The sequence below is a fragment of the Ruegeria sp. F5 genome, from assembly GCF_056533845.1.
This window is the reverse complement of the sequence record NZ_JBQFOU010000021.1, coordinates 1-56,770: the sequence shown is the minus strand read 5'-3', so window position 1 is coordinate 56,770 and position 56,770 is coordinate 1. Positions and strand designations below refer to the sequence as shown.

General features: G+C 53.8%; 53 protein-coding genes and 1 pseudogene (1 of these 54 cut by a window edge). 16 read left to right on the top strand and 38 right to left on the bottom strand.

Features of this window, described 5'->3' with window-relative positions:
• The 3 genes from gcvA to ACR0K1_RS22035 form a co-directional block, all read right to left on the bottom strand.
• On the bottom strand, positions 1-186 hold the beginning of the coding sequence (gcvA, locus tag ACR0K1_RS22045) for a transcriptional regulator GcvA (protein ID WP_353011617.1). It extends 741 nt beyond the left edge of the window; the window shows 186 of its 927 coding nt (coding positions 1-186); the start codon lies at positions 184-186; the stop codon falls past the left edge of the window.
• Between the two features lie 203 nt (positions 187-389).
• Positions 390-794, bottom strand: coding sequence for a DUF4345 domain-containing protein (locus tag ACR0K1_RS22040; RefSeq protein ID WP_480851901.1), 405 nt, complete (start codon positions 792-794; stop codon positions 390-392).
• Between the two features lie 28 nt (positions 795-822).
• Complete coding sequence (locus ACR0K1_RS22035; protein WP_480851900.1) at positions 823-1,650, bottom strand: NmrA family NAD(P)-binding protein; 828 nt, start codon at positions 1,648-1,650, stop codon at positions 823-825.
• Positions 1,651-1,787: 137 nt separating this feature from the next.
• On the opposite strand from ACR0K1_RS22035, the gene ACR0K1_RS22030 reads away from it, so the two are divergent.
• Positions 1,788-2,795 (top strand): AraC family transcriptional regulator, encoded by a 1,008-nt coding sequence (locus ACR0K1_RS22030; protein ID WP_480616569.1) that lies wholly within the window; start codon positions 1,788-1,790, stop codon positions 2,793-2,795.
• Here the strand turns inward: ACR0K1_RS22030 and ACR0K1_RS22025 are convergent.
• Entirely contained in the window at positions 2,762-3,235 is a 474-nt protein-coding gene (locus ACR0K1_RS22025; RefSeq protein ID WP_480851899.1) for a GNAT family N-acetyltransferase, read from the bottom strand. The genes ACR0K1_RS22030 and ACR0K1_RS22025 overlap by 34 nt on opposite strands.
• Before the next feature lie 66 nt (positions 3,236-3,301).
• Positions 3,302-3,967 (bottom strand): class I SAM-dependent methyltransferase, encoded by a 666-nt coding sequence (locus ACR0K1_RS22020; protein ID WP_480851898.1) that lies wholly within the window; start codon positions 3,965-3,967, stop codon positions 3,302-3,304.
• Between the two features lie 78 nt (positions 3,968-4,045).
• On the opposite strand from ACR0K1_RS22020, the gene ACR0K1_RS22015 reads away from it, so the two are divergent.
• Positions 4,046-4,945, top strand: a complete 900-nt coding sequence (locus ACR0K1_RS22015) for a LysR family transcriptional regulator (RefSeq protein ID WP_480851897.1) — start codon at positions 4,046-4,048, stop codon at positions 4,943-4,945.
• Between the two features lie 107 nt (positions 4,946-5,052).
• On the opposite strand, the gene ACR0K1_RS22010 is transcribed toward ACR0K1_RS22015, so the two are convergent.
• Positions 5,053-6,006, bottom strand: coding sequence for a hypothetical protein (locus tag ACR0K1_RS22010; RefSeq protein WP_480616573.1), 954 nt, complete (start codon positions 6,004-6,006; stop codon positions 5,053-5,055).
• A 53-nt stretch (positions 6,007-6,059) separates the two neighbouring features.
• On the opposite strand from ACR0K1_RS22010, the gene ACR0K1_RS22005 reads away from it, so the two are divergent.
• The gene (locus tag ACR0K1_RS22005) at positions 6,060-6,992 is read left to right on the top strand and encodes a LysR family transcriptional regulator (protein WP_480851896.1); all 933 of its coding nucleotides are present in this window, start codon (positions 6,060-6,062) and stop codon (positions 6,990-6,992) included.
• Between the two features lie 201 nt (positions 6,993-7,193).
• On the opposite strand, the gene ACR0K1_RS22000 is transcribed toward ACR0K1_RS22005, so the two are convergent.
• Together ACR0K1_RS22000 and ACR0K1_RS21995 are read right to left on the bottom strand one after the other, a co-directional pair.
• Complete coding sequence (locus tag ACR0K1_RS22000; protein WP_480851895.1) at positions 7,194-9,044, bottom strand: adenylate/guanylate cyclase domain-containing protein; 1,851 nt, start codon at positions 9,042-9,044, stop codon at positions 7,194-7,196.
• Between the two features lie 210 nt (positions 9,045-9,254).
• The gene (locus ACR0K1_RS21995; RefSeq protein WP_480851894.1) at positions 9,255-11,117 is read right to left on the bottom strand and encodes an adenylate/guanylate cyclase domain-containing protein; all 1,863 of its coding nucleotides are present in this window, start codon (positions 11,115-11,117) and stop codon (positions 9,255-9,257) included.
• Positions 11,118-11,189: 72 nt separating this feature from the next.
• On the opposite strand from ACR0K1_RS21995, the gene ACR0K1_RS21990 reads away from it, so the two are divergent.
• Entirely contained in the window at positions 11,190-11,642 is a 453-nt protein-coding gene (locus ACR0K1_RS21990; protein WP_480616577.1) for a YHS domain-containing (seleno)protein, read from the top strand.
• A gap of 150 nt (positions 11,643-11,792) precedes the next feature.
• Here the strand turns inward: ACR0K1_RS21990 and ACR0K1_RS21985 are convergent, their stop codons facing one another.
• Positions 11,793-12,365: a carboxymuconolactone decarboxylase family protein gene (locus ACR0K1_RS21985; protein WP_480851893.1), complete on the bottom strand. Its 573-nt coding sequence runs from the start codon at positions 12,363-12,365 to the stop codon at positions 11,793-11,795.
• Positions 12,366-12,651: 286 nt separating this feature from the next.
• Between ACR0K1_RS21985 and ACR0K1_RS21980 the strand changes: the two genes are divergently transcribed.
• From ACR0K1_RS21980 to ACR0K1_RS21970, 3 genes are all read left to right on the top strand, one after another.
• Positions 12,652-12,864 carry a hypothetical protein gene (locus ACR0K1_RS21980; protein ID WP_480616579.1) on the top strand — a complete coding sequence of 71 codons (213 nt, stop codon included), beginning with the start codon at positions 12,652-12,654 and terminating at the stop codon, positions 12,862-12,864.
• 251 nt (positions 12,865-13,115) lie between these two features.
• Complete coding sequence (locus ACR0K1_RS21975; RefSeq protein ID WP_480851892.1) at positions 13,116-13,406, top strand: ArsR/SmtB family transcription factor; 291 nt, start codon at positions 13,116-13,118, stop codon at positions 13,404-13,406.
• 153 nt (positions 13,407-13,559) lie between these two features.
• Positions 13,560-14,243 (top strand): hypothetical protein, encoded by a 684-nt coding sequence (locus ACR0K1_RS21970; RefSeq protein ID WP_480616581.1) that lies wholly within the window; start codon positions 13,560-13,562, stop codon positions 14,241-14,243.
• A 374-nt stretch (positions 14,244-14,617) separates the two neighbouring features.
• Here ACR0K1_RS21970 and ACR0K1_RS21965 read toward each other — a convergent pair whose 3' ends face one another.
• Positions 14,618-15,346, bottom strand: a complete 729-nt coding sequence (locus ACR0K1_RS21965; protein ID WP_480851891.1) for an alpha/beta fold hydrolase — start codon at positions 15,344-15,346, stop codon at positions 14,618-14,620.
• Positions 15,347-15,375: 29 nt separating this feature from the next.
• Here ACR0K1_RS21965 and ACR0K1_RS21960 point away from each other — a divergent pair, with 29 nt between their 5' ends.
• Complete coding sequence (locus ACR0K1_RS21960) at positions 15,376-17,058, top strand: FAD-dependent oxidoreductase (RefSeq protein ID WP_480851890.1); 1,683 nt, start codon at positions 15,376-15,378, stop codon at positions 17,056-17,058.
• A gap of 239 nt (positions 17,059-17,297) precedes the next feature.
• On the opposite strand, the gene ACR0K1_RS21955 is transcribed toward ACR0K1_RS21960, so the two are convergent.
• The 8 genes from ACR0K1_RS21955 to ACR0K1_RS21920 form a co-directional block, all read right to left on the bottom strand.
• Entirely contained in the window at positions 17,298-19,280 is a 1,983-nt protein-coding gene (locus ACR0K1_RS21955) for a heparinase II/III domain-containing protein (protein WP_480851889.1), read from the bottom strand.
• Between the two features lie 468 nt (positions 19,281-19,748).
• Complete coding sequence (locus ACR0K1_RS21950; RefSeq protein ID WP_480851888.1) at positions 19,749-20,174, bottom strand: GNAT family N-acetyltransferase; 426 nt, start codon at positions 20,172-20,174, stop codon at positions 19,749-19,751.
• Complete coding sequence (locus ACR0K1_RS21945) at positions 20,162-20,848, bottom strand: D-lyxose/D-mannose family sugar isomerase (protein ID WP_480616586.1); 687 nt, start codon at positions 20,846-20,848, stop codon at positions 20,162-20,164. Before ACR0K1_RS21945 ends, ACR0K1_RS21950 begins: the two co-directional genes overlap by 13 nt.
• Positions 20,845-22,122: an amylo-alpha-1,6-glucosidase gene (locus ACR0K1_RS21940; RefSeq protein WP_480616587.1), complete on the bottom strand. Its 1,278-nt coding sequence runs from the start codon at positions 22,120-22,122 to the stop codon at positions 20,845-20,847. The genes ACR0K1_RS21945 and ACR0K1_RS21940 overlap by 4 nt, the downstream gene beginning before the upstream one ends.
• Positions 22,123-22,134: 12 nt before the next feature.
• Positions 22,135-23,175: an ABC transporter ATP-binding protein gene (locus ACR0K1_RS21935; protein WP_480616588.1), complete on the bottom strand. Its 1,041-nt coding sequence runs from the start codon at positions 23,173-23,175 to the stop codon at positions 22,135-22,137.
• Positions 23,176-23,198: 23 nt separating this feature from the next.
• On the bottom strand, positions 23,199-24,035 hold the full coding sequence (locus ACR0K1_RS21930; protein WP_170336599.1) for a carbohydrate ABC transporter permease: 837 nt from the start codon (positions 24,033-24,035) through the stop codon (positions 23,199-23,201).
• A complete protein-coding gene (locus tag ACR0K1_RS21925; RefSeq protein WP_170556212.1) occupies positions 24,032-24,877 on the bottom strand; it encodes a carbohydrate ABC transporter permease in 846 nt (281 codons plus the stop codon). Before ACR0K1_RS21925 ends, ACR0K1_RS21930 begins: the two co-directional genes overlap by 4 nt.
• Before the next feature lie 74 nt (positions 24,878-24,951).
• Positions 24,952-26,175: an ABC transporter substrate-binding protein gene (locus ACR0K1_RS21920; RefSeq protein WP_480851887.1), complete on the bottom strand. Its 1,224-nt coding sequence runs from the start codon at positions 26,173-26,175 to the stop codon at positions 24,952-24,954.
• A 261-nt stretch (positions 26,176-26,436) separates the two neighbouring features.
• On the opposite strand from ACR0K1_RS21920, the gene ACR0K1_RS21915 reads away from it, so the two are divergent.
• From ACR0K1_RS21915 to ACR0K1_RS21900, 4 genes and pseudogenes are all read left to right on the top strand, one after another.
• Complete coding sequence (locus ACR0K1_RS21915; RefSeq protein WP_480616591.1) at positions 26,437-27,444, top strand: LacI family DNA-binding transcriptional regulator; 1,008 nt, start codon at positions 26,437-26,439, stop codon at positions 27,442-27,444.
• Between the two features lie 125 nt (positions 27,445-27,569).
• The gene (locus ACR0K1_RS21910; protein ID WP_480616592.1) at positions 27,570-28,643 is read left to right on the top strand and encodes a LacI family DNA-binding transcriptional regulator; all 1,074 of its coding nucleotides are present in this window, start codon (positions 27,570-27,572) and stop codon (positions 28,641-28,643) included.
• A gap of 374 nt (positions 28,644-29,017) precedes the next feature.
• A complete protein-coding gene (locus ACR0K1_RS21905; RefSeq protein WP_480851886.1) occupies positions 29,018-29,971 on the top strand; it encodes a DUF6635 family protein in 954 nt (317 codons plus the stop codon).
• A 134-nt stretch (positions 29,972-30,105) separates the two neighbouring features.
• A pseudogene (locus ACR0K1_RS21900) lies at positions 30,106-31,125 on the top strand (IS110 family RNA-guided transposase).
• A gap of 329 nt (positions 31,126-31,454) precedes the next feature.
• On the opposite strand, the gene ACR0K1_RS21895 reads toward ACR0K1_RS21900, so the two are convergent.
• The 8 genes from ACR0K1_RS21895 to ACR0K1_RS21860 are packed head-to-tail and all read right to left on the bottom strand — an operon-like array spanning position 31,455 to position 41,535.
• Positions 31,455-32,819, bottom strand: coding sequence for an aminotransferase (locus ACR0K1_RS21895; RefSeq protein ID WP_480851885.1), 1,365 nt, complete (start codon positions 32,817-32,819; stop codon positions 31,455-31,457).
• The gene (locus ACR0K1_RS21890; RefSeq protein WP_480616876.1) at positions 32,806-34,374 is read right to left on the bottom strand and encodes a trimethylamine methyltransferase family protein; all 1,569 of its coding nucleotides are present in this window, start codon (positions 34,372-34,374) and stop codon (positions 32,806-32,808) included. Before ACR0K1_RS21890 ends, ACR0K1_RS21895 begins: the two co-directional genes overlap by 14 nt.
• Positions 34,367-35,599 (bottom strand): aromatic ring-hydroxylating oxygenase subunit alpha, encoded by a 1,233-nt coding sequence (locus tag ACR0K1_RS21885; RefSeq protein WP_480851884.1) that lies wholly within the window; start codon positions 35,597-35,599, stop codon positions 34,367-34,369. Before ACR0K1_RS21885 ends, ACR0K1_RS21890 begins: the two co-directional genes overlap by 8 nt.
• Positions 35,596-37,659: an oxidoreductase gene (locus tag ACR0K1_RS21880; RefSeq protein WP_480851883.1), complete on the bottom strand. Its 2,064-nt coding sequence runs from the start codon at positions 37,657-37,659 to the stop codon at positions 35,596-35,598. Before ACR0K1_RS21880 ends, ACR0K1_RS21885 begins: the two co-directional genes overlap by 4 nt.
• Before the next feature lie 60 nt (positions 37,660-37,719).
• Entirely contained in the window at positions 37,720-38,781 is a 1,062-nt protein-coding gene (locus tag ACR0K1_RS21875) for an ABC transporter substrate-binding protein (protein WP_480851882.1), read from the bottom strand.
• A 17-nt stretch (positions 38,782-38,798) separates the two neighbouring features.
• Positions 38,799-39,896 carry an ABC transporter ATP-binding protein gene (locus ACR0K1_RS21870; RefSeq protein ID WP_480851881.1) on the bottom strand — a complete coding sequence of 366 codons (1,098 nt, stop codon included), beginning with the start codon at positions 39,894-39,896 and terminating at the stop codon, positions 38,799-38,801.
• Positions 39,893-40,681 (bottom strand): ABC transporter permease, encoded by a 789-nt coding sequence (locus ACR0K1_RS21865; RefSeq protein ID WP_480616884.1) that lies wholly within the window; start codon positions 40,679-40,681, stop codon positions 39,893-39,895. The genes ACR0K1_RS21870 and ACR0K1_RS21865 overlap by 4 nt, the downstream gene beginning before the upstream one ends.
• A complete protein-coding gene (locus ACR0K1_RS21860) occupies positions 40,678-41,535 on the bottom strand; it encodes an ABC transporter permease (RefSeq protein WP_480851880.1) in 858 nt (285 codons plus the stop codon). Before ACR0K1_RS21860 ends, ACR0K1_RS21865 begins: the two co-directional genes overlap by 4 nt.
• Before the next feature lie 138 nt (positions 41,536-41,673).
• Here ACR0K1_RS21860 and ACR0K1_RS21855 point away from each other — a divergent pair, with 138 nt between their 5' ends.
• On the top strand, positions 41,674-42,309 hold the full coding sequence (locus ACR0K1_RS21855; protein WP_480851879.1) for a TetR family transcriptional regulator C-terminal domain-containing protein: 636 nt from the start codon (positions 41,674-41,676) through the stop codon (positions 42,307-42,309).
• A gap of 342 nt (positions 42,310-42,651) precedes the next feature.
• Here ACR0K1_RS21855 and ACR0K1_RS21850 read toward each other — a convergent pair whose 3' ends face one another.
• From ACR0K1_RS21850 to repA, 5 genes are all read right to left on the bottom strand, one after another.
• Positions 42,652-42,933: a type II toxin-antitoxin system RelE/ParE family toxin gene (locus ACR0K1_RS21850; RefSeq protein WP_170638362.1), complete on the bottom strand. Its 282-nt coding sequence runs from the start codon at positions 42,931-42,933 to the stop codon at positions 42,652-42,654.
• Positions 42,930-43,214 carry a CopG family ribbon-helix-helix protein gene (locus ACR0K1_RS21845; protein WP_480472954.1) on the bottom strand — a complete coding sequence of 95 codons (285 nt, stop codon included), beginning with the start codon at positions 43,212-43,214 and terminating at the stop codon, positions 42,930-42,932. The genes ACR0K1_RS21850 and ACR0K1_RS21845 overlap by 4 nt, the downstream gene beginning before the upstream one ends.
• A 141-nt stretch (positions 43,215-43,355) precedes the next feature.
• Entirely contained in the window at positions 43,356-44,405 is a 1,050-nt protein-coding gene (locus ACR0K1_RS21840) for a helix-turn-helix domain-containing protein (RefSeq protein WP_480851878.1), read from the bottom strand.
• A 206-nt stretch (positions 44,406-44,611) separates the two neighbouring features.
• On the bottom strand, positions 44,612-45,586 hold the full coding sequence (locus ACR0K1_RS21835) for a ParB/RepB/Spo0J family partition protein (protein ID WP_480851877.1): 975 nt from the start codon (positions 45,584-45,586) through the stop codon (positions 44,612-44,614).
• A 1-nt stretch (position 45,587) separates the two neighbouring features.
• Positions 45,588-46,769: a plasmid partitioning protein RepA gene (repA, locus tag ACR0K1_RS21830; RefSeq protein ID WP_480851876.1), complete on the bottom strand. Its 1,182-nt coding sequence runs from the start codon at positions 46,767-46,769 to the stop codon at positions 45,588-45,590.
• A gap of 959 nt (positions 46,770-47,728) precedes the next feature.
• Here repA and ACR0K1_RS21825 point away from each other — a divergent pair.
• A complete protein-coding gene (locus ACR0K1_RS21825) occupies positions 47,729-47,986 on the top strand; it encodes a type II toxin-antitoxin system ParD family antitoxin (protein WP_480851875.1) in 258 nt (85 codons plus the stop codon).
• The gene (locus ACR0K1_RS21820; protein WP_480851874.1) at positions 47,983-48,327 is read left to right on the top strand and encodes a type II toxin-antitoxin system RelE/ParE family toxin; all 345 of its coding nucleotides are present in this window, start codon (positions 47,983-47,985) and stop codon (positions 48,325-48,327) included. Before ACR0K1_RS21825 ends, ACR0K1_RS21820 begins: the two co-directional genes overlap by 4 nt.
• Positions 48,328-48,383: 56 nt before the next feature.
• On the opposite strand, the gene ACR0K1_RS21815 is transcribed toward ACR0K1_RS21820, so the two are convergent.
• The 7 genes from ACR0K1_RS21815 to ACR0K1_RS21785 all read right to left on the bottom strand — a co-directional run bounded on the left by ACR0K1_RS21815 (position 48,384) and on the right by ACR0K1_RS21785 (position 55,358).
• Positions 48,384-49,439: a tyrosine-type recombinase/integrase gene (locus ACR0K1_RS21815; RefSeq protein ID WP_480851873.1), complete on the bottom strand. Its 1,056-nt coding sequence runs from the start codon at positions 49,437-49,439 to the stop codon at positions 48,384-48,386.
• A gap of 249 nt (positions 49,440-49,688) precedes the next feature.
• Positions 49,689-50,369 (bottom strand): IS6 family transposase, encoded by a 681-nt coding sequence (locus tag ACR0K1_RS21810; protein ID WP_480851910.1) that lies wholly within the window; start codon positions 50,367-50,369, stop codon positions 49,689-49,691.
• Positions 50,370-50,457: 88 nt separating this feature from the next.
• Positions 50,458-51,567, bottom strand: coding sequence for a DUF917 domain-containing protein (locus tag ACR0K1_RS21805; RefSeq protein ID WP_480851872.1), 1,110 nt, complete (start codon positions 51,565-51,567; stop codon positions 50,458-50,460).
• Positions 51,568-51,582: 15 nt separating this feature from the next.
• Positions 51,583-52,371, bottom strand: a complete 789-nt coding sequence (locus tag ACR0K1_RS21800) for an ABC transporter permease (protein WP_480851871.1) — start codon at positions 52,369-52,371, stop codon at positions 51,583-51,585.
• Entirely contained in the window at positions 52,368-53,210 is an 843-nt protein-coding gene (locus ACR0K1_RS21795) for an ABC transporter permease (RefSeq protein ID WP_480851870.1), read from the bottom strand. The genes ACR0K1_RS21800 and ACR0K1_RS21795 overlap by 4 nt, the downstream gene beginning before the upstream one ends.
• Positions 53,207-54,253 carry an ABC transporter ATP-binding protein gene (locus ACR0K1_RS21790; RefSeq protein WP_480851869.1) on the bottom strand — a complete coding sequence of 349 codons (1,047 nt, stop codon included), beginning with the start codon at positions 54,251-54,253 and terminating at the stop codon, positions 53,207-53,209. Before ACR0K1_RS21790 ends, ACR0K1_RS21795 begins: the two co-directional genes overlap by 4 nt.
• Before the next feature lie 55 nt (positions 54,254-54,308).
• Entirely contained in the window at positions 54,309-55,358 is a 1,050-nt protein-coding gene (locus ACR0K1_RS21785; RefSeq protein ID WP_480851868.1) for an ABC transporter substrate-binding protein, read from the bottom strand.
• 178 nt (positions 55,359-55,536) lie between these two features.
• On the opposite strand from ACR0K1_RS21785, the gene ACR0K1_RS21780 reads away from it, so the two are divergent.
• Positions 55,537-56,448 carry a LysR family transcriptional regulator gene (locus ACR0K1_RS21780; RefSeq protein ID WP_480851867.1) on the top strand — a complete coding sequence of 304 codons (912 nt, stop codon included), beginning with the start codon at positions 55,537-55,539 and terminating at the stop codon, positions 56,446-56,448.
• Positions 56,449-56,770 lie beyond the last annotated feature (322 nt).

The following is a 56,770-nucleotide window of genomic DNA, read 5'->3' as shown; positions in this document are numbered from 1 at the left end:
CGTCAGTTTCAAGGCGCGGGTCAGCCGGTGGAACAGGGGCACCCCAAGTTGATCCTCCAGCGATTTGATCTGATGGGAAATGGCAGTCGGAGTGACGCATAATTCATCGGCGGCATCCTTGAAACTCAGATGTCGGCAGGCTGCTTCGAAGGCCTGAATGCTTTTCAACGACGGTATCTTCGCCATGACGCGCGGCTTTGCTCTCCTGATGCGACGCTATTTCGTCGCTCTACTCTAACCCGATTGCCAGTTGACATGTGGACGAAAATCTCACCGGTGAGGTGAAAACATCTAATTTGAGAAGATAGGGGACCAAGGTAGAGCTTTCGGTTCTTCATGTCCGTAATCTTCTGCGCGCGGACTGTGTCCGCTTTGCGGGCAAAGCCGTCTCAGGCCGGCGCTGCAGATTTCGCATTTCCACCGACAACCCACAAACACAACACCGCAAGCAAAACCTCTATCGCAAATGCGGCAAGAATGTTTTCGGATGGCCAACCATCGAGGACGAAACTGATTGTCCTGCCCACGGCGAAAGCTGAGAAAACCGTAGCCCCAAGCAAGGCTGAGGCCTGGACCAACTTTTGGTAAAATGCTCCGCACAAAATGATCAGGCCAAGTACCGCGAGGTTTGCAGCAGGTGCACGCAACTCACTCATCAGGTTTGGCTGCGGCGAGAGTGAGATGCCGTAGTTGGCGTAGAAAGACTGTGGGTCCAGAGTGATGGCCAGACCTATGGCGAATGCAACTAATCCGGACATGCCCAGGATAAGTCTGCCTCTAAGTTCAAGATTCATGTTTGTCTCCAATGTCCTTTGGCCTGGCTTAAGCGGCTTTGATCCACGCGCCAGACATTTCAGCTTTGTTTGCGAAGTCGGCGAAGTCGCGTGGCGCGCGTCCAAGCGCACGCTGGACCCCGTCCGCGAGGTTCGCATTGCGCCCGTCCAGCGTTTCACGCGCGATGTCCGTAATCACATCAGCAATCATCTCGCCATTCGCATGCGCGATTTCCGCGTGGAAGTCTTCGAATGAAATTGGCAGGTATTGCACAGCCCTGCCCATGGCGCGCGAAAGCTCTGCGGCCATGTCGGCAAACGTCATGAGACGTGGTCCCGTGACCTCGTACAGTTTGCCATCGTGTCCTTCTTCTGTCAAAGCAGCTACGGCAACATCGGCGATGTCGTCCACATCGATGATTGGTTCGCGTACATCGCCGGCGGGCATCGGCAAGACACCTTCCATGACCGGACCAAGCAAGGCCCCTTCAGAGAAGTTTTGCGCAAACCATGCTGCACGAACGATAGTGAACGGAACTCCGGAATTGCGTACGACTGCTTCCGCTCGTTCCGCATGAAACTCGCCACGCCCGGTTAGCAGCACAAAACGCCGTAGTCCCTTTTCACGAGCCAATGCTGTGAAGGCTTCGACTTGCTCAACCGCGCCTGGAAAAGCGATGTCAGGAAAGTAAGAAATATAGGCAGACGAGACGCCTTCCAGAATTGCGGGCCAGGTCTCCGGTTGATCCCAGTCAAATGGCGTTTCACTGTTCCGCGATGCGCGCCGGACTGCCTGCCCTTTTTCTTCCAGACGTGTCGCGATCCGCGATCCGGTTTTGCCTGTCGCGCCAAGTACAAGTATGGGTTGCTGTGTCATTGGTTATCTCCATGAGTTCACTTGATGGCCCGATATTAGGCAATCAATAGAGATGTTCTATTCTTTATAATCCGATATTCTTATTCAATCGTCCAAAATATGTAGACGAAGAGCTAAATTTCAGCCAAGGTCCCCGCATGAACAAAGTTGAACCACATGTCCCTGACCCAGATGCACTGGCACAGCCGATCGGCGATCCGCTGGGGGAAATCCTCCATTTGCTGAAATTGACAGGTACATTCTATTGCCAGTCTCGCATGACTGCACCATGGGGCGTATCGATACCGGGATTTGCCGGCGTACTGAGCTTTGCGGTCATCACACACGGGCGGTGCTTGATGAAGGTCGGTGACGATGACCCGTTCGAGGTCGAAAAAGGCGATCTGGTCTTGATGACCAACGGAGCACCGGTCGGTTTCTTTAGCTCAGAAGACACTCCGCTTTTGACGCTGGAGGAGTTGCCCATTCGCAAGTTAACCGAGCTTTATGAAACACTGGAATACGGCGGCGGCGGCGCGGAGACGGGCATCATGTACGGCTTGGTCCGAATAGATCACACCGCCAGTGATATGTTGATGCGCTTGCTTCCGGATGTACTCAAAATCGACCCTTGGGAGGAAGACGCCGGAAGCTGGTTACAGGCAACTTTGCAATTCATCGCAAAAGAGGCGCGGGAATTGAGACCGGGCGGCGAAACCGTGATCACGCGACTGGCAGATGTGGTTGTCATTGAGGCCATTCGTCGTTGGCTGAACAGCGCACCCGATGCAGATCGAGGCTGGTTAAAAGCTGCGCGAGACCCGCAGATCGGGTGCACGATAGTCGCGATTCACCGTACGCCTGCTGCGGCTTGGACAGTCGAGTCCCTCGCGGAGGTTGCTGGTATGTCCAGATCCGCTTTCGCGGCACGGTTTACTGAGTTGGTAGGCGTTCCAGCAATCCAGTATCTTGCAACGTGGCGTATGCACCTGGCCAGCGAAAGGTTGGTGTCCACCGATCAACCTATCTCGCAGATTGCCGCTGACATCGGATACTTGTCAGAGCCTGCGTTCAACAAAGCCTTCAAACGGGTGTTTGGCGCACCACCGGGAAAAATCAGGAAGAACGGAGTTTACTCCGTATCCAGGCGAAACTTGAGAAACTGAGCATCTTCATATTCGATCTCGCCGATGTGTTTGGCACCGAGTTTCCGGAGCGCACCCAGATTTTTTCTACTTGGTGGCAGCAGAAACGTGACAAAGGGGATACGTTTGTCAGCAATCGCAAAGTCGATTGCCATTTTGGAAATCCGTTTCCCAAGGCCAAAGGCGTCGGGCCGCAAAACCAACCCAAAATCCCACTCGTCACCTTCTTTTTGAAAGCCCCCCCAACCAACATACCGACCGCCTGACAAAAACGCCCAATGTCCAAGACCGTCCCGTGTCCAGTAGCCCTCCTTCTTGGCGATAAAATCTCTTGCGACGTCAACATTCCATTTGAACGTCAAAAGCGGCATATGCTCTGCTACCCGAGGGTCGGACATATGAACCGCAATGTCTTTCGGATCGATTTCCGAAAGGCGTGCAAATGAAATCCCATCTTTCATAATTATACTCTTTTAATGGCCCGAGCTGTCCCTTGCATGCAAAGTAATTATGGCGCGAATACTGTTTCACAGCTTTCTCGCGACAATGTACCGGCTCGGCAATAACCCGGCTTGATCCGCTGTCTCGACGATATTGAAGCCCGCAAGTTCTATGGCATGCTGGAGTTCAGCTACGGATACAAAATTTACGAACGGAGCTTTCCCGAGCACCTGCATAATCGGGATCGCTATTCGGCTGATTATGCCATATTTGAACCCTCCACTCTCTGGAGCGCAGACGGTTTTGGAAATGAATACCCCACCGGGTTTTGTAAGGGTCGCAATGTGTTCGAGTGCATGGCCCATATCGGGTACAAGGTGCAGTAGATTATGAGCGAGGACAGCGTCGTAAGAACCGTCGTTAGGATCGTGCTGCAGAACCTCGGCCACATTGAACGTTACATTCTCCAGCTCTTCTTCAGCGAGTTTTTCGTTAGCGATTTCGATCATTCCCGGTGCGAGATCGGAGGCAATGACTTGAGCCACATGTGGTGCCAGTAGCAACGCGGTTGACCCCGTCCCACATCCGATTTCCAGCACGCTGTCTTCGGCTTTCAGGTAGGACTTTGTACGTTCAAGCGTTTTCAGATACCCTTCCATATTTCGGATAGGATCAGCCGCATATTTGCGCGAAATCTTGCTCCAAAATGCAGCATCTTTGGACAATGCAGCCATATCGTTTCTCTTTTCCATTGGTGTCACCGCAGCCAATATCTTAAAACGCCGATTTATTAAATTGCCAGATATTGCAGAACTGTTATGCATTAATGCATGAAATGGAAGGCTATCAACTTCGATTGGAACCAAGCTCGGTCCTTTCTTGCAACGGCAGAAGAAGGCTCGTTTTCTGCCGCGGCGCGCGTGCTTGAACAGACCCAGCCAACCGTCGGTCGTCAGGTCGCCGCGCTGGAACAGGCGCTTGGCGTCACCTTGTTTGAAAGGGTTGGCAAGTCGCTTAATCTGACAACAGCCGGTACTGAGCTTTTGGTGCATGTCAGTGAAATGGCAAATGTCGCGAACAGAATTTCTCTGACCGCAACAAGCCAGTCACAAGCAGTTGAAGGGCAAGTCAGGATCACTGCTTCCGACGTGATGTCAGCCTATCAGCTACCGCCTATTCTCAAACAGATCAGGCTCGCGGCACCGCGGCTTGAGATCGACGTTGTCGCAGCAAATGACATACGAGACATACAGCGGCGCGAGGCAGATATCGCAATTCGGCATGTGCGCCCGACAATGCCGGACCTGATTGCAAAGCTCGTGGCAGAAGCGACGGCACACTTTTACGCTGCCCCTTCATACCTCGAACAGGTTGGGCGACCACGAAATGAAGACGAACTTGCTAAGTTGGATTTCGTCTGCTTTGGCGATGTTGACACGATGATTGGATTTCTCAATCCGGCTGGAATCGAAGTAACCCGCAAGAATTTTCGGATTGGATCGCAGAGCGGTATAGTGTCATGGGAGCTTGTGCGCCAAGGCTTCGGCATCAGTGTTATGTCAGACGATGTGGCGGCCCTGACACCCGGTGTGGAGCGTGTTCTCCCCGAACACGAGCCATTCAAGTTTCCTATCTGGTTGGCCACACACTCTGAGTTGCAAACAGCGCGAAGGATCAGGTTGGTATTCGATCAGCTTGCAGACCATCTCGGCTCGCGGACAAATTATTGAACGTGAGTTGGTCTGGTGTCGTGAACTGGAGTCTGCTTCGGGCTCAATGCAGTTATCCGCTGCATTTCGCATGAACGACCGCTTCTGAGTAGTCTGAGTTGCGGGTATTAAAGACCAGTGTCGTAGCTGGTGAGCCGGAAACTGCTTGGCTTCACCAACGCCCCCATCGCCGCAAACTCCTCGGCCCAGCTTTGTGCTTGTGCGTTCAAAGCCTCCATGTCCGGGCGGTTTGTCCAATAGTTGACGCAAAGCCAGGCCCCGCCTTCGCCTTGCCCGACCGTTCGGTAGAGAAGCGTGTCGTTCTGGTTCATCTTTTGGGTGATGGCCTCGAAGAATGCGCGCACCTCCTCTGGGTCTGCACCGTCGGCCTGTTCGAACAATACGATCTCGACATGTTTGGGGACCCTTAGGTCATCTGCGCCAACTTTCTGAGTCATACCGCCCTCCAGCCGCTTGAGCGGCATTTGTAGGGTCGTCGGACGATCCTCCGGAGCCGCAAGAGACCGACCATCAACAGGGCGCGCACCGAAATATAGGTGCCCAGCCGAAAAGTGGAGCACTTCGTATTCTGTCGTTGGTGCGTTCGCGGCAACGCCCATAACAGAGCAACCGCTTTCAAAGATGTCCTGCTCGACACCGACCACCCATTGCTCGGCGCCACATGCTCCCGGATCAGCGCTGTTTAGGAATCCGGCGAACCCCTCCATCTTGGGCGTGACGGTAAGGTAATCGTTCACGATCAGATCGACTTCTTTAGCCCCCGGCGCCACGTCCGAAGCCCCAACGACGTTCACGTCGCCGCCGAATTTAAGCTCCACGAGGGGCGTGGAACACGCCGGATCGGCAAATGTCGTGAAGTGAGCGTCAATGCGACCTGGAGCGAAGTTGATGGAACGCTTGAGATACCAAGAGGCAATCCCGTCCGGCCCGACCTGTGGGCGTAGTTCACAGGCGATGCTCTCCCATGTGCCGTCCAGGTCGATTGATTGATCCTGCGCCGACGCGGGTGTCCCGAGCATACTGGCGACAAGCAGGCAAAGCGAAGAGCGTGGAATTTCCATGGTGTTGTCCTGTTTTGTAATATTGCACAGGCATGCTGACACAATGGAATTACATGAAACAAATCGATCATTATTATGAATTCATGAATCAAAATAATGCCAATCTTGCGGCCTTGGATTTGAACCTGATCACCGCCATGAGCGCGCTTTTGGAGTACCGGTCGGTTTCAGCAGCGGCAGATTCCGTGGGGCGTACGCAATCCGCCATGTCTCACAGCCTGGCGCGCCTGCGCGACCACTTTCGGGACCCGCTGCTAGTGCGTGACGGCTGGGAGATGCGGCTCACTCCTTTCGCACAGGAATTGCAACCACGAGTTTCCGCCGCGGCAGAGGCCGCCAGATTGATGTTTGAGACAAGTTTTGGGTTCGATCCGGCTACCACCACGCGCCGCATCCGCATTGCGGCACCTGACCTTTGTACGTCGCTTTTCACTGGGTTAGTTAGCGAATTGGCCAAACAGGCGCCACTCGCTTGTGTTGAATTCATTGAGAGCAGCCAAGCCCGGCAAGCGGTTTTGAGGTCTGAGGCGGATATCGGACTTGGATTTGGCTTTCCAAAATCAGACCCAAATCTTGTGCTTCACGAGATCGAGCCGCTTGATTGGAGCACATTCGCACCAGATAACCATCAGTTCGTTAGGGACACCTCGGTCGAGACTTGGAGCGCATCCCGGCACATTATTGTGGGAAAAGGCTATGCGCATGAAGGGCCGGTGGAAAAGGCTCTAAAAAAGCACGGAATCAAGCGCCACATCATAAATTACGCGTCGAATTTCTCCGCCGCACTTATTCTGGCATCGGAGACCAACTCTCTGCTGACCACACTCCGAGCACCGTTCGAAAAATCGGCGGAAAGACTAGGTATGAGAGCCACGCCCACACCGTTCATAATGGCGGATGCGCCGGCCGTCATGATGTTTCGCGCTGAATACGGCAATCCATTTTCTGTCTGGCTTAATGAAATTTGTCAGAAAACAATAAGCTGACGTTCGACGCAAGCGCAGAACCCCGTAGTTATTTGCTCACTAATAACATCCTCTTCAACTTGCGCTAGAGACCGGTTACAGCCCGAAGCGGACCTTCAATATCCGACTTTGCAATTCTCGTGTTGCGGACTTTTCTGCCCTTCGCAGCCGGGAAAGCCGTCCATGCTACGGAGGGGTTGTAAAGAGTTTTCAATGAAAAAATTACTTGTCACCAGACCCTGCTGGCACTTCATACCCAGCGCGTTCCAAACCCTCCATGATCCTGTCGATTAGAGCTTGTGGCATGCCCCGTGCGCGAAACGGGGCGCGAGGGTCCTTGTGAAACTCCGGAAAGCGTTCCCTCAATTGTGACGCTGTTTCTTCCGCCTTTTTCTGATTGCCGTTCAGCGCATAACTGGCGGCAAGGCTGGCCAGTGCCATGTGCGATCCTGCACCCTTTGTCAGTGCGACGTTTATAGCCTCCTGGTAATCGCCATTGGCGATTGCATTCAGATGATCGGCGTTTCTAAAGCCGGGGTGCAATTTTGGATTGAGAGCCCGTGCCCGTGCGATCCATTCAAGGCCATTTTCAAAGTCGCCCGAATAGGCGAGAAAGATACCTAGGTCGGCAAGGATCCAGGAATCATTCGGGTTCAACTCGACTGCCTTCTGCGCATATCTGTGAAACACCTCCATACTTTCGCCAAGCAATCGGCTTCGAACTGCCAGTGCGTAATACGCATCCGGGTTGTCCCGATCCGCTGCAATGGCTCTCTGGGCCGCATCTTCGCTGAGCTGCGCCCAGTCCGGATCTACGTCATAGGAGTACTTATAGGAATCCAGATAGTTGTAGGATAGGCGCGACCAGGCCAATGAGTACCCTGGCTCCTCTTCCACCGTATGCATTAGGCAGTCTCGTGCCCTACGATGTTCCGGCAGCGCAAAGGTCTGATAGAACCAATGCGCCGTCATATAGCATTCATACGCGTCCAGACTTTCCGGCGCCTTGTTGCGGATCAATTGCAGCATCTCGGTTTTGAACAAGGGCGCATCACTTGATCCGATTAGCGCAGCGATCTTCCGGGCGATCTCAAGCTGGACATCCAGAACGTTGGCGAGGCTAAGATCACCTTCAAAGGGACCCGGCGCCTGCAATTGCAAACAAGATTTGGCATCCGTAAATGTCGTGGTGACCCGCAAACGGCTTTCGGATCGCTGCACTGTTCCACTCAAGATGTAATTTGCACCAAGTTCGTTGCGGATTGCGTTGCAATCGGTGTTGTTGCGGAAAGATATGCCTGCCTCTGGCGCCAGTACAAACAAATTTGAAAACTTAGCCAGCAAGGCGTTGATGTCGCGGGTCAATCCGGCGCTGAAGTATTCATCCTCCGGGTCGCTGCCGACATTCTCAAAGGGCAATATCAGAATTCGTGGGCCATTGGGTAAGGCATCGTCCGTAGCCGGGTAAATCAGGTACGAAACCATCAAGAGAACGAAGACGGCCGCCATTGCGAATAAACTTAGCTTTCTTTTTTCGCGCTTCGACGCCGGTTTCACCGCCTGGTCCGCTGGCCAGGTCCAAATCTCGATAGGCTTAGTAATGTTCTTTAGCGTATGCACTCCGGAATGCGCGAACCGGGCACCAATCTTGTCCAGCACCTGTTCCGCCACCGGCTTCGAGATAATAATGCCGCCAGGCGGGGCCAGCGCTTCGAGCCGCGCCGTAACGTTGACGCCATCGCCGAGCAGATCGCCGCCTTCGTCCATAACGTCACCCAGGTGAATGCCGAAGCGGAACCGCAGTATTCCATCCTCCAACTTAGCCCTGTTATGTGCCTTCAGTGCCTCCTGCGCGTCCAATGCCGCCCGCACCGCCTCCACCGGGCTGGCAAACTCTGCAACCACACTGTCGCCAGCGCTTCCAAAAATTCGACCGTCGTGATGCGAAATCTGAGCATCAATCACGGCGCGACAAGCCGTGAGCTCTGTAAGAGCTGCTTCCTCGTCCTCGCCCATCAACCGGGAATATGCCACAGCATCCGCGACGAGGATGGTGGTCAACCGGCGTTCCATAATTGTCTCCCGATCACTCAACCTTACTTCAAAGAGCTTTTTCTTTGTAGTCTGCGTTATGACGCGTCAAATGCTCTTTCTCGGGGAAAGAAGATGTACCGGGGTGTCCGATGAAGTACGGTGCCCGTTGTCTCGCATTGGGTCCGCTTTGGGGGTCTCTCCTGCCGTTCTCTGCGCTATTGATGAGCGGCTGGTGGCAGCCCGAAGCGGTCATTCAAAACCGGCCGCTCGAAGTCCAGATAGCAGCTCTTCTTGCCACTTGCCGCCACCGAACGAAGAAGCATAGGTTGCCGGATCAAAGAAAGGCGACAGTCTAAGCGCCGTCGTTCTGGCGCGCTCAGCGAGTTGTTTTTGACCAGCACGGTGTGCTGACATGGCTAAAACCGCGTGAGGCGAAGGGTCTTCTTTGATCGCGCTGATACCGCGTGTTAGCACTCCGACCGCATCGTCGTCACGATCAAGCAGGTAATACGCCATTCCAAGGTTGGCGAAGGCCCAGCTTGGGGGATGCGGGTTCAGTCGAAACGCCATTTCAATGGGTTCAATTGCTGCCGCCGGGTTGCCGGTATGCAGCAGCAGGCCACCGTGCGTCGCCAATGCCCAGGCATCGTTTGGGTTAAGATCAAGCGCCCTTTGGCTCTCTACAAGAGCGGCTCGGAGTTCTTGGCGCATCCACAGAGCTTCGGCTTTGATTGAATGTGCCAGCCCATTACGTGCATCAAGAGCAATGGCCCGATTCACGCGCTCAAGCGCGAGGTCCACTGACTCGTAGGGCCATTCGCTCCATCCCCACCAGGCGTCGGCAACATGGGTCCATGCCAGACCCGCTTCAGCATCCGAGAAGTTCGGATCCAGCGACAGGGCGCGCGCGAAGTACTTACGGGCTTTGTAATTTGCTTCACGTTCGGTTTTCCGCATCAGAACGCGACCGCGAAGATACATTTCATAGGCGTTCAGGCTCTCCGTTGGAGCCCGCTGCGCACGCTGTTCGACGTCGCGGCTCAAACCGACAGCGAGAGATCCAACAACAGCGTTTGCCACTTTGTCCTGGATTTCAAAAAAATCCTCTATTTCAGTGTCGTAGCGTTCCGACCAAATCAAGCTTCCATCTTCGGTGTTTGAAAGGTCAACCCCCAGCCGCAGATTGCCGCCACTCCGTCTTACAGTTCCACTTACGACGAAATCAGCCCCCAGCTTGCGTTTCAGTTCGTCCAGCCGAAAGTCACTTGAATAAGGCTCAACGGCGTTCCACGATAAGACGACTAGAGAAGGAAAGCGCCCTAGCTGACGTATGACCTCTTCGGTCAGACCATCTGCCAACCAAGTGTCGTCTTCACCTTCTGTCGGATTTCGAAACGGCAAGACAGCGACGACTGGTTTGTCGGCAGTTTTCGAAGCCTCTGGCTCACTTTCAGCAAAAAGTAACTCGCTGAGCACTCCGTGGCGGGAAGCGAAATAAGCGCCTGAAACAAGTGCAATCGCTACAGTCGCGATCAAAACGGGTATTCGGAACCTTTTCCATCCCCCCGCCTTTACCGCAGCTGATCCATGACCGCGAATACAGTAGATGTGTGTGGGCGTTGGAACATTCTTCAGTTTCTTGTGCCCGAGATCATCCACGAGCAGTCCGATACGCCCGCCTTCCTGTTCCAGTACCGCGGATGTGATCGCAATGCCCCCAGGCGGTGCCAACTGCTGAACACGCGCAGAGACATTCACGCCGTCGCCAAGAATGTCGTCGCCATCAATGACGATGTCGCCAAGATTAAGTCCGACGCGCCACTCCAAACCATCTTTGGCCTTCCGGTCTTCCTGAAACTCAATTGCCGCACGAAGCGCTTCTACAACACTTGGAAACTCTGCAAGAAAAGCGTCGCCAGCTGTACTTACGATGCGGCCTGCATGTGCAGTGACAATAACTTCAGCAACGGCATGGCCATCTTTTAATAATCCCAGCGTTGTCGTTTCATCTGCGGCGACCTTTGCAGTGTATCCCACAACATCCGCATGCATGATTGCGGCCAGGCGGCGGCCCGAGGAGGGCACTTCAGCGATCATACGTCTGTCGCTCATGTGGTTGTGATTCCTCATTGTCGCGATGGATCAGGCTTTATGGTAACATACCGCGGACATTGGGAGGCGATCATGAACGCGCTGGTACGGATAGTGATAGCGACTGGACTGTTAGGTGTAATCACCGGCGATGCTATCGCGGAAGACTTGATCAATGCACGACCGGGAGGTCTCGCAGTTAAAGGCTACGATGTGGTGGCCTATTTCACGGAGGAACGCGCAATTGAGGGTTCCGAAGACTATGAGCATGAATGGCGTGGAATCCGATGGCGCTTTTCAACGCCCGAACACCTTGCGGTATTTCAAGGCTCACCAGAAAGCTATGCGCCCCGTTATGGTGGGTTCTGTAGCGGGGGAATGGCTTTGGGAAACCGCGCGCCAATCGATCCAGAGGCCTTCGCGGTGATTGACGGAAAGCTATATCTTAACTTCTCAAAAGCTGTCGCGTCCGAATTTGTCGCAAACTCCGACGATAGGATCGAACAAGCAAATGCCAACTGGGAGACTATGAACGCCGGAAAGTAACGGTTCCTATCCTTTTTGTTGGCAAGGCATGCCGCAAAAAAGCCAGTTTGACGTGGAAATTGGATACTCGACCCGTGCTGCTATGCGTATAGCTGCTCTTGCCTATCTTGCAATGTACATTCAGATTGAGCGGCTTGACACGGCATCAATTTAAGGAATGTCGAGGCCATTTTCCCGGCCGAAATCGGTGTAGAAGGTGTCGCTGCGGTATCGGTTCAAAGTGGCTTCGTCCGCTTGTCTTGGATCGTTGCCAGGACTTTGGACACCTGTTCCTTCAATGAAGCGGTTCACGAGATTAAAGACACCGCACACTTGGATAGCATCAAACAAAGCACTCTCTGACCAGCCTGCCGCATAGACTGCTTTTGCGTCGGCTTCCGTCATGCGTGATGGCAAGACAGTGAGCTTTTCAATGTATGCCAGTAACGGTTTGAGACGATCCTCGACAGGTGCCGTATCACGGTCTTCCATCAGTGCCTCGATTGTCTCGACACCAATACCGTAGGCCTTGGCGAATACGGTGTGCGCCCCATGACAATAGGCACAAGCATTCAAGCCCGAGACATAGGCTGCGATTAATTCACGCTCGGCAACCGAGAGGTCGCTCTCGCCCCGCATCACAAGGCTTTCGTACGCACAAAGTGGAGAAAGTTTGTCTGGAAAAGCCTGATAGACACTTCCAAGTGTTGCGTTCTCCGGCAGAGTTGGAAAAAGACGTTTCATTCAATTTTCTTTCAATCTTGCTATGGATAGCTTTGTCGCAAAGTGAGGAAGTAACGATGTGTACGCAACCTTAAAGCAATTCCGGGTTCCGCACAGAGAGTCCTTTGGAAACCAGCGAGCGGAAGGTTTGCCTGATTGTGTGGCAGCGTGTTCGTCACTTCGTGAAAGGTAATTTCGTACGGTTCTCGTAAATTTGCAAAGTCAGCTTTCTGCGCATTCCTGTCGTTGGGGCATCGTGCAACATCGGTCAATTTGGGCTCACGGCAGACCTTCGAAAGTTCACAAAATGGAGCAGATCGTGGAATTTCCTCTAGCTCTGATCGGCATATTGATCGTTATATTGATCACGTGGCTGATTTTCTCCGTCGTAGGCGACATCGCCAGAGATCGTGGACACAGCCCCTGGCCGTGGTGGATCATCTCGCTTTGCTGGTCGCCATTCGGATCGATGATTGTTCTGTGGCTGTTCTTTGATGTTGTAGAAGAGAGTCCACAATAGGAGCGGGTGTGCCCAGGCGCTTTGAACATACCAACCCTAGAGCTCGTAAACCGGATGAGTTTCGCGGAACATGGAAAGGGCGGAACTACAGGCGAGGCGTGCGAAGGGCTTTGACAGTGAACCTTGTGATCTTCGGTGCGATCTTGGCTGGTGCCGTGTATGTTGTTCACGTCAAAGACGAGGCCAGACAGATTCCCAGAGTTTGGACTCTGAATTCTCATTGAGGAGTCACTTGTTGCAAGCTGAAATGGATGAAAAAAGCGCAAGAAGCTTCAGACTTTTTGAAGGCCATCTCCCACGAGGGACGCTTGCTCATTCTCTGCTATCTGACCACTGGCGAAAAATCGGTACGCGACATTCAGGAGCTGCTGTCCATCAGACAAGCCGCAGCATCCCAACAGCTCACTCGCTTGCGTTTAGAGGGACTGGTAGCCGACAGGCGGGACGGCAAATCTGTGTATTACAGCATCATTGACAAGCGCGTGTATCGCATGGTCCGCGTGGTCCATGATTTGTTTTGTAGTGAAGAGGGTTCGCAATAGGGGGCGAAGGTCGGGTGTGTGGGACAAAGCTGACATCTCGCTCCAATAGAGGCAGGATTAAGTTGAAGGGGAGAGAGAGGCACCATGTCCTTTCTGAAAAAAGGCCTGCCAAAACCTATATTCTAGGATGAGAACTGAAAGGAGAGTGAAATCATGAAACTACTTAATCGCACAATGGTGGTTGCTGTGACTGCTTTGCATCTGTCGGTCTCTCCTACTCTTGCTGAAGGATTGCCTGTCCAAGACCAGCAGATGTTGGCTTTGCGCGTGGCCGAACACAAACCGGAGACCGAAATTTACATCAAGGACCGTCCAATATTGGGATGGCAACTGACCGGCGACAAACTTGAGGATATCCCGGAGCCGATCCGCAGCGCACTGGGTAGCGTTGATTCCACAGGCTATGACGCTGAATATTTGGCCGAGAACAAGGGCTCAATTGTCGCCTTGCAGATGCGCGAGGACGGCACCGATTTCTACATCATAGGCAAAGAAACATTTGACAGAAAATACGAACTAGTTGCCTTGGACGCGGTGGCGGAAAAGAACGGCCGTCTGGTTGAGCGACTGGCGATAGCGCCCGAAGTGGAAAAAATGTTCATTGAGAGAGCCGACGGCCTTGTCGGCGCGCTGAAGACGACACCAGTCGAGATGGTACGAGTTTCCGCCCTTGGCTACGACCTGGACAACGAACTAACCATACAGGCGCCTTGGGGCACTCAGACGAAACCCGCCAATGCTGACGCATTCCTGGTCTGGGATAGTAGTAAAAACCAATACTACATGGTGAACGCTGGCAGCGACGGAAATCCGTCCAGCTACATCCCGGCGCGTTAGTATCTGCGGCCAGTGTAGATTTTGCGTACAAAATCTGCCATCTGAAACGGATATACCATCGCCATGTGTTCTAACTGCCAGCCTCATGGCCCTGCTGGTGGAATACTTGTCAAGTTTGGCCGTTTGGTTAACAGGCATTTTGGGCTCGGAGCGGACCTCGGTGCCGTTACAGCACAGGCCCCGGCCCGGCTGCCAGCTGATCACGCAGACGGCCCGTTGCAGACACTGAGCCATAAAATTTTCTTGCCTCTCGACATTCCGGAAGCAGACTTTTATGCAAATTTGCGCATTCAAGCGCATTCGGCTGGCATCAAATCGGCAATCATACTGCTACCCTAGCATCTCGTGCGGCGATGCTCGATCCGAGTAGTGAATTAACGGTCCCAATGATCATTTAGGTGTACTGCGAATACCTCTGGGCATTCACATATGCTCCAATGCCCAACACCTTCTTCATCGGCCAAAGAGATACTCCAACGATTGCAAAACCTCTTTGCATACTTGATCGGTACAAATGGATCATCAGCGCCCCACATGACCAATCCTCGATCAGCTATACCTGAAAAATCTGCCGACCACTCTGCCGGGTTTTTTGCGGAACGGTAGAGCTTTAGAATGGCGCGTTTCATGTGGTTGTCGATACGCGGGGCTTCGTGATCAGCAATGGTTACAGGCATGCCCGCAGCAATAAGTTGCTGATGGAATTTCTTCGTGCTGCCAAGTGCCATGAAGAGCTCGCCCAAAATCGGCGTTTGCCATTTCCGGGCCAGGGAATGCCACTCGTAGCTGGGTTCCGGCACCGCGTTCACGACAGTCCAGGTCCTTACCGCCTCTGGGTTCATTTGCGCTGCCATGGCGCTCAGAGGCGCTCCCCAGTCGTGACCCACGATGTCAACCGGTCCATGTGCAGCTGCGGTGTCTTCCAATGTCTGGCTCACCCAAGCAAGGTATGCATCCTTGGTCGCGGCAAACCCGCTTGGTGTCGCCCCATCAAAGCCAGGTAGCGTGGGCGCGAGAAACTCTTCCTCGGCCAAGCCGAGGGTCTCGACCAGAGGGCCCCACATGTAACCTGTATCCGGCACTCCATGGATAAAAAGCTTCATAACATCGTTCCTTTGAAACGGCTAAGAAAGTGAACACACTCGAATGCGTGAATGCAAGCGCCTCCGATTCGTGCTTCCCCCACGATGCAGCCATCGCCTCCTCTGCGCGCGCCAACTTGTCCGATGTTTGGGTTGTTCCCGATCGCGTGGGCAAAATTACCCGAGACATGTCAGATCTGATCCGGCAAGATGACGCTTGGGAAACATTAGGGGCACATATGCTCGATCAGGATCGCGTTGATACCGAAATTTCTGCATCGAACACGGACTATGACCTTGTGGTCGTCGGTGCCGGAATCGCAGGTCTGAACGCTCTCAACGCAGCGTGTGAGTATCTTCCCAAGACAGCGCGGGTTCTTTTGCTTGACGAAAAGGACAAGGCGGGCGGCATGTGGAACACGGCCTATGACTACGTGCGCTTGCATCAACCGCATCCGATGTTCACGGTGGGGAACCTGAAATGGAACTGGCGTAAGCCACGTCACTATCTGGCCGCGCGGGATGAGGTGCGGGATCATCTGATCGGCGCTCTGACCTTGGTTCGTGAACGCGTTTCTTTGACCACCGAGTTCGGCCAGACCGTAAGCCGGTGCGAAGAGGTAGCTACAGCCCAGGGGCCCGTAGCAGAGATAGACTACCACCCGGCAGGCGCTGAAGCAGGCAAAGAGACCGTACGTGCGAACAGGGCGATACATGCGCCGGGCCTGAACTACGCTCTGGCAGAACCCTTGTCGCTTTCCAGCCGGAACGTGGTCTCGATCATTCCGCAGGACCTGCGTAGAACATTGGCCGTTCATCCCGGGGCGCAGGTCCATGTGATCGGTGGCGGCAAGACCGGGATGGACACGATTCTGGCGGTACTTGCCGAAGATCCCGATCGGAACGTCACGCTGATCAATGGGCGGGGAACGAACTTCATCAACCGGACAAAGTACATCCCGACCGGTCTCAAGCGATGGACGTCCGGTGAATTGGTGTCGCGTCTTTTTCGCGATGTTGCACTACATTTCGACGGAGAAAACGAAGATCACACGCTTGCCCACCTGCGCGCGGAGCATTCGACGGATCCGCAGACAAAAAACGGCGTGTTTCTTTACGGACTGCAGTCTGAAGATGAGCACGAAAGGATCCAAAACGGCGTAGAAGCAATTCACTGTGATTATCTGACGGATGTCGTGGATACATCGACGGGCCCCGAAATGAGATTACGCGGTGGCGAGACTCTTACGGTTCAGGAAGGCTGTATTTTTGTGAATTGCACCGGCAGCTTTTTCCGCGCTCAGACATTGGCCGATGCGAAGCCACTTGTGTCGCCAAACAATTGCATTTTGTCGATCAACGCACGCAACGCATTGCATTTCCTTACAAGCGTTTCAGGGTTCTTCGCGACGCATCTGCTCTATCGAAACCAACTCCGAGGCCACGGATTCTATACGCTTGATCTGGAAGCGCTGTTTCGGGAAAACCGCAATGCCTGGGTCGGGGCATCTGCGGCACAGGCCTACATGAACCAAGTGGTCGCCGTGCAAACCCTGCCGCTCATGCTCTTGGATCGTTGCGGGCTTGATCTAGACCGCTGGTATCCTCTGCCCCGCCGCATGGCAGGCTTACTGCGAATGAAAGCTAGCGCCGCAAAAGACGTCGCGCATTGTCGCCATACGCTAGACCGCGTTGTAGATCGTTTTGGCATAACAGGCGGCCCCGTTCAGTAATGTTCGCGGCGTGTTACTTCCTAGTTGGAGAATTGGTTTGACCTTGACGGCCCCGACCGGACCTTTGGCCAGTATGTCTTCGCCGCATTGCAGCTTACGCAAAGCGGACATCGCAACCACTCTATTATTTGTGTTCTAAACTGGAACTGAAGTTTCACGCCATTTGAGTTCTGTTGGCGAAAGGGATGGAAGCCAAAAAGTTTTTGCTCCGGCTGGTCATTATTAGTCAAAATTTAGTTTTATTGTTCTTGGATCTCTTGCGTTAGGCTGGCTGCCAAGCTCCATTCCAGTAGTGGAAGAACCGTCAAATCTCGTGACTGCTCATTGCTCTCAAAAGCAATGGCAATGGTTTGCGTACCGGTCATATCATCCGGGTTCACGTCAACCATCAACCTTTTGATGCCTGAGTTCGGATTCTGATCCTTACAGTCTGAATTGTATTCGGTTTCGCATGGGTTTGCCGAGCGCAGAACAAACTTTGCTGCCTTCGGAGACAGAATGCGCACACGCATCCTTTGGCCGTTTTGGCGGAGCGTAGCAAGCGATCCGTCAATAGACACGTCCGCTTCCGTATGCATCGTCCAAGCAACCCGGCCTTTAATGTTGCTTGTGAATTCATCTTGAACCAGCACAGTTGTATCATCCACCAAAGCTATTCCACGCATAATCGTGTTTTTAGATTTTTCGTACGCATCAGAAAGATCAGCGATGGTGAAGATGAACCCGGGAAACTGGCCAAACTCCTCGATTTGCGCTCGACCGGTTGAAGATTGATTAGTCGCTCCAAAAGTCAAGGTGTTCTGCCCGATCGTAGCCGTGCGGTAGTAGTCAAAACGTTTATCGGTAAAATACCCCGGTAGCTGGTAGTTTCCGATCCCCAAGTCCACAGCCCACCGCACGCCATTGGCCTCCAGAACAAATGTTCCTGCGTCCAAATTGTTGTGATGACTGCGGAGCGGTCCGGCTTTAAGCCCTACGAACGTAGCTCTTGGGTCGTCCCAAGCGGATCGTATTGTCACGATACCAAGCCCACCCGCCCAATAGGCGGTTTGACGAACACGTTTTGCTTCAAGCGCAAAGCGTTTCCACCAAAGCAATTCCAAAGCCGGATGGGACGACGGCACAGTGCCGAGAACCTGAACGTCATAGCCTGGTCGGCCAAAGTATGACGCCAGCCAAGAAAGCGCAACCAGATCAGTATTTGTGTTGCTATCACCAAAGTTGAAGAGCATTCCTGTCGGTCCTGTGGAATGGATAATGAACTCCCCAAAGCTCTCCAATCCGACCGAATTTGAAAGCCCAAAGTCATGGCCAAGAACTGAATACAGAGCCTCGATTGTTATCGCCATGTCTCGGGCCGCCAAAGCACCGTACATTGGCCCTTCCGACCATGCTCCGTCCGGCGCAAACACGGAAACCCCATTGCGAATAGAGCCTTGAGCGCGTTGTATAGTACGACTGGCCAAGTCGGGATCTGCTTTAGAAACAACCAAAGCTGCGACGATCATTCCGGCATTGCATACAACATTCCAGTTGAATGATGCGACGGGCCACGTGATGTCTGCAGTTCCGGTTCCATCAGGTAAAATTTCGGGAATTGACGTTGGATCGACCCAACGTTGCGGCTCTACCCAGCCGTGATCGAAATATAGCCCGTCCAGATCATAGATCTTGTCGGCTTGCTTCAATGCCTTTTCGATCAACGCGGTCTCAATGGCTTGACGATCTTGGGGATTGAGGGACTCGTTTATCCAGCTATACCCAATGGAGACAGCCAATGCGACCCTGCTAAGACCCAGAAAATTCTCAGGGTGCCAGTTGTCCAAGTTGGAAAGTTGTAGTAGCTCCATCCGGGTTCGCTCGGCATAGCGTTTGTCACCCGTCAAACGCCACGCCATGGCCAATGTCGTCAGGCGTTCAACAGGCCTTTCGCCAAAACCCGCAAAAGCCTGATGTATCTCGCCTTGCTCTTTTTGAAGTATGTCGACGATCGTAGGTGATCTGAGGTGCGCATTCGCCTCTTTAATTAGCTCTTTGTACTTCAAATCAAACTTTGCATCAGTGTGCCGCTGAGCCTTAAGCCGCTGGACGACCTCTTGAGTGAGAAGTACCTCGGGTACAAAAGACTGCGACGCTGCGTTCGATGCGCAAAAGCAAAGGAAGAGTGATATTGGCAGAAGACAGGCAAAACGTATCCTAGCGCTCAAGACAGCCGCGATCATGACAAACTTTCCGTTGCTAAAACGCCTACGAACTGACCCTGCAATTTGAAGGGCATACTGTCAAAGGTGAGAATAGCACCATTCAGGCTCTTCAATTCCGAAAGATGACGGCGAGTATGGCTCTCTTCAGAGTCATATTTCTAGACCAAGCTCAAATTCGGTCCTGTTATGCGCGGCTCAGGATCCTCCGTCGGGGTCGCCATTGTCATCAGAAGCGAACGGCCCAAACCTGCCATTGAGCAAAATCCGAGATCGCTGCAATGCGCCCGCCAAAGCCGCCATTCGCCGCAGCTGCAAACATGGGTGTCTGGCGAACCAACGGTCTGCGGACAAAACCTGCCTCGGTGTTTCCCTCTCGAATAACTGTTGTATGCGCTTTGCAACCGCGGTGTGACACACCTCAACTAAACTCTGCAGCAAATCCGTTGTGAGTAGCCGATTATGCACTCTTAGGCTTCGCACGGAGGGTCAAATAATTAAACGTTGCAAAAACCAACGACAGTGCTCTGGAGGCGTCTTATCCGGCCCGTTTTCCAGATGGCCAAACTGTACAAATCCCCAACGAAGATAGACCTGTCGGGCCTTAGGGTTTGAGGTATCGAGCCAGACGCTATGACAGCCTCTTGCCCTGGCCAAAGTACAAGCGCGGTCGAACAGGGCTCTTGCCAGCCCCTGACGCCGAAATGGTGGGGCCACCCAAAGTACTTTTAGCAAGAACCAACCGTAAGATGTTGTACCCAAAAGCCCGCCTTTCAGAACTCCATCCTTTTGGCAGACAAGTTCAATTGTACTGTTGACACCTTGCGACTGCTGGCGGCTCAGATCGTTCAATAAGGAACTTTCCAATTCCAGCGCCAGATCGTCACTATCGGTTTCATCAATCAGCCAAACCATTTTGAGTAGTCGCTGACCAAAAGATGTGTTGGAAAAGTATCCTCCTCAACCTCAGAGAAACGTCCAATGGGCTCACGAAAGACATTGTCTGTTTCATCGTCATTGACGGTCGAGACCTCACCGATCAGAACGTCCCCGCCTTCGCCCCAGAACGCGTGCCAATCGCCAGGGCGTAAAGTGACGCTTTCACCGGGCGCCAGGCGCAGTTTCTCACCCGGACCAAAGTTGTGGCGGATGCCGTCCAACCAGACCACTCCACCGCGGTCTTCTGCAAAACCGCCCGCGTCGTCCGAGCCGAAGAGTTCAACGACCAGCGTCGCGCCGCCGCGGTTGATGATATCTTCGGCCTTTAGAACATGCGTGTGCATTGGCGACAGCTGATCCTGCCGTGAAATCAGGAGCTTCTCGGCGTAGCACATGCCGCCGCCTTTGGCCAAATCACTCTGTAGACCGTTGCGCAGCGTGAAAAGAAACAGGCCCATCCTATCAAAGTCACCGGCACCATAGTCGGTGATATCCCAGCCGTAACGCGCGTCGATCACGTGACGGACGTCACGTTCACGTGCCTTGAACTCCTCGGGTGTCCAATAAGCGAAAGGTGGTAACGTGAAACCGTGAGAGCGAATTACGTCGTCTGCGTACGCCATAACCTCGTTGATACGTGAGCGTTTCATGCAGCCACTTTTTGAGCCTTGAGGATTTCGATTACCATTGCAGCCGTCCAGGTAAAGTCTCCGCCGCCACATGGCTCCCCACTGACTGGATCATAGTATTCCGCAAAGCCGCTTTTCTCGATGAGGCGCAAGCTGTCAGCCAGGATGCGCTGCGCCATAGCGTTCTGTCCCGACCGGGCCAGACCTTCCGCGATCAAATAATTCACGACCAACCATGTTGGCCCACGCCAATAGCGTTTGCTGTCAAAGGCGTCATCCGCCGGATCGTGACTGGGCACCAGATAATCGCATCGCTCGGCCAACAATTCGATCCTTTGAGCCAGCGCTTCGGCGCGTCCGTTGGGCACGTGCGCAATTGCCGCAAGTAAGCCACCGACCGTTGGCGTGTCCTGCAATCTACTCGCGGCACGGTTGTAACACGAATATTGCCCAAGCGTTGGATTCCATAAGTTTTCCAGCGTTGCGCGGCCCTTGGCAGCCATATTACGGGCTTCGGAAGCCATCGACGGAATGCCCAAGATTTCGGCCAATTCAGCGACATCGTCGCAGGACCTTATCAGGATGGCGTTAAAGCCCGGGTCAACCAGTCGGAATGGTGAGGCGTCATGCAGTTTCGCATTGTCCCATCCCAATTCGCGGAAGTGCTCAACCAACCAGATATACCTTTGATACTGATCATCAGTCGGGCGGTGTTCGGGATTGGCGTGTGCCGTATCGCGCCGGGTAAAAGGGGTTACGCCCTCAGTTGGCACGGCCTCCAACCCCTCGTCCCAATCTACAGAATTGTCCCGACCAGACTCCCATGGGTGCAGGATCGCCACCAGCCCAGTGCCTTCGGGATCACGGTTGCGATAAAACCACTGATGCCATGCATGGACTTTCGGTAAGAGCCTGCCCAGACGCGCACGCGCGACAGCTTTGTCATCAGAGCGGTCGTAAAGCTTGCGTAAAGCCAAGCCAGCGACCGCTGGCTGAGTGATCCCGGTCGTGGGTACGACTTGGCCGGTTTGCCAGACATCGGGACCGGGAAAATACCCGTCATCAGGTTCGTGGAAAACGATATGGGGCACCATACCGTCATCCCACTGATGCGCCATGAGAGTCTCGACTTCGACCCAGGCCCGGTCCATGTCAAAATGCGAAAATCCAAGCGCAGACAAGGCGCTGTCCCAGTTCCATTGGAACGGATAGAGACCGTGGGTTGGCACAGTATAGCTGCCCCGGTCATTTCCTTCCATAATGTCACGGGCCCGATCAATCAGCGCTTGGCTCATCCTGCTTCTCCCTTAGGCGACGGCCAGAGTGGTTTCCGGGTCAAACCAACGTCCCCTGCCTTCTTGGGGTGCCAGTGTAATTACGTCGCCCGGCTTCACGTTGAGTTCACTGTCCAATACAGCGCGGAACTGGTGCCCGTCGACATCACAAGTCACCAGCAAATGTGCGCCCAAAGGCTCAACGACCTTAGCGCGCGCACCAAAGCCCGCATCAGCAACGCGCAGATCTTCCGGGCGAATGGCCCATTTCAGATCTTTGCCACTTGCCGGGCCGTCAAAGTTTTGCCCTGCGACGGTCCAGCGACCAGAGCCCGCAGCTTCAGCGGGGAGGAAATTCATCGGCGGGTTGCCGATAAAACTGGCCACAAACTCGGCCGCTGGATCCCTGTAAACCTCGATGGGCGAGGCTGCCTGAACGATTTTGCCCTGATGCATGACGCTGATCCGGTCGGCCATGGACATGGCTTCGACTTGGTCGTGGGTCACATAGATGGCGGTGGTTTTGCTTTCGGCCAAAACGCCCTTTAGCTCAGCCCGCATTTCCATCCGCAACAGTGCGTCCAGGTTCGAAAGCGGTTCGTCCATCAGGATTACGTCCGGCTCCATTGCCAATGCACGGGCAACTGCGACCCGTTGGCGCTGACCACCTGACAGCTCACCCGAATAGCGCTTCAAGAGCTGCTCGATATGCATCAACCCTGCCGTACGCTCGACGCGGCGTTTAACTTCGTCATCGGGCAATTTTTGCATCCGCAGTCCAAAGCCAATGTTCTCGAACACCGTCAGGTGTGGAAAGACCGCATAGTTCTGGAACACCATCGAAATGCCGCGATCCTTGGGCGATAGGTGATCCACACGACGCCCTCCGATCCAGACTTCACCGGTTGTAGCCGTCTCAAGTCCGGCGATGATACGCAAGAGTGTAGACTTACCACAGCCAGAAGCCCCCAGAAGGACCATAAATTCCTGGTCTGCGATGGTCAGGTTGATGTCGTGCAGAGCTTGGTAAGACCCAAAGCTCTTGGCGACGTTTTTGATCTGTATTTCAGCCATAACAGTTTCCTTTCAGCCACCGCTCAGCGGTTGGCGATGCCCCACATGGCAAAGAGATATTTGCGCACAGCGAAGATGAAGATCAGTGCAGGCACCACGAGGATGAAGCCGCCTGCGAATTTCAGGTGCAACGGAGCTTCGCCCAATGTCTGCAATAGGAACGCGGGAAGCGTCCGGTTCTCGATGGTCAGCACGGCCGCCGCGAACACTTCGTTCCACGAAATCACGAAGGCGAAGATCGCCGAGGCCGTGATCCCAGGTAACACTAGAGGTAGGATCACCTTGGTAAATGCGGTCAGGCGCGTGCAGCCCAAAGTCCAGGCTGCTTCCTCCAGTTCCAACGGAATGCCCGAGAAGAGCGAGAAAGTGATCAGCACCGCGAACGGAATCGCCAGGGTCGTGTGCACAAGAGACAGGCCAAAGGCCGTGTCATCCAGCCCTGTGCGTATAAAGAGAACCGCAAGTGGAAGCGCCAGAAGCGGAAGCGGGAAAGCCCGCGTCAGCAAGATCAGCAACCGGAACAGCTCTTTCCCTCGAAATTCAAACCGAGAGAGAGCGTAACCTGCCGGCGCTCCGATGGTGATTGACATCACCATCGTCAGCACAGCAACTACCACCGAGTTCCACAAAGCCATCAGCATCCCCTGGAACCCCATGAAGAAGTTTATGGATCCCATATTGAACTCCGGAATGAAGCTCTTCGGGAAGCTGTTCACCGTTTCCGGCGAAGACATCGTGTTCACGAACAACAGGTAGAGAGGTACGATCACCCAGGCACACAGCAATATCACTCCGGCCCGGTAGATCCCCCTGCCCGCCTTTCGGGCGTCAGGGGCTACAACATCAGCTACAGCGGTCATATCGTTGCTCCTTTCGGGACACGCAGTGCGCGCATGATGAGCAGAGTAAAGACGATCGAGATGATCAGAACGATGATCGCCAGTGCAGCTGCTCCGCCGCCATTTTGCAGGTCAAATTGGTAGGCATAGATTTCGCCCATGAGCACTGGGAAGAGCGTGCCACCGAGCGCTGCGACCACAGCAAAGACTTCAAAAGCCAGAATGACGCGCAGGATCAATGCTGTTTGCAGCGATGGACGCAACATTGGCAGGGTGATCCGGGTGAATTGCTTCCACCGAGAGGCTCCAAACACATCGGCGGCCTCATAATATTCTTTGGGGATCAATCCGATGCCCGCCACCAGGATCACAAGCATGATCGCGGTCGCACGCCAAATCTCGGCCAGCATGATCGCCAGGAAGACAATCCACGGGGATTGATAGCTAAGCAAGCTTACAGGTTGGTCCGTGACACCAAGTCCTACCATCATCGAGTTCAGGAAACCCGATTGCTCGAAGATCGCCAGCCAGATGATACCGGCAGCAAGGTCAGATATGCCAAGCGGAATTGTCCAAATATATAGAACCAGATCGCGGCCCTTTTGCATCTTCGTGACCATCGTGGCCATCAGAAGGGACAGTGCCAGCTGGATCGGCACGACAGCAGCGGCCAGAAGGAATGTATTCTTCATCGAGATCGGGAACTTCCAGTAGCTCACAACCTCGCGAAAGTTATCCAGTGAGAAACCGTTCTCTGTTCCAAACGCCTCCTGCGCAACCAGCACAAACGGGTAGAGGAAAAACAGACAGAGAAACAGGGTCACCGGGAGGATCAGAAAGTATGGCAATAGCCGCGCTTCCATCGGACCGCTCCTTTAAATTGAGAAAATGCTGGGAAACGGGCCGCCGGCAAAGCGGCCCACCTATTTGTTTGGACTTATTCGACGGGACATGGGCCGTCTGAAGGCGCATCAGGAGCCCAGCAGGGAGCGCCAGTTTCGTTCATGATCTTTTCGAGCTGTTTCTTTTGATCATCCAGAACCTGCTCGATGGGTTGCCCCGCCAATACAATGCGCTCGAACGTGTCCACATAGACACGGTTGAAATCACCACCCATGCTGCCCAAACCGGCAGGCAGCAGTCCAGGATTGGCGTCTGCCGATCCGCTCATTGTGGCGACCGCTTCTCCTGCGGCCTTGACCGAAGGCGGCAGGTCGTCCGGCAATTCTACTTCAACCACGGGGAAGAAATTTGTGGCCTTCAGCGTCGCAATTTGTGTTTCGGGCTGCATCAGATAAGTCACCAGAGCTTTCGCGCTTTCGGCGTCCGGTGCGGTACGCGGGATGGCAACACCAGCCAGAACAGGCATGAAACCACGACCAGTCGGACCCGCAGGTGCCGGGAAGGCGACGAAGTCGTCAGGGCGCTCATTGAAGGCCTGCGCCAAACGCGAGGTATGATCGAAAACGATCCAGGCATCGCCGTTCAACAGCTGTTCCTGCATGAAAGAGAAGTTGGTCGATGCAGGGTTTGTATGGCTCCACAGCTCTTTGAATTTCTCCCATGCCGTCACGGCCTCCGGCGACGCAAAAGTACGCACAACACCATCTGTGTAGGACGGATAGAGGTAGCCCTGGAAGAACCGGTGCTTCAGCCCCTTGGGACCCGCAGGAAAGCCGAATTTCTTCTGGCCGGTCGCTTCTTCAACATTGGCCGCCCAGGCGATCAACTGGTCATAGGTCAACGCATTGATATCTGCACCGTCGGGCAGGTACTGCAGCGCTTCAGTGTTCGCGGCCATGATGTAGCTCGCTTGCATCCATGGCATGTAGTGAAGGCTGTCAGTTCCAAGCTTGGCCAGATCGTTAAATGTGTCTGAGGCCGACGAGACGCCCAGTTCGCCGAGATCCATCAGGTCTTCGGGGTTCATCGCCGAGAAGTTACCATGCAAGGACCCCAGCAAATCAATGCTGCCCGAACCAGCTTGCAGTTCGGCTTGCAGACGTGTCAGCCACGGCCCATCTTCGTTCGGCTGGTAATCAACTTCGCCATTAAAGCCTCCAAGGACCTCGGTCCGCATCGCCTGAGCTTCTTCAGCAGGTCGGGCCTGCGTTGACCAGAACAGAGTTTCCGCTTGTACGGCAGCGGCGCCGACAAGCATGGCAACACCGGATACGGCACCCGCCAGTTTCGAATGAATAGACATGTTTTCCTCCGTTATGCCTGAGGTTGACCGACAACTGGCAACCTCCCTCCCTCGCCGACGAACTTGGATTAGCCTATGGCGAATGGAAGCACTATGATACAACGTTATATCAGGAGTCAAGCCCGAGGCCATTTTGTGTTTTTTATATTTTACTTGATATTTTTTTGAGTCCCCTGCAAATTTAGAAGAACGTTATATCTAAAAACAGCTGCCATGATGAAAAAGCCCACCCTATCTAGCGTTGCCAAAGAAGCGGGCGTATCGGTCCCCACCGTCAGTCAGGTCATGCGCGACACTGGGCGAATTTCAGAGCAAACGCGGCAGAAAGTCCTGAACGCCGCAAAGCGATTGCGATACGTCCCAAATCACGCAGCAGCCACTATGCGATCAGGCGAAAATCGCGAAGTCGGCTTTATGTTGAATAAGCTGGCGAACCCATTTAACTCGGAAGTTGTCAGCAGCGCCGTTGACCTTCTTGAGTCCGAAGGCTTCATGGTTTCGATCCTCGATGCGCAAGGCGATCTTCAGCGCCAGGACCGCCTCATGGAAGCCTGCATCCGATTTGGTCGCGGGGGATTGATCTGGGTTCCGGCACTCGAAACAAAAGAAGACTCGTTGGAGCTCATAAATGCTCATAACGTGCCCACTGTCACCTTTATGCGGAAAGTGTCGAAGTCTCTTGACTATGTCGGCGTTCTAAACACCGAAGCTCTGATTCAGGCGACACAGCATTTGATCGATTTAGGGCACAGGCACATCGCCTATTTTGGCGGAACCGAGCAAACATCCGTGCGCGAGGAGCGTATAGCAGGATACTTGGACGCTCTAAAGCCGTTGGATGGCGTGCAACCGATTATTTGGCCCTGTGACGACAACAAACGCGCTGGCTTTGATGCAATAGCAGCACTCCGAAAGCAGCATCCTGAGGTGACGAGCATCGTTTGCAATGGTGATGTTGTAGCGCTTGGAGCCTGCCTTGGACTGATCCGATCCGGGCTAGCGCCGGGACATGATTTTTCCGTCGTGGGTTTCGATGACATTGAGGATGCCGGTATCGCGACCCCCGGCCTCACCACGATGGCGATCAACCCAAAAATGCTGGGCACGCGATTGGCCGAGGTCCTGTTGGACCGACTGAGAACACCAAACCTCCCTGTTCGGCATCTCGAATACTCTGCAACGTTGAAAGTGCGAGAAACTTCAGGAGCCGTGTCCAACCCTTAAAAGTGTTTCAGCTCAGAATGTTACAGCAGCAGGTCGATACTCGTCCAGCGCGTGGAACGAAGGACTAATATGCGTTGCACCCTGGCATCTCGACATCTTTTACCCCGTAGTTATCGAACAGCCTTATGTCGGATGGAAACAAGAAAAAGCATTCAAGAAAGGTTGGCCCAAGGGTAACAACCCTTGCAGACCTGTCCGAACATACCGGGCTTTCTAAGAGCACCGTCTCGCGAGCGCTTTCCGGCTATTCCGACATATCTGCGGAAACAAAGCAAAGAGTGCAAGATGCCGCGAAAAAACTTGGCTACCATCCGTCAGCAATCGCCAGATCCATTAAGACAGGTACGAGCCAGTCTGCAGCCATTATTTTGCCGCAGGGGTATGAGGAAGCGAATGCACTAGCAACACTTGAATTGATTGAAGGGATTAGCAACGAGCTCCTGTCCAAAGATTGGACATTGACTGTTTGTTCGACGAACGGTCTTGATAGGCTTTCAGAAATTCAGCGCCTGATCATTCAAGAAAAACGCGTCGATGGTTGCATCATACCCACTCCGGCGACTAACGATTCACGCATTGAAATGTTATCCGAATATGGGATGCCTTTTGTCACCTATGGCCATGTCGACGGTTTAAGCAGCCTGTATTGCGATGTCGATATCGATGGTTGCATCGCAAACTCTGTGTCTATTCTTAAAGACAGCGGACATACCAGAATTGCGTTTGTCGGGCTCAATAAGAGCAACATTGATCCCGATCATTGGTTACACAGCTTTCATCGGTCGATGAGCCAATCTGATTTGGCCATAGTACCAGGGTTTCAGAGTAATAACAGTTCAAGCGTGCAAGATGCCAAACAGTTTGCTCAAGTCCTGCTGTCGTCGAGCAACCCCCCGACAGCTTTTTTGTGTGAAAGTGATACTGTTGCCTTTGGGGTGTATGCAGCGTGCCGAGAACTCGGGATTTCAGTTGGTGAACAAGTCTCGGTAATTGGGTTCGGAAATCATACTTTGATTGATTGCTTCTCCCCTGGATTGACGAGTTATTCGGTCGACTACCGAAAGTCTGGTGCCGAACTGGCAAACCTGCTCTTAGACCATATACAAAATCTGGACGCCCCTAGGTGCGGCTATCTCGAAGAAGCAGCTCTGGTCCGTCGCGAATCTGTGGGGCAAAGGAACTCAATTTCGAGCTCTTGAGCAAAAAGGGAACCACCAATATTGCTTGGGGATCAGTTCCTCATGCCAGCCGGGTTTGGAAGCTTTAGGATTGCTCGGTACCGCAACAATCTCAACATTGGTGGTTCTCCGCCAGAAACGCACAAAGTGCACAGTCAGGTTCTCGCGCCGCGATTGATCTGGTCATAGCCGCGAAACTTTCGAAGGAACACTGTTACTGACGCGTTGAAAACAGAACGTGGACGCTCCAATGTGAAACCTCGCCAACGCCTTGCAGCAACTATGTGCTAACGTGAGATGTAACTACTAGATCGGAAGCAAGCGCTCCAATACAAGAAGCAGTAAGGAAAGCGCTTCTTCGTTGCTCAGTGTGAGGGATATGCAGGGTAACTGCCATGTTTTCATCATCAACCCCCACCATTGCATCCGACATAGCTTCATCATCGAAGCACCGTGACTACTTCGCAGACCGACGGGCGAAAGTTGATGAGTTTATTACGAGACATTTCACTTGGCCCGGAACACTTAGCCTACATCGATCAGCGCTCGGCTTGGACATTATTCGAGCCCCAATAAATGTGATGCTGTCACCGGCATATGTACTGACGCGCATCGCGTCGTTCCTATTCTGTCGTATTGGATGGAGCGCAGGCGCGGACTTATTGGCTTCACGACGCATCTTGCTGCGCACTACCGTGGCTCGTAGGGTAGAGGCCTGCATAGTAACCGATCTGCTGCAGCTGCCAGTGGCATACGATTCTGATGCGTTGTCGCAAACGGTGCTTGCAGCGCCCGAATTCCGTGAAATGATACGCAAACGCAAGAACACAGCAGATGCCGAGGCTCTTGGCCATCGAATTGCATGCGCAATTTCTGAATACGTGGGAACACGGTTCGCCGTGGCTGAAATGACCACTGTAGTCTGCATGCTTGGTATCGGTGCTCTAGTCTTTCAGGCGATAACGCCAGGTGCGCTGTCAATGGCACCGGGTATTGCCGAAGCCATGGCAAGGTCCACAGCGATCGCGGAATTTCCACTGGGCCAAACAATTGGAGGGATGTGGTACGGCGTATTTCCGGCGGGAGCATCACCTGGCCTGATCACCGCCACGGTTGCCGGGCTTGTCATGATCGGGTCGGTTATAGCTGCGTTCGCAGGTATGTTGGCCGATCCGGTGCAATGCCACCTTGGCATCCACCGCCGACGCCTTTTACGCCTGATCGGCACGCTCGAGGCGGAACTTGCTGATGCCAGCTACAGACCCTTTATCGCGCGTGAGCACTACTATGCGCGGTTTCTGGACCTTTGGGATGCCGGAACGAGTGCATTTCGGTTCTTCCGGAACTAAAAAACAGGCACGCACGTATAGTTTATCCCAATCACAGTCGGCCCATTGCGGATGGAGTGGGTGGCTCCTGCTCCACCGGCGTCGCGATGCGCCATACTGCAGTTGTCTTTGACTGCTAGGAAAGGAGCCACCCAATGACAGTTAAAACAGTTGGACTGGATCTGGCCAAGGACGTGTTCCAGGTTCATGGAATTTCGGCCGCTGGCCGCAAGATATTCAACAAGAAGATCAAGCGCCCGAAGCTGCTTGCGTTTTTCGAGGCCCTTCCGCGCTGTGTTGTCGGCATTGAAGCCTGCGGCTCCGCCCACTATTGGGGCCGTGAACTCAGCAGGCTGGGCCATGATGTACGCCTAATGCCAGCAGCCTATGTCAAACCCTATGTAAAGCGCGGCAAGACCGACGCCGCTGATGCCGAGGCGATCTGCGAGGCCGTCCGTCGGCCAACAATGCGGTTCGTCGAAGTGAAATCCGAAGACCAGCAGGCAATCCTGGCGCTGCACCGCACGCGGGATCTCGCAGTCCGGTAGCGCACGCAGCTGGCGAATATGATCCGAAGCCTTCTGCGCGAATTCGGCCATGTGCTGCGGAGCGGGATCGAGGCTGTGATTGCCTTCGCCAAACGCCACCTTGAAGGGGAACGGCCCGACATGCCGGATCTGGCGAGCGGCATTCTCGGCACAGTCTGCTACCAGTTTCTTGGCGTTCACGAGCGCGTTGAAGGCTATTCAAAGATGATCGAGAAGCATGCGCTGCTGGATGCCGGCGCCCGGCGCCTGATGCGCATGCCGGGCGTCGGCTCGATTACCGCCTCCGCAATCGTGGCGACCATCGGAAATGCTAAGCAATTCCGGACTGGCCGCGATCTTGCGGCCTGGCTGCGGCTGACCCCGCTCAACAAATCCAGCGGCGGAAAGGAAAAGCTCGGCAAGATCACCAAGAAGGGCGACCGCTACATCCGAAAGCTCCTGATCACCGGCATGACATCCCGTGCCCTGATGGGCAGGAAGCATCCGGAGCGCATAGATATCTGGAGCGCCAGAATCCTCGCAGAGAAACCGTTTCGGTTGGCGACAGTCGCCATGGCCAACAAGAGCGCCCGGATCATCTGGGCGATACTGACGAAACAACAGGAGTACCGGCAGCCGACCGCCTGAACAGGCCGACCTGCCCAGAGATGCAAGACGTTTGATGTGATGATGCGGACTTAAGTCAACCAAAAGCCAGGACACTCCGACGAATGTCGCGGCCCAAACCGAGGTCGTTTAGCCGATAGGAACCTTACTTGCGGAACTCATCAAGGCCAGCAGCCGACAACAATGGCTGCGTGAACAGGCCGAACACACGACAGTACTGACGGACCGCCGCTATCAACGTAGAAAACACTTGCAATGCAGGCGCCACCCACACAGGACATTTAGGACGGAATACAAATGCTGCAGTGGCATCCCGGTCTGCGGACATCCACAACAGTGGCGCAAGCTCTTCATTGTTCACTGATTCCGCCAAGCCACGTTCGTGTCGCTTCAAGCCCTTTGCGCAAGATAGAAAACATCTGCTCAATTTCACTTTCGCTGATGATAAGGGGCGGTGAAAGAACACACATGTTGATAACAGGTCGAACTAATAACCCACGTTTTTGGCATTCTATATCGATCTGGCCGCCAATCTCGTAGTCGCATCCCAGATCGCTCCGGGGATCACCATCGACTGAGCATTGTACGCATCCCATCAACCCCGTCCCGCGCACATCGGCGACGATGTCAATCTGTCGCAAATGCTGCAGCTGATCCTGAAAAACCGGAGCGACTATTCGAACGTGTTCAAGAAGCTCTTCCCGTTCAATGATCTCCATGCTTTTCAGTCCGGCGGCCACGCTAACCGGGTGGCCAGAATAGGTGTAGCCATTTGAGAAGGTAGCATCTTTTCCTGTAACGTCTGCGATCAATCGGTCAGAGATAATCGCGGCACCCATCGGCGCATACCCAGAGGTCATACCTTTGGCGCAGGTGATTATGTCTGGTTGAATGCCGAAAATAGCCTCTGAGGAAAACCAATGGCCCAATCGCCCAAAAGCCGTCACCACTTCGTCGGAGATATACAGAACATCATACTTCTTGCAGATGTTTAGGCAGCCTTGGTGATATCCCTTTGGCGGCACTATCACGCCACCAGATGCCAGAACCGGTTCGGCGATAAAAGCGGCAACATTTTCTGGGCCAATCGCCAAAATGGCATTTTCAAGATCGGAAACTTTCTCTTTCAGAAAGCTCTCTTCGCTTTGACCAGGTGCACGGTAGAGCGGATTCACGTCTGGCAGGAAATGTGCAAGGTCATCGGCCTTGTCGAGCCAAAGCCGGTCACGCTCTTTTCCACTGACGCTCGCCGCCAAGTATGTGCTTCCATGATAGGCTTTTTGCCTGGAAATGATTTTCTTCTTCTCGGGTCGACCCAAAAGGTTGTTTCGAAAATGGACAAATCGGATAGCCGTATCCACCGCGGTGGAACCGCCGGTGGTAAAAAAGACATTGTTCAAATCGCCAGGTGCACGTTTGGCGATTTCGCGTGCGAACCGCGTGGCAGTCGAGTTGGTGTTGTTGAAAGGCGAGAAATAGGCAAGACTCCGAGCTTGCTCAGCCATGGCCTCGGCCATCTCCTCTCGCCCATAACCGATCTGGGTGCACCACATGCCGCCCGGTCCGTCGATCAAGCGCTCGCCTTTTTCGTTCACCACATGGATGCCGCTGGCACTTTCGACAAAAGTACGGTTGTTTTTGCCCAAAGCTTCCATCCCTTCCCACGGGTGCAGGAAGTGATCGTTGTCCCATTGCTTGGCGTTAGAGTTGTCCATGGTGGGCCATGCTTTCTGTGCTCATTACAATGGGGAATTCTTCGCGCACCTGAGTGTCCGAAGCGCCGAAGTAGTTAGGGAAATGACTGTTTAGAATAGAATTTGCCTTGTCACGGGCGCGGTCCAGTAAGTCTGTTTTGCCTTCGTTTTCCCATGTATCTGTGCGCTCACGATCCATAAGCCGAGGGTAGACAAATTCGGTGTTCATATAGTTCAGCGTGTGTGGGGTGCCGAGAAAATGGCCAGGGTCGATGGCACACTGATGGATCACATCTACCGCCATGGTTTCATCTGTGACCTCTATCCCGCGTAACGATCGCAGGATCATGCCGCCCGCTTCGTCATCGATGACCATGCTTTCAAAACTGCACCCCATCAGGCTGCCGATCATCCCCCCGAACTCGCATAGACGATTTGCACCAGCATGAGCAGCAAGCGCGAAGGTCAGTGCCTTTTCCAGCCCGTACTGCGCATCGGGTATTTTGGCATCGGTCATGCCTGCGCCAACGGATGTGGGAAGGCCATAGAAATTGCCCATCTGAATGGCTGCCGCCCCGATGAGAGCCTGTTCGCCGCTGCCGCCGGTGAACGACCCGCTGCGCAAGTCAGTGATGAAGGGCCACGCTGCAAAGCAGATCGGACAGCCTGGTTGGATGAGGTTTACGATAGCAACACAGGCCAGCGTTTCGGCCACGGTTTGCACCAATGTTCCCGCAAGCGTCGCGGGGGCTGTGGCCCCAGCCTGAGGAGGCACAGCCAGATCGACAGTCAGGCCAAGTTTGGCGGTATCAATCAGGATCTCCATATTTTCCTTGCCGATCCGCAGGGGCGAAACCATTGGGCAGCCGCCAAAGATGACGCTTGGCTTTTTCATGAAAGTCCCTTCACCACCCTGGGCGAGATCAAACATGCGAATGGCGTGCGGGATATGACTGCGGTCGCGAAAGGTCAGGCAGGCAGGCTTTTGGCTACCTGCGAGCATTGCATATATGGTGTTCATATCGTGGGCGAAATCATCGGTCACATCGGTGGCCAAAACCGTGTCGCCCAGCATATGGATGTTGTCCAAGCGGTCCACCAGGCGAGTGAAATCATAAACGTCGCGCAGAACCGATGGACGATAGGACTTGGTCTCGGAATCGAAGGTTGTGACGGCGGTGCCAGAGTTGGCGAAATAAACACTTGTCGCCGAGCAATGCATGTCGTCTTTGCCTTCACGCTCTCCTCGTGCATAGACGTAAAATTCCCTGGCAGCACCAGCCAGGATGTCTTCCATCAGGGCGCGGGGGAAGCACAGTCGATTGAGGTCATTCATCACCGCGCCCTTAGGCAGAACCAGATCTAGCAATTCCGGGAAATGGTCGGTAACGCCGGTGTTTTCCAGAACGGTTAACGCCGCTTGGTGGATGTTTTCCATATCTGCTTGGTTCAACGGTTTGTAGCGTCCGCCACTTAGGCCCCCACGTACGGCCTCATTGCCCGTTGTCGCCTGTTGAACTTTTATGCGCGCGGCCCGCCCGCCGCCACCGCGACGGCGTGATTTTGCCTCAACCATTACCGGCCATCCTTTGTTCTGGTTCCGGGCTGATCATGGTGAAATAGAAGTCATAAAAGTCCTGGATCGACGTTTCCATTTCGCCCAAGGGGCCTGGTTGGAAGTATTGAGAATTTACGCCGGACTGGTTGTGGCGAATGATGCGTTCGTCATCCAAAGATGTGACATGCCAAAGCCAGGTCAGGTCATCTTTGTTGTAGTCTTGGCCTTCTTCGGCGTTCGCGCGAACCAGCCAGACCACCTGAATGTCGGTTTCTTGCAGGCCGCGTGGAATGAAACGGTAGCCGACCATGTGATCCGAATAGATTAGGAACCAATTTAATGGACCAATGTCAAAGTCAGTTGCACCGCCATCGAAACCCTTCAACGTTCCAAGCAATGGCGCAAGCGACTCGCCCGATTTGCTGCCGGTTTTATAGCCCGGATAAAGCGGATAGCGCCGATAGTACCCGCTGGTGAACGGGGTGGGTGCAGCGTCGCCGACAAGTGCCAATTCATCAGGTGACAGCCCGATTTCCACAGCCCTTGCCTTTAGCGGTTCGATCAAACCAACCATGTCTTTCGGCGATTTCAGACTATGGGAACGAGAATACTCTTTGTGCGCTGGCCCGCAGTGGTAGCATTCCAGATAGTTCTCCACTGCTAGTTTCCAATTCGCTGGAACGGGAAATGACGCCGTATGCGCTACTTTCAGATCGTCAAAGCCATAGGGCTCGACAAGTGGCAAAAGTTGAGTAAGGACAGGATCAAGCGCTGGTGTATCAGCATCGGCACAGACAAAGATCAGGCCTTTGAAGACACTCACCTGAACGGAAAAGAGCCCGAATTTGGACGGGTCAAAGTGTTCCCCCATATTGTGGCTTGCGCGAAGTTTTCCCGATAGCTCATATGTCCAGGCGTGATATGGGCAAACAAGAACACGGGCGTTGCCGGACTGTTCAGTGCAGACGCGAGATCCTCGATGGCGGCAGACATTCAGGTGGGCGCGAACATCACCATCGCGGTCGCGAACAATGATGATGCTCTCCGGGCCGTAGTCGAACAGGAAGTAGTCTCCGGCGTTTGGGATTTGGCTGACATGCCCTACCCAAAGCCAGTTGCGGTTCCAGACTTGAGCAATGTCATAGTTATAGATGTCTTGCGAGGTATAGAAATCACGCGGCAGGGCGTGGCCGTACTGGTGCGAAGCTATTAACGCATCCAACTCAAACGGTCGGCTGTTCATCTCGTTTCCTCCAAATCGATTATCTCGCGGCGAAACCAAACTTGGTCTGCTTCGGCCTTGGGGCGTTCAAAATCGCGGGCGGCGCGGTGGCCCGCGAAGACTGCGTCCACAATCAGTCCCGGAGACGCGGCATCGCCAATAAGTTCGAGGGTCTTCAACCCAAGCCCGCGCAAGCGGTCATAAAGCGCTGTCTCACGCTGGCGTTCAGTGACCAGAATTGTCGAGGCACAAGGAATACCTGTTTCGCGACTTGTAAAAGCACAACCGATGCGTGCCATGTCACCTTCAACCGCCGTCAGCACCTGATTGCAGCGAATGTCGATGCCAAGCTCGATCAGACGGGCCTGAATACGAGGCTGCTCCAAAGTATTGACGGCGTAAGCTGAGACCAAACTCTCCGGCGTGACAAAGACCACTTGGTATCCGGCGGTCGCCAGTTTTTCGGCGATCACTCCTGCCAAATAGATGTGGTCATCATCATAGATCATCACCGGGCCATCCGGAGGCAGAAGACCGTTCATGATGTCATCAGGCGTCAGCACTTTGGTGCTTTGCTCAATCTGCGGTATATTGCGTTGCGTGCTGCGCCCCACCCCATCAGAGCGCCAATCGCTGCCAGTGGCCACAAAAACGTGTTCGACGCCAAGCTCTGCCACCTGATCGCCATCAAGCCTGCTGTCGGTGAACAATTGGACGTTGCCACGCTGCTTCAGATCATTCAGGCGATAGTCGACGACGCGGGACCAAGCTGCGAGGCCGGGAAGTTTGCTTTCCTTTGCAACACGTCCACCAAATTCAGCAGCCGCTTCGGCCAAGGTCACCTGATATCCTCGCCTTGCCAATTGCGTGGCGCATTCAAGACCGGCAGGGCCACCGCCAATAACCAAAGTATCCGCGTTGCTCTTTTTCGGCGCGATGATCTCGGGGTGCCAGCCGCGACGCCATTCCTCGCCCATTGTCGGGTTTTGAGTGCAGCGGATCGGGACGCCCAGATTGTCGGATGAGACGCAGATGTTACAGCCGATGCATTCGCGGATTTCGTCAATGCGGCCCTCTTCAATCTTTTTCGGAATGAACGGGTCTGCGATGGAAGGTCGCGCGGCTCCGATGAGGTCTACAATTCCCTTTTTGACCATCGACAACATCATATCGGGGGACGTCAGGCGACCGACACCGACCACGGGTTTACGTGTGACCTGTTTGACATGCGATAGAAACGCGTTCTGATACCCGTCCTCAGGCTGAAAACGGGTCGTGGCACTGTCATTAGACCAGTCGGCTACATTCACATCCCACAGATCCGGGAGGTCGGACAAAAGCTCGACCACGGCTCGGCCTTCTTCGGCGACCTGCATGCCGCCGGCGCCCATCATCTCGTCAATTGCAAAGCGGAATGCCACGGCACAACTGTCGCCTACAGCTTCGTGAGTGTCTTCCAGCAATTCGCGCGTCAAACGCACACGGTTTTCAAGCGACCCACCGTATTCATCGCTACGCTGGTTCATATGGGGCAACATGAAATGCTGCGCCAATGTCATATTGTGTCCGGCATAGACGTAAATGATGTCAAATCCGGCGTCTTTCGCGCGCAAGGCGGCCTCGCGGTGCCAGCGGCGGAATTCCCGTATATCGGCCTTATCCATGGCCCGCGCCTGCTTGGGATGCGTCGTGTCGACGGACATCTCGGAAGGTGCAAGAACCGGAGCGCGGGTCAGCAAGTTTTGCGCATGATTGCCATTGTGCACCAGCTGGATGGCCGCCAGCGCCCCATGCGCATGTACCGCATCCGTCATCAGCCGCAACGCAGGCACATCGCGCCCGTCCCATAGCCGTCCTTCGGCATAAGGAGACAGGTCTGAGGTCGGGTGGATTTCGGTTTCCTGATTGGAAACCACCGCCCACCCGCCTTCTGCCTTCATCCCACGCACGGCTGCATCCGCCCGTGGGCGGAGATGCCCCAGTCCGGTGCAGTGGGGCACTTGATAGAAGCGGTTCCTAGCTGTGACTGGCCCGATCTTAACCGGTTCCAAGAGCAAAGAATATGGGTTCGCGTTCGACATGTTCACGCGTCTTCCTGTATTTGGGATCCGGAGCCCAATGGCCCCGGAAATGTGGTTGTATTAGAAGCCGGCTTTGATCCGTTCAAATTCCGCCAGCATTTTTGCCTCAAGCTCGGGGTTCACCGCATCGAAGAACAAACTACCCTCAAAGAAGCTTTTGGGATCGGAGAAACCATAAGCTTCGATGTTGGCCTGATCGGCAGCTTCGAACGCTTTTGCATTGGAATGCGGGTACCCCCAGTTGTCGATGATGTACTGACCACTGGCAGGGTCAGTAAGTGCGTTCAACAGATCATAGACCTGATCGACTGGTGTGGTGGAAGATTTCAGATGCACGTAACCGCACGCCCAGGTCGCGATACCTTTGTCGACGTCTCGCATCATTGCCGCAGGCACCTCATTCCAGATCAGGTTCAGCTCGGACTGGTTCCAGGCCCAACCCAATTCGATCTCACCACTGGTCATGGCTTGGTCAAACTGACCCGCATCGGACCAGTAAAAGCGCATGTTCGGGTGGATCGAGCGCAGGAAGTCAGACGCTTCCTTAAACTGCTCATCGCTCAGGTTGGTGTAGTCGTCTGCATTTCCAGTAGCCAGCGCCGCCAGCGCATATGCGGATGATGCGGCATCCGGGACAGCGATCTTGCCTGCATACGCCGGGTCCGCCAACAATTGCAGCGAGATATCGTCCGCGGAGATTTTGTCAGTGCGATAGATAAGACCCGTATTCCCCCACTCGAACGGCAACATATAAAGCTGGCCGTCCAAAACAATGGCGTCGACTTCCTTGATCTCGGGCAACACATCGGCCCAATTGGTCAGTTTGCTTTCATCGAGCGGCTGGATCAGATCGGCTGCGACCCATTTCCTGACCGCGTCGGAACAAGGATGCGCCAGATCAGCTGTGAAACCCGAACTTAGTTTCGTAAAGGCTTCCTCCTGACTTCCAAAATAGGAATAGCTTGGCGCCTCATTCCCGTACTTTTCCATGTAGCTGGCAAAGAACCCGGGATCTTCATATCCCGACCAGTCAAAAACCGTTAGATCAGCGCCACCTGCTGTGGCACTTCCTGTACTTATTGCCGTCGCGCATGCGAAGGCCGCAATTCCCTGAAGTCTCATTCTATCCTCCCGCTGTTTCACTTAGTGTCTGTACCAAGATCGATCACGCTTGCCCCCTGAAGCCCCAGCCAAACTGCGTCGCCGCTTTTGAAATCGACCGTGTGAAAATAGTTTGGAACTGAGACCGAGATTGGTTCATCAGCTCCCGCTACCAGAATGTGGTAGTGAATGTTCTCGCCATAGAATGCGACGTTGCTGACAGTGCCCTGAACCGTTGATGGGTAGTCTTCAGGTCTTTGAGCAGCGATTTCCAATTGTTCTGGGCGAATACCGATGTTCATGTCTTGAGAACTGGTCACAACGTTGGGATTTCTCTCGATCTCAATCCGCCCGAAGGCGGCCACATCAATCGACAACATATCTCCGGTTTCACCCAACAACCGGGCAGGCAGTATGTTCATCTCACCGATGAAACTGGCCACTTGCTGATCACAAGGACGGGCATATAGCGTGGTTGGTGTATCCACCTGCTTTAGCCGTCCGTTGAACATCACGCCAATACGATCGGACATGGTCATCGCCTCATATTGGTCGTGTGTGACCATCACAAAGGTGATGCCGAGCGATTGCTGCAAATTGCGCATTTCAAACTGCATCTGTTCGCGCAACTTCTTGTCGAGCGCTGACAACGGCTCGTCCAGCAACAAAACTTTGGGTCGCATGATCAGCGCACGGGCGAGCGCCACCCTTTGCCGCTGCCCGCCCGACAATTCGCTTGCGCCGCGACCCTGAAGACCTCCAAGCTCGACCATTTCTAGGGCTTCGGCTACGCGCTGGTCGATCTCAGCCTTGGAGGCCTTTCCCCGTAATCCATAGGCCACGTTGTTCCCGACGTTCAAGTGCGGGAAGATGGCGTAGCTTTGAAAGACCATGTTTGTTGGGCGGTTGTTGGCAGGGACACCTTCCATATCCTGGCCATCGATCAGCACGGTGCCCTCGGTCGGTTCCTGGAAGCCCGCGATCATCCGCAATACCGTGGTCTTGCCGCATCCCGATGGGCCAAGTAGCGAGAAAAACTCGCCCTCTTTGAGATCGAGATTGATCCCACTAGCCGCTAGGAATGTGCCATAGCGTTTCTCGACGCCCCTGAGTTCTATGATGTTACCGTCTGTCATTGGACCTCTGATGCGGATGAGCGGCGGCGGAAATACTCGGCCAGCACCAAAAGCAGAACCGAGGTTAGCAGCAGGATAGAGCCCAAAGCTAAAACGTTTGGAAGTTTGGCGGGGAAACGAATCTGGCTCCAAATATAGACCGGCAGGGTTGGCTGGTTGCCGGACAGGAAAAAGGCCAGGACGAATTCGTCGAAGCTGACCGTAAAAGTGACCAGCATACTCGCTACGATACCGGGGGAAACGACCGGCAACGTCACGCGGCGGAAGGTTTCGAACACGCCGACGCCCAGATCGTAAGATGCCTCTTCTAGCGACATGTCAAAGTCATCAAAGGCAGACTTCAGGATAGAAACGGAAAACGGCAAGGCGAGGAACGTATGGCCCAGAATAACGGTCAGCAAAGACGGCTTGAGACCGATAAACAAAAAAAGGACCAGCATTGATGAGGCCACGATAATGCCCGGTATAACCAAAGGCAGCATCACCAGTCCTTCAGCCGCACGCTGACCCCGAAAACGATAGCGAACAAAGGCGCGAGCAGCAAAAAGCCCCATTGCCGTGGATAAAATTGCGACGACCGTGCCGACACAAAGCGAATTCCAAAGGGCTTGGATCAACGTATCCTGCTCGCCTAGTTTCCGATACCAGTCCAGTGTCCAGCCCTTGATCGGAAAGGCAACGATTGTACCGCTGTTGAACGAGAACAAGGGTAGGAAAAGGACCGGCAGATAAAGGAAAACCAAATACAGGAAAGCGTAGGCTGTCAGGGTTGAAGGACGTTTCATCTGATACGCCTCCCAAGCCGGGTGGCGACAATGACAAACACTATGGCGACGAAGCCAACCGACAGCATCGCGATCAGTGACAGCGTGGCGCCGAGGGGCCAATTGTTGGCGGCCCCAAATTGCACTTGAATAAGGTTGGCGATCATCTTCCCGTCCGACCCGCCGACCAGTGCGGGGGTAACATAGTCACCGACCGTGGGGATGAAGATGATCAGGCAAGCGGCAATAATTCCCGGCACCGTCAGCGGCAGCGTTACCCGCATGAAACGTTGAAAGGGGCTGTTTCCAAGATCGGTTGCGGCCTCCAACAGACTTGGATCGATTTTTTGCAAGGAGACGTAGATCGGCAGGATCGCAAAGGGCGCCCAGGCATGAGCAAGCGTTAACACGACTGCGAATTCGTTGTAGAGCAAGAAGTCGAGCGGTTCGCTTATCAGACCAAGCGCCATAAGTGCGGAATTCATGACACCGTTGAACCCCAGAATGAGCTTCCAGGCAAAAACGCGCAGTAGATAGCTGGACCAAAACGGAATGGTAATTAGAAGGAGCCAGATTGTCTTTTTCCGTGCCTTCATCGCGATAAAATATGCAATGGGATAAGCCAGTGCGACGGTAACTGCTGTAACAGCTCCGGCAATCCAGATCGACCTGAGCATCAGGTGTCGAACCAACGGGTCAGCAAACGCGTCGCTATAGTTTTTCAGCGTCGGGGTCTTTTCGAGCGTTACGTAGGTTTGGGTCCAGAATGAATAGGCGATCAAGATCAACAATGGCGCCGCCACCAGAAAGCCCACATAGGCCGTGGCTGGTGCGCTGAGGGTATAACCCCGGGACGCTTCGCTACGAAAGATCACCCAACCTCCTTTCTCGATTTTCGTGAGTCACTAATGGACGATCGTCCATTAAATGTTGCGCCAGAACTGCCTTTCGTGTCAATATTCCTGTGAGATAGACCTGCGGAATGCCTCCAAGTGATTGTAAATATTAAAAAAATGGATAACGTCAAAGGAAAAAAGCGCGGATCGAAGCGTGATCCAGAGGCGAATAAACAGCTTTTGATCAAGGCGACTCTGGACACTATCGCGGATATTGGAGTTACCGATACGACGGTCAGCCGCATCTGCGAGCGTTCTGGGTTATCACGCGGAATGATCCACTTGCATTTCGGGGGGAAGGACAATTTGCTGACGGCAGCGGCCCAGCATTTCAGTGCCCAATACTATGCAGAGATGGACAGATTGACCGGTCTGGGCTCGGATGCATCGCCCGAAGACCGAGTGATGGCTGTGATTGAGGCGGATCTGTCCGAAACTCTGCTCAATCCAAGAAGTACAAAAATCTGGCATGCATTCCGAGGCATCGCTAGCTCGCATGCTGGCATCGCCCGTTACAGCAGCACTCAGGATCAAAAACTTGTCGAGACCTTGCGGCTTGCGTTTAAGGAGATAGCTCAAAAAAACGAGCGTGACCCAAACTTGGTGGACGATGCCACCGCCGGAACGCTGGCTTTGCTGGAGGGTATGTGGGTCAATTACCTAACGGATATGCAGGGTTTTTCACGACGACGCTCTGTTGATCTTATCAGACGTTTCTTGTGCGGACTTTTCCCCGGAAAGTTCAAATTGTGAGATTTCGGGACGCTCAGATTTGAGACAGAAAAACAGCATCTTCTAGGAAAGCCGACTGCTGGTATTGGCGAATTCTCTAGCGTCTAAATGCAACACCCCCGTGCATTGGACGAAATCCAACGCCCGCTTCCCCCCGAAGAAAGGTTTCCATTGCACGTGCAGCGAATGACTGCTTCCCGCCCATTTTACCGAAAACAACTGGACTTTGGGCTATTCGGAAGCGGTACTGACAACAGTCAAGATTCGCCCTCTGTGCAGAAGCTAGAGGTCGAATAGCAGAATAAGTTCGATTTCTTACCCCCCACCCTGCCCGGCTGATGCCGCCAGTTTAGACTCTGGGTTTTAATAGTCTGCGCCCTGCCGGGTATCCCAAAGACGCAGAATTTCTATCTGAGTGGGCATTACACGATAGATTAGCGTAAATGGGGTACGCGGTACTGAAAGCTCTCGTACGTCTTGGCGTGTGTCACTTGGGTGACCTGCATACGGGTTTGCTGCAAGAGTAAGCTGAATGGCTTTGAGCTGTGCTCGTGCCCTTTCGCTGCCTTCAGGAAAAACTGACGTGTAGTAGTAGCGGAACCATTGAATGTCCCGGGCCGTATCTTCGAGAAATACAATTTTCATTGGCTATTGGATTGCCCGCTTGCGACCGGAGCAGAGAGCTCATTCTCGGTATCCCAGCTGTCTATCCAGGCATTCATTTCGTCTGCCGTGATGAACTTACCTAGATCTGCTTTTTCTACAGCTGCATCAATGGCTGCTCGCTTTGCGGCCTTGGATTCCAACATCATTCTAATTGCTCGTACAGCGAGCTGCGCAGGCGGCCGATCTTCTATCGCAGCTTCTCGTTCCAGAGACTTTCTCAAGTCTTCATCAAGACGGATTGAATATGGGCTGGTTCTCATCGCAATCACCGGTTTCCGCAGTGTAGTACAATGTAATACATCCGCATTCTATTTACAATAGAACGATGGGATGAACTTCTTCTGTTGCGCTGAACTCATAAGCGAGATGTGAATTCATAAGTACGGCCTGCTCGTCCGTGGCTATTTTGAGTTTTGCGCCAACAATGCGGTTGGCTGCATGTCTCCCCGATCGATCTTTGACGTCAGAGAAATAAAATAGGCCTGGTGAGATTTTATGTTCTCCGCTCGTTGGAAAATATATCCTAAAACCATGAAACGGAGAGCTGGGCCATGTGTCGATTTCATAGCATACCAAGTCTGACCAAGTCGTAGGTATTCGGCGATATCGTCCATAAGACGGTCACAATGCGGCTGATCCCGGGCGAAGCGGAGTTCGGAGCACAAGCGTGGAAAGCTGCGCTCCATTTGATCTGGAGAAACTTGAATCTGAGAATGTTTTTCTTTCTTAACTATCGGATTCAAAGAGTCCTCTTTGTGCCCCTCAATTTCATGGTCATTGGCCGTCAAATTTTCTGTATCTGCTTGTGTTATCTGGGAGATTTCCACAGAGATTTCCGCCAGGAGGTTGCCTAGTACATTTGCATCTGGTTTGCGACGCAGAGCATTGCGTACGGTGGCCATCAAATCTGAAATCGCCGTGTCGTCTGCTACGAGTCTTCTGAGGTTAGCCAGAGCGGCCGAAACTTTGTCGCGGAGTAAAGTGAACTCGAGAGCGCGATCAGCATGCCTCTGGGCTTCCTGGATTAACTCGGCATACCTTTCAGACAAGGGCATAAGGGACAGTCCAGTTGCGGTAACCACCTTGCCCTGTCGGTCCCGGCGCGCCCAACGTTTACCATTTGCGCTCATGACGCGACGGATAAGTCCAAGCTCAACCAGCGTCGAGATATGGCGCTCAACAGTCTGTACGCTGACATGAGTTCGTTTGGCGATTGCCGCGTTGGAGGCGAAACAAATGTGATGATCATCCTGATCCGCAGCAATCTGATCCCCGCTCATAAAGGAAATCATTGCCCTCAGAACATTGAGAGATGTGGATTTTAACCCAAGAGTTTCTCTGGCCTCTTCAACGGCGCGAAGAAGGTTCCATTTTTTGGGCATAGTAGCCCCCTGCCCTGCCGTTCCCGACAAGGTTGCTCCGCTCGGAGCCAATGCTGTTAGTGTTTTCATAAGATTCTGTCAGCAGATAAAGAAAACCTGTTCACCCAGAGGCGTTTTTTATTGTGTCGTGATTCGCGGGCTGTTAGGGTTTAGGTGTCTAATCTATAACCACTAGTTGGTTCTCAGCCCTCGGAGCCTCAGGTTTCGGGGGTTTCTTTTTGCTTTTCTCCTTTTTTGCTCGTTGCCTCATGTAGAGTTAACAGATGTTAACTCGCTTACTCCTCGGCGCTTTCTTTGAAGCGCTCGTAGGAATCTTGAATGATTTGTCCAAGGTTGTCCGAAAGCCAACTGGTGTAGGCTTCATTGTCCCCTGCCCTTATGATCGTCATGTTCACGGCAGAATTGCTTGTCTTGATAACAACGTCGGGCGCCGGTCGGATTTCTTGTGCTTCTTTCTTGGGTTTCAAAATGCTTAGAAGCCCGTTTAACCGATCGTCTGAATTAGCAACGCTGAGCGTCTCCAAGAGCTTTTTAGCCTTGTCCGCTGTTATCACCCCTTTCCGCAAGGCGTCGGCGAGTGCTGTCCACTTGGGTCGTCCGGATTTCGGTGCCGGGCCAATCATATCCCCGAGATCGTCCGGAATATCGTTTGTGACTCGTTCCAACTGCGATAGCGTGTTCTTAGAAATCGCTAGAGCTGTGATCGCTTCCGAGCGGTCATATCCCTGGTTTAAAATTTCGCGCGCGAACCGGGCCCTCTCGTAATAGCTGAGGTCAACCCGGGAAGAGTTCTCCAAACCCTTAGCCTGAAGCGCTTCCTTATCATCAAGTGTCCTTACCAGCGCGCGAACAGGCTGGTCTAGATACTGACAAGCTAAGATGCGACGGCGGCCGTAGATGACCTCGAAGTGACCGTCGACTTCCTCAGAAGGACGCAACAGGACGGGAACTTGTTGGCCTCCTGCGTCCTTGATGCTTTCAGCAAGTTCCAGAACAGCTGAATCAACGTTCGCTTCCGAGTTCGAGTTAACAGGTGTTAACTCGATCCCAAGCCTATCTTTTGGACCCCACGGCAAAATGAGTGTTGTATCGATGTCTTGGATGCCTCCAGCTCCAACACGGACCGATGCGATCGTCCCGCGTGGAAGTGCCGCATTGGCGCGTTCCGTTTTCTTGGGTTGAATTGGCGGGTTTCCGGCTGCCGCTGCAATTGCTGCAGCCATGCTGGTCTTGTTTTGTTTAAGTGCCATTTCAACGGCCCCATGCGGTTTGAATCATGTTTGATACTTCGTGCCCAACGGCATCCATACTTGATCGGGCGCGGTCATAGGTCGATCTCGTCATTTCCGATCGAACGACTTCGTACATTGTCATTTTCAGCATCGCGGCATCAGCAATGGCAGTGCTTCGCAAAGCAGTTGCACCGATTACTCGATCCTGAAACAACGCCCGCATTAGGCTAACAATTTGCTGAGATGGTGTGTCTGAGGGGTCGTCCCGTGTTATGAGGAACCGGAAATTGTCATGGACGATCGGAATTCCTGAGTTTTCAAACTCTTCCAGATATGCCGAAGTCATTTCAAGAAACTGCTGCGTAGAGGCTACGTCCAACATGCTGGGTGTCAGCGGCACGATGACAGACGTTGCCGCGAATAACCCCGCCAGCGTCAGGAAGCCCAAAGAAGGCGGGCTATCGATTATGATCACATCATAGTCTGCCTCCACCGTCTCGATTGCATTGGCGAGCCGATTATAGAAGGGGACACCTTTTCGGGCGTAGACAGCGGTTTCCGTTTCAAACTCAGACAGGATCAACTGAGCGGGGGAAAGATCCAGGCCGGGAAAGTATGTGGCCCGAATACACTCGGACATTGGGACCGGATCCTCATAGCGCAAAGCATCATAGATAGAATTTCCTTCAAACTCTATCTCTGGCTGAATTCCACAAAAACCGGTCAAGCTACCCTGTGGGTCAAGGTCGATAGCCAGAACGCGATAACCTTGAAGCGCAAGATAGTGACATAGGTGAATGGCCGAGGTGGACTTTGCACTGCCACCCTTGAAGTTCATGAGTTGAATGACTTGAAGCCGATCGTTGTCACGACGGCCGGGGAGATACTTGCCGGGCTTTCTCGAGCTGCCTTCAAGAATCTGACGCATCGTTTTGATTTCGGCGCCGGAATAAAAACGCCGGCCGTTTTTGTTGACTTCCGGCTCTGGAAGAGAGCCCTCAGCATGGCCTTTTCGCAAGAATTGCCCGGTTGTGCCGAACAGGTCGGCGACCTCTGTCGCACTGAAGAGGCGGAGGGTCTTTGACAGCTCAGGAGAATACGCCTGAGTCAAGTGGGTCGTCAGTGCAACTTGTAGACGATCGGAAATTTCACGTGTAACGTGAGACTGCGTCGTCGCAGCAATTGGTGTTGTCTGTAGCATAGTTGCAGTTTTCCTGCTCATTTTTGTATGGTTGCGCAACTTGAGTACATTTAGGCACTCGTAATCCGATTCATGTCAAGAGAAAAATCAATAACTTGTGGGTCGCTGCGAGACCTGCACAAGCGTCCTGAAGTTAACAGCTGTTAACTCACACCTCTGCTGAGCGCTTGAGAAGCGCTTAGAGGTTGCATGGAACCGATAAGAATTCAGTCTCCGAGTCGGTATTTTGAAGGATGCCTGACCTTAAGTGCAATGTTGCTTCTTTGAGACCAGCAAAGCCTATTTTCAAGCCCAGCAAAGTGTTCACATCTTATTGAATCTTCAGAAAAGTAACTAATCGAATGCGATGCTTCACGTCGCTCCAATATTGATTGCGCGGATTTTCCTGACAACCGTCGACTATTTTATCGACGTGATAGGGCAGGGCGGATGGCTTTCGAATAACAGGTTCTCTGCGCCATCTAGATACCGATGTGGTTCTGTTTTCGCTGGAGTTGGTCTTTGAGGTATTATGCCGTGACAGTACAAAAACTGATGCTGCAGATCAATTGAACCAATGTTTCTTCCCCATTTTTAAGGCGTTCGCTCGGCCTTCGGCGACACCATTGTCGTCATGGTGTTTCTGCTCTTGTGGCATGGGGCGGTGCGGTGACAATCGCATGGCGATTTGGCTCAAGGGCCCTCAGAGGCCACTGGGTCACAAACTCTGACCGTAGTCCATGGATTGATACGTGTGATCTGATAAACCGCATCCGGGTTGAGGCGCCGTTTCAAAACACATTCGTCCGTTCTTGGAGGCGTAGTGGAACAAAACTCATCTTCTTCCCGATCAAGAGAAACCAGCTTGCTATAGTGCTACTCAGAAATGAGACGAGCTCGACTAAACTACTTGGGCTATGTCCTCAATCGTTGAACCCACAGTCTCGTTGGCATATATTGCCATAGAGGAGGCTTAAGTCATGGTAACACGCAATGTCGTACTTACTGAATCGCAGGATCAACTGGTGCAGAATCTGGTTGCGTCCGGTCGCTATCAGAACGCCAGTGAAGCGTTGCGCGCCGGCCTTCGTCTTTTGGAGCGGGAAGAAGCGGGCCTGGAATCTCTCAAACAAGGCCTGCAGGATGGTGTGGCCCAGGCTCAGGTTGGAGATCTGGCAGAGGGCAGCGGTTCGGATGCGATCCGTCGTGCCTTTGCAAGGGCACGAACCGAAGCGTGACCAGACCCTTTCGGCTGACACGCCGCGCCGAAGCCAGCGTGGTAGATATTGCCCGATGGACCATCGACAAGTTTGGACCGCATCAAGCCGATCTTTATGAACAAGAATTGATAGCGCGCTGCCAGGCCATCGCCGAGGGTGGGGTGGCCAGCCGCAGTTGTTCTCTATTGGTCGAGGAGTCGGTAGATCTCAGATATGTGCGGGCAGGGGAGCACTTTCTGGTCTACCTGGACCAGCCGGATAGCGTGATCATAGTCGATATCCTGCATTCCCGGTGTGATCTGCCGCGTCATGTTTCCGCACTGGCCACGTTAACGGATGCGGCAGGGGGCAAGACATAGGTGCGAAAGCCAGCCTATCTGTCAGGCTGGGATTTCTTTGATCACTTAGTAAATGCTCACCCCAACAGATCGGTCGCCGGGTTTTCGGCGATATCGACATCGTCGTAATATTTCTGCGCCTGCGCAAGAGAGCGGTGCAGCGAGAGGCGCATGGCGGCCTGGATCGGGGCCCCGTCCAGCGCCGCTTGCGTCAGGAAGCCCGAGCGCAGCCCGTGGGGCGAGGCAAACCCCTCGGGCAGCCCCGCCAGTTTCAACCGGTGTTTGACGATCTGTGCGATCGCATCCGGGGTCAGGCCGCGTTTCAGCACCCGGTCGGCTTTGGAGACGGGGCGGAAGAGGGGGCCATCACTGATCTGACCCACCTCGATCCAATGCACCAGCGCCTGTGCGGCGCGGCCCTTGAGCACCAGCCGGGGCGTCTCGCCCTTGCTTGTGGTCTTGGTTTCCAGCAGAGACAGCCAGACCACGCCGCTTTTGTCGAACTCTTTCAGCGAGACGTCATCGCGCCTTAGCCCGGTGATCTCGGATCGCCGCCGGCCACCGCTGGCCCAGCCCAGCATCAGGATCGCCCGGTCGCGGCAATCCCGGCGCGAGCCCCGGCAGGTGGCCAGCAGTTGCTCGAGAATGTCACGGGTGATCGGGTGCTGCGACTTCGGGGCAGGGGGCCGGGCGGCGGCGCGGCGGGCCTTGGATCGGGCCTGTTTGACCTGCGGGGCGTCAAAGGGTGAGGCGAGGTTCTTCATCCGGTGAAAGGCCAGCCAGGAGGCAATGCGCCGGTCCAGCGTCGACGGGGCCGGGCAGGCCAGCGACTTTCGCAGCCCCTGCGCGATCAGCGCCTCTGCCACCTGTCGCGCTCGGTCTTCAGGCGGCGCGTCGTTGAGATCCCGGGCGTGATCGAGAACGAAGGCCAGCGCTGTCGCTTCCGCTTCCGGCCAGCGCAGCGCCAGATCGAACCGGGTGGCTTTCCAGGCGGTGATGTAGAGCAGATCCCGCTCATAGGCCCGCAGCGTATTGGCCGGCGTGCCACGCACATAAAGATCGGTCAGCGCCTCCTGATCTTCGGCAGAGAGGGCCGGGGAGGCGGCGGGGAGATACGGCGCGGGCGGTGTCATGGGCGCTATTCTGCGCGGTTTCCACCACAAAATCAATTATACTTAATAAGCGATACTTATCGGATTTAACTAGCGTCTAATATTGCGGCTAAGGTAACGTGCAAAAATGATGAATATTGCGCGTAAGGCGGAAGGGGGTTTGCAACAGCATAAAAATCGGAGGGTTCTGTCGCAAACCTTGTTCCCACCTGTCAGGGGATCTGTTGCAAGGTTTCTTACTGAACGAAGAGTTGGTAACGAGCCCTTGGCTCATGCCGCCAGTTCCGCAAATTGACGAAACGGGCAGATTCCGGGCGTGATTTGACCTTTGCGGATCATGTGCGTCACTTCGATTCCGTCCAGTGTAGCCGCCGCTGAAGCGAAGGCCTTGAACCCTAACATCGGCCGAGTGCGTCTCTTGATGAAGCGATGGTCTTGTTCCACGATGTTATTCAGATACTTCCGCCTGACCATCTCGATTGGGATCGGGCAGCCAAAGCCTTTCAGCATCTTGTTTATGGCTTTGATGCCAGCCGTGTTAGCTCCGCTTTTGTCGATGACAATCTTCCTCGGAAGCCCGTTGATCTCCAGCATCCGTGCGAAGAACTTGGTGGCGGCGGGTTTGTTTCGACGCTGCGAAAGCATGAAATCAAGTGTCTTGCCGTGCTTGTCCACAGCTCGATAGAGATAAACCCAGTTCCCTTTCACTTTGATGTAGGTCTCGTCCATTCTCCAAGAACGGTCGCACAGTCCCTTTCGTCTGCGCGCAACATCGGCAATTGCACTAGCGTATTTTGTCATCCAACGGTTCAGCGTCGTGTGATCTACCGCAACGCCGCGCTCGGACATGATTTCTTCAAGGTCACGGTACGACACGCCGTATCGAAGGTAGAAGAACAGGGCAAAGAGGATCACATCCTTGGGATATTGTGCGCCTTTAAAGGAGATCATGAACTGGCTTTCGTCTGAATCACACCAGCCGCTATTCACTCTCTGCGTTCTTGAGCGTCAATGGCAAAAAGATTGCAACAGATCCTTTCTACGCCGTACTGGGAACGGCTGGACGGTATGGTTGCTCAATTCCGGCGTATGCCGGACCAAACGCTTCCAGTCCCTTGGGTGTAAGGAACGGCTTTGGTGCCGGAAGTACGACAACCGCGACGCGTTGGCCCCTTTCATAATTTGGATTTGTAACCGGCTCGCCGCTTTTGGTGTCAATCAAACAGATCATGTCCGGGATCGTCGCGTGAACTTCATCATTCAGCCACCCGACCATGTTCTCGTTCTTCAACCAAATGCGATAAACGCTGTTTGCGAACTCGCCGGTCCCGTCGATAGCAATATTCCCGATCGTGAATCCCTCTTCGGTCTTCCAGTCGCTTTCCCCGACAGTTCCACGAAAAACGACAATTCCGCCACCATTACTGGCGACTGCGTTAGCGACATCTTTTCCTCTTGCCAAAGCCTCACGCCAGGCTCTGCCCATGCGCCAGGCCATCGAGATCGCACCTGGGATAACCGCCTCGCGAATTTCGCGAACCTCCAAAGCGTGATCGATAGCAGCAATGTCGTTGCGGCTAGCCTTTGACAGGGCCCGGACGATATGCTCGGCGCGCGCGTCATCGATGACATTTTCGCAAATCATCGCCTCGCCAAACTCGTTGGCCATAACTATGGGCGCAGCCGGCAGGCCGTTGATGTAATAGGTCGAATGAGTAATCTCCGGCACAGCACGGCCAGCGGGGTCAGCATCGAGGATATGGGCGCCCGCCATTGCCGCGGCGTAGAAAGACGTGGCGGTGTTCGACCCACCAAGTTCGCAGGAAATCGTACCGTAGAACTTGCACCCAAGATATTCTTCGAACCGCCTGTATGCGACCAGAACCGAACGTTCGCCGATGCGGGGCAGACGATCGTATTTTTGCTCTTCCTCGTCTGGCAGAGCTGAAATAGCCCCGAGCATGTAGGGCGTACAAACCAAGGCGTCTTCGGGCGCTTCATCAAGCGTGACCATCTTAAACTCTCGCCCCTGAGCCAACGCATCGTCGATCATTTCGATGCCTTCGGTTAGCTCTCCGCCACCGCCAGTCCCGAGAATTGTGGCGCCGTGAAGAATGTCGAGCAGGTCCTGCCGGGAGAGAATTTTCATCAGTCAAACTCCGGTTTAGTCGCTCGAAGCGCCCAATAGTTTCAAGAGGTCGGTCACCAGCGAAAGCAGCAGCAGCACACAGACCGTCAGGGCTGCAAAACAGATCGCGGCAGAGGCGACCACGGGCGTGTAGCCGTAGCGCACGTTGTTGAAGATGCGGATCGGCAGCGTTTCGACGGCAAATCCTGAAACCATGTAAGAGATCAGGTATTCGTTAACACTGATGATCGCGACCAGCGCATAACCAGTGATGAGGTACGGCAGAACCAACGGGAAGATGACCTTTGTGAATGTCTGCCAGGGTGTTGCACCCATTGTCCGGGAAGCCTCGATCACGTCGTCAGAAAGTGCCGCAAAACCCCGGGCGATGATGACCAGCGGCAAGGTTACGAAGAACACGCCATGAGAGATAATCGTGGCTTCAGCGCGCCCGTACATGCCTGCCTCGGCCCAGAATACACTGGCCCCCATCGCGATGATGATCGGTGGCAGCATGTAGGGTCCGATGCCGAGCGAGAATATGGCCCGCGCATAGCCGGACTGCAGCCGCCACAGCACGTAGTTGGCCGCAAGTGCAATACTGACGGCAATGAAAGCAGCGACAACGGCGATCAGGATGGAATTGGCTATGGGAATAAGCCAATCGCTTTCAGTGAACAGGACCGTGTACCACTTGGCCGACAGGGCGGATGGCGGGAAGGAAATATTGCTGTCTGCGTTGATTGATACGCCGGTGACGATGACAAAGGGCAGGATCAGCCCGATTGCGATTGTTAGAATGAAAAGCCGTTTTAGCAGTTTCATGAATCACGTCCTTTCCGGGCAGCCAACCAAAGCCCGCCGATTACCATCAGCGTAAAGAGCAGCATGATCACGGACAGAGCCGCACCGAGCGGCATGTTTGCGTCACCGACCGCCTTGTCCGTTATGATCACGGTCATGTTCCAGTCTTGCGGACGTCCGAGCATCGTGGGCATGACATAGACACCAAGGAAGTAGACAAACATGGTGACAAAGGACGATACGATTGCGGGTTTGAAGGTTGGCAGGATCACCTTGGTGAACACCCGCAGCGGAGGCGTACCAAGTGTCAGTGCGGCTTCTTCAATACTGCGGTCACGCTGCGCCATCTGTGGAAAAAGCATCAAAGCCACAAGAGAAAACCCAAGCGTGACATAACCGATCATCATTGCACCAAAACTGGGCGCTAGTGAGCGTGGGTTTTCCCAAAGACCAACCCAACCGAGAAACTTCGGGATGCCCGAGCTTTCCGAGAACAAGATTACCCATGAGAAACCGATGATCACTTCGCTGAGGCACATCAATGCCAAGAGCAGTATCACCCAGAAAAGTTGCCAGCGACGTTGCATGTCGACAATGATGTACATCGCCGGGAAAGCCAGAAGCACCACAAGAACCGCGCCAAGTGACGCCGACCAGAGCGACCGAAGCGAGATCGTGTAGTAGAAGGACGAAAAGAACTTACCGTAGTTTTCCCAGACAAACGCGACGTTGTAGAAGGCCAGTGGGTCGCGCTCGTAAAAACTGACGATGATCATGAAGGCAAGCGGTCCCAAGAAAAACAGAACCATCATGCCGAGCGGGTAAAGCCCTATAGCGTGCGGGATTGCGGCGTTTCTCATGACGGAATCACCCAGGCATGATCCAGATCGAAATGGATCGCCGCCTTGTCACCGACTGCAAATTCAGGCGGGCTGTCCGAGATGCGTGTGTGCACAAACGTGCGCCCATCCACATTGAGTTCGGTTTCGATGGATGCGCCCAGCAAGCGCACGAATTCAACTGTTCCAACCAACCCGGTGTCTGATCCGGAGGGTTTGGACAGTTGCAAATACTCCGGCCTCACGGCGACCTTGTGACGACCCCCTACACCTTTGTTACGTTCATTCGTCACACCCAACGATTTTCCGTCAAGCCGCACACCGTCGCTGTCGAAATCGGCATTGAACACATTGTTCGTGCCCATGAAGTCAGCAACAAACGATGTCGCAGGCCGCGCATAGACCTCGGTAGGTGTACCTGCCTGTTCGATCCGGCCTTCGTTCAGGATGACAATCCGGTCCGCAATCGACATGGCCTCGTTCTGGTCGTGCGTGACAAAAATGGTCGTAACACCCAGCTTTCGCTGAAGCTTCTTCACCTCAATCTGCAGATGCTCGCGCAATCCGGCATCCAACGCACTGAAGGGTTCGTCCATGAGAAACAAAACTGGCTGAATGGCCAATGCCCGTGCAATGGCGACACGCTGACGCTGACCCCCGGACAGGGCGGAAACTGGTCTGCGTCCAAGGTCGCCAAGTCCGACGGTTTCCAGCAGGTCATCGGCCTTTTTCAGTCGGTCCCCTTTTTCGACACCGCGAATATCCAGCCCATAGGCCACGTTCTGGGCGACGTTGAGATGCGGAAAAAGCGCCAGGCTTTGAAACACCATTCCGACATTACGCTTGTGGCAGGGAACACCTGCCAGGTCTTGGTCGCCCAGTTGCAGGGATCCGGACGTTGCATCGTCTAACCCGGCGATTATTCGAAGAAGGGTTGTTTTTCCGCATCCCGAACCACCAAGCAGGCAGATGAACTCCCCCGAACCGATTTCCAGACTCACGTCTTTCAAAGCCTGGAAACTACCAAAACTCTTCTGAACATTGGAAAGTGAAAGCTTGGCCATGCCGGTACCCTTTGTTGGGGGGTCGAATCCAAACGAGGCTCGACCGTTGTGCTGCCTATTGTGAGATCATTTCCAGGTATTTGTCAGACAGCCAATCTGCTTCGCGCAGGTGCATTTCTGTCTGCACGCGGATCGGGTCAATTTCGCTACCGACGCTTGCGAACTCTTCGTCGCTCAGATCGGTTGCCTCACGAGGTACTACCGGGAATACTCCAAGGTTTCGTGCCAGTTCGGCCTGAATATCGGCCCTGCTCATGTAGTTGACGAACTGTTGAGCTGCTTCGACATTCTGACTGTCGCGCGGAACGACCCAATACGCGTCGCTCAGAACACCACCTTCTGCCGGGAAATTGGATTGGACGGCATTTCCATCCATGGCCGAAAGCATCGTGACATCGTGGTAGTAGAGACCTGCATTGTATTCACCGGCCTCCAGCCCTTGTTGAAATTGGCCTTCGTCCCGGTACCACAGGTTCACCTGGGGTTTCAGTTCAGCAATTTTTTCTATTACCCTTTCGATGCCTTCACGCGTTTCCAGAACGTCATACCCCCCGAAATGGGTGACGGCGGTGATTTCCAGCAATCCGCTGTTCGAATTGGAGAGAAGGGCAAGCTTTCCGTCCCAGTCGGTTGTCCACAAGTCAGCCCAGCTTCCCGGCGCATCCTCGGAATAATTGGTGTTAGTCACGAAAGTCACGAACCAGCTGAGCGCGCCCACACCGTAAGTTCCGTCATCATCCGAAATAACCCTACCATCAAACAGCCCTTCTGTTTCAGGCATTTCGCCGGCGTCAAGGCTGGCCCAAAGGCCAATATTGCGACCGCGGATCAGCACCTCGTCGGCCACAAGCGACAAGTCCGCCGGAGCCTTGCGCGCGCGGGCCGCATTTGTGAGCTGTGTCATCCAGGCCTGATCAGCCGGCTGCGCAATTGAGCGCACTTCGATGCCTGTTTCGGCAGTGAATCCGGGGTAAATAACATCGCGGAGAGTTTCTTCAAAGAATCCTCCCCATGCGCTGACCGTAATTTCGTCGGCTAGGACAGATGAGCTGGAAAAGACCGCCAATCCGGCGGCGGCTGCGATACTTACGGCAGTGGCTTTCATTGTTTGCTCCCTTGGTTTTCGGCCCGGGTGAAAAGCTCCCCCTACTTAACCGAACGCATCTTGATCGAATTCTGCAAGCACCCTATCGACCGCTAGTGAAGTGTTACATCTGGTCCTGCCAATGTTTTCATTGTTTGGGAAATGCGTTCTATTGCTGTAAGCGAAGGAAACAGTCTCAATGCGCTTATCAGATATCGATCTCCGGCTTTTGCGCGTTTTCAAGGCCGTCGCCGAGTCCGGCGGTTTTGTGAAAGCGCAGGATGTGCTTGGCATCAACCAGCCAACGATCAGCTCGCATATCGCCAACCTAGAACAAAGACTGGGCGTACGGCTGTGTGATCGTGGTAGAGGTGGCTTTTCGCTGACGCCTCAGGGAAGCGAGGTGTTGCGGGAAACAAACGCCCTTCTGGACTACATCGAAGAGTATTCCGATAAGCTCAACTCGATTGGGAAAAGGGCTGCTCTGACAGCACGCATTGGGGTGATCGATTGCCTGCTGACCGATCCTAACAATCCAATCCCCGCCTGCATCCAGGCGTCAAAAGAAAAGTTCAACGAAATGCGCGTTCGCGTGGGAGTTTATGACTATCTGGACTGTCTCACCGAGTTGCGCTCCAAAAGACTGGATGTAGCGATTGTCGGAAAGGTAGAGGACGAAGGTTTCCCAGAAGACCTCGAAACGGTCAAGCTTTTCGATGAATTGAGCGGGCTATATTGCTCGCCCAGCCATCCCTGCGCGAACTTGGACGATGGTCCGAAGCTTCGCGAAGCACTGGGAGCATCTAGAATATCAGCTCATAGTTTTGTCCAAAATCCAGTTGAAATCCAGCTGGAACTGATCCTGCGCGATGAGAACGTTGAGATCGCGCAGGGAAATGTTGAGTCAACTGTATATTTGGCGCTGGCGGGAACGCATGTCGGATTGATCCCTGATCACTTTGCGGCAATATGGGTTAGTCGAGGTCAACTGGTTCAGATCGCACCGGACAGTTTTCAAGCTGTTTCCTCATTTCATGCCGCGCGATTGAAGTCAGCTACGCCGAATCCTGCACTCAAGTTTTTGTGGCAACACCTTAGCGAATTCGCATAGGGATTGGTCGACACATCAATTCTGGTGAATCCAAAATTTGAGCTCTAGAAAGCATGATTCTCCTAGTTCTCCACTGTTTGAATTGCGAACAAAGGGATCGACCTCGCTGTTTCCGACACTCTTGCGCCGTTTATGCACACGGTTGGGTTTGAACAGCTAATTGGGTAGAATGTATCTCAAAAAATGACTGTTCTGTGCTGACCTATTTGAAAAGCTGATCGCGACGTGCCAGTTTTTATCACTCTAACCAATGCAGATATAAACGATCCCGGTTTTTGGGCTTCGCTGGATATTGGCCCCGATAGCACGATTGATGCATCGG

Coding starts and splice junctions, on each gene's coding strand:
- ACR0K1_RS21950 (WP_480851888.1), bottom strand. CDS start 20,174: ATGGTTTGGCTGATTGATGAAACCGATAGTGACGATCTGGCGCTGGAA.
- ACR0K1_RS21800 (WP_480851871.1), bottom strand. CDS start 52,371: ATGAAACTGCTAAAACGGCTTTTCATTCTAACAATCGCAATCGGGCTG.
- ACR0K1_RS21920 (WP_480851887.1), bottom strand. CDS start 26,175: ATGCTTGTCGGCGCCGCTGCCGTACAAGCGGAAACTCTGTTCTGGTCA.
- ACR0K1_RS22035 (WP_480851900.1), bottom strand. CDS start 1,650: ATGACACAGCAACCCATACTTGTACTTGGCGCGACAGGCAAAACCGGA.
- ACR0K1_RS21785 (WP_480851868.1), bottom strand. CDS start 55,358: ATGAAAGCCACTGCCGTAAGTATCGCAGCCGCCGCCGGATTGGCGGTC.
- ACR0K1_RS21795 (WP_480851870.1), bottom strand. CDS start 53,210: ATGAGAAACGCCGCAATCCCGCACGCTATAGGGCTTTACCCGCTCGGC.
- ACR0K1_RS21780 (WP_480851867.1), top strand. CDS start 55,537: ATGCGCTTATCAGATATCGATCTCCGGCTTTTGCGCGTTTTCAAGGCC.
- ACR0K1_RS21940 (WP_480616587.1), bottom strand. CDS start 22,122: ATGAGCCAAGCGCTGATTGATCGGGCCCGTGACATTATGGAAGGAAAT.
- ACR0K1_RS21805 (WP_480851872.1), bottom strand. CDS start 51,567: ATGAAAATTCTCTCCCGGCAGGACCTGCTCGACATTCTTCACGGCGCC.
- ACR0K1_RS21980 (WP_480616579.1), top strand. CDS start 12,652: ATGGAGCAGATCGTGGAATTTCCTCTAGCTCTGATCGGCATATTGATC.
- ACR0K1_RS21905 (WP_480851886.1), top strand. CDS start 29,018: ATGTTTTCATCATCAACCCCCACCATTGCATCCGACATAGCTTCATCA.
- ACR0K1_RS22010 (WP_480616573.1), bottom strand. CDS start 6,006: ATGGAAATTCCACGCTCTTCGCTTTGCCTGCTTGTCGCCAGTATGCTC.
- ACR0K1_RS21810 (WP_480851910.1), bottom strand. CDS start 50,369: ATGATCTCCTTTAAAGGCGCACAATATCCCAAGGATGTGATCCTCTTT.
- ACR0K1_RS22030 (WP_480616569.1), top strand. CDS start 1,788: ATGAACAAAGTTGAACCACATGTCCCTGACCCAGATGCACTGGCACAG.
- ACR0K1_RS22005 (WP_480851896.1), top strand. CDS start 6,060: ATGAAACAAATCGATCATTATTATGAATTCATGAATCAAAATAATGCC.
- ACR0K1_RS21965 (WP_480851891.1), bottom strand. CDS start 15,346: ATGAAGCTTTTTATCCATGGAGTGCCGGATACAGGTTACATGTGGGGC.
- ACR0K1_RS21870 (WP_480851881.1), bottom strand. CDS start 39,896: ATGACAGACGGTAACATCATAGAACTCAGGGGCGTCGAGAAACGCTAT.
- ACR0K1_RS21845 (WP_480472954.1), bottom strand. CDS start 43,214: ATGAGAACCAGCCCATATTCAATCCGTCTTGATGAAGACTTGAGAAAG.
- ACR0K1_RS21925 (WP_170556212.1), bottom strand. CDS start 24,877: ATGGAAGCGCGGCTATTGCCATACTTTCTGATCCTCCCGGTGACCCTG.
- ACR0K1_RS21815 (WP_480851873.1), bottom strand. CDS start 49,439: ATGACACCGCCCGCGCCGTATCTCCCCGCCGCCTCCCCGGCCCTCTCT.
- ACR0K1_RS21945 (WP_480616586.1), bottom strand. CDS start 20,848: ATGAAACGCTCACGTATCAACGAGGTTATGGCGTACGCAGACGACGTA.
- ACR0K1_RS22040 (WP_480851901.1), bottom strand. CDS start 794: ATGAATCTTGAACTTAGAGGCAGACTTATCCTGGGCATGTCCGGATTA.
- ACR0K1_RS21855 (WP_480851879.1), top strand. CDS start 41,674: ATGGATAACGTCAAAGGAAAAAAGCGCGGATCGAAGCGTGATCCAGAG.
- ACR0K1_RS21790 (WP_480851869.1), bottom strand. CDS start 54,253: ATGGCCAAGCTTTCACTTTCCAATGTTCAGAAGAGTTTTGGTAGTTTC.
- ACR0K1_RS21935 (WP_480616588.1), bottom strand. CDS start 23,175: ATGGCTGAAATACAGATCAAAAACGTCGCCAAGAGCTTTGGGTCTTAC.
- ACR0K1_RS21850 (WP_170638362.1), bottom strand. CDS start 42,933: ATGAAAATTGTATTTCTCGAAGATACGGCCCGGGACATTCAATGGTTC.
- ACR0K1_RS21895 (WP_480851885.1), bottom strand. CDS start 32,819: ATGGACAACTCTAACGCCAAGCAATGGGACAACGATCACTTCCTGCAC.
- ACR0K1_RS21990 (WP_480616577.1), top strand. CDS start 11,190: ATGAACGCGCTGGTACGGATAGTGATAGCGACTGGACTGTTAGGTGTA.
- ACR0K1_RS21890 (WP_480616876.1), bottom strand. CDS start 34,374: ATGGTTGAGGCAAAATCACGCCGTCGCGGTGGCGGCGGGCGGGCCGCG.
- ACR0K1_RS21825 (WP_480851875.1), top strand. CDS start 47,729: ATGGTAACACGCAATGTCGTACTTACTGAATCGCAGGATCAACTGGTG.
- ACR0K1_RS21910 (WP_480616592.1), top strand. CDS start 27,570: ATGTCGGATGGAAACAAGAAAAAGCATTCAAGAAAGGTTGGCCCAAGG.
- repA (WP_480851876.1), bottom strand. CDS start 46,769: ATGCTACAGACAACACCAATTGCTGCGACGACGCAGTCTCACGTTACA.
- ACR0K1_RS21880 (WP_480851883.1), bottom strand. CDS start 37,659: ATGTCGAACGCGAACCCATATTCTTTGCTCTTGGAACCGGTTAAGATC.
- ACR0K1_RS21955 (WP_480851889.1), bottom strand. CDS start 19,280: ATGATCGCGGCTGTCTTGAGCGCTAGGATACGTTTTGCCTGTCTTCTG.
- ACR0K1_RS21930 (WP_170336599.1), bottom strand. CDS start 24,035: ATGACCGCTGTAGCTGATGTTGTAGCCCCTGACGCCCGAAAGGCGGGC.
- ACR0K1_RS21970 (WP_480616581.1), top strand. CDS start 13,560: ATGAAACTACTTAATCGCACAATGGTGGTTGCTGTGACTGCTTTGCAT.
- ACR0K1_RS21875 (WP_480851882.1), bottom strand. CDS start 38,781: ATGAGACTTCAGGGAATTGCGGCCTTCGCATGCGCGACGGCAATAAGT.
- ACR0K1_RS22020 (WP_480851898.1), bottom strand. CDS start 3,967: ATGGAAAAGAGAAACGATATGGCTGCATTGTCCAAAGATGCTGCATTT.
- ACR0K1_RS22000 (WP_480851895.1), bottom strand. CDS start 9,044: ATGGAACGCCGGTTGACCACCATCCTCGTCGCGGATGCTGTGGCATAT.
- ACR0K1_RS21995 (WP_480851894.1), bottom strand. CDS start 11,117: ATGAGCGACAGACGTATGATCGCTGAAGTGCCCTCCTCGGGCCGCCGC.
- ACR0K1_RS22025 (WP_480851899.1), bottom strand. CDS start 3,235: ATGAAAGATGGGATTTCATTTGCACGCCTTTCGGAAATCGATCCGAAA.
- ACR0K1_RS21915 (WP_480616591.1), top strand. CDS start 26,437: ATGAAAAAGCCCACCCTATCTAGCGTTGCCAAAGAAGCGGGCGTATCG.
- ACR0K1_RS21985 (WP_480851893.1), bottom strand. CDS start 12,365: ATGAAACGTCTTTTTCCAACTCTGCCGGAGAACGCAACACTTGGAAGT.
- ACR0K1_RS21865 (WP_480616884.1), bottom strand. CDS start 40,681: ATGAAACGTCCTTCAACCCTGACAGCCTACGCTTTCCTGTATTTGGTT.
- ACR0K1_RS21840 (WP_480851878.1), bottom strand. CDS start 44,405: ATGAAAACACTAACAGCATTGGCTCCGAGCGGAGCAACCTTGTCGGGA.
- ACR0K1_RS22015 (WP_480851897.1), top strand. CDS start 4,046: ATGAAATGGAAGGCTATCAACTTCGATTGGAACCAAGCTCGGTCCTTT.
- ACR0K1_RS21975 (WP_480851892.1), top strand. CDS start 13,116: ATGAAAAAAGCGCAAGAAGCTTCAGACTTTTTGAAGGCCATCTCCCAC.
- ACR0K1_RS21835 (WP_480851877.1), bottom strand. CDS start 45,586: ATGGCACTTAAACAAAACAAGACCAGCATGGCTGCAGCAATTGCAGCG.
- ACR0K1_RS21885 (WP_480851884.1), bottom strand. CDS start 35,599: ATGAACAGCCGACCGTTTGAGTTGGATGCGTTAATAGCTTCGCACCAG.